This window comes from Leifsonia sp. NPDC102414 (genome assembly GCF_044765685.1).
Classification (GTDB): Bacteria; Actinomycetota; Actinomycetes; order Actinomycetales; family Microbacteriaceae; genus Leifsonia.
Genome location: NZ_JBIWKN010000004.1, coordinates 6,741 through 62,702, shown reverse-complemented (window position 1 = coordinate 62,702; position 55,962 = coordinate 6,741). Strand labels below are relative to the sequence as shown.

Genomic DNA, 55,962 nt, shown 5'->3' with positions numbered 1-55,962 from the left:
CGGCCGCGAGCGACCTCGGCGGCTCGATGCCCATCGGCTATCTCCCCGACATGTTCGGCCATGTGGCCCAGATGCCGCAGATCCTCGCACGGGCGGGCATCGAGCACGCCGCCCTGTGGCGCGGCGTCCCCGGTTCCGTCGACGGGCACGCCTTCCGCTGGCGGGCGCCGGACGGGTCGGAGGTGCGCACCGAGTTCCTCTTCGACGGCTACGACAACGGGCTCGACGTGCTGCTCGTCCCCGACCAGATCGGACGGGCGCTCGGCGACTACGCCGAGATGACCGTCGAGCGCTGGGGCAACGACCCCGTCCTCGCGATGGCGGGCACGGACCACAACGCGCCGGACCCGCAGCTCGCCGCCTGGCTGCGCCGTGCATCCAGCGCGGAGCGGGCGATCACCGTCGCGACGCTGGACGAGTACATCCGCAGCCACGTGCGCGACGAGGTCTCGGCCGTCGTCGACGGCGAACTGCGCAGCCACGTGCGCGGCAACATCCTGCCCGGCGTGCTCTCGGTGCGGCTCGCGCTCAAGCAGCGGATGGCCGTGGCCGAGCGCACGATCGACCACGCGGAGCGCATCAACGCGCTGTGGTCGGAGCGCGACGACACCCCGTTCCTGTCGCTCGCCTGGCACAAGATCATCGAGTCGACCGCGCACGACTCCGTCGTCGGCTCCGGCACCGACGAGACGTCCGACCAGGTCGAGGCCAGACTCTCCGAGGCGACGCACGCGGCACGCGCCGTCCGGGATGCGGCGATCGCCCAGCCCGCCGCGGCCGTCCCGAGCGACGGCTACCTCGTCGCGAACACTCTGCCGACCCCGCGCACGATCCTGGTGGAGGTCGACGTGATCGCCCCGGCGGACGGGGCGGTGCTCACGGCGACCGCGGCCGACGGGTCCACGCATCCCGTGCAGGTGACGTCGGAGGCGCCGACGGTGCTCAGCGACGAGCTGATGGATGCGAGCCGGCTCGAGCGCGTGCTCCGCCGCATCCACCGCCGTGAGCTGTTCGGCAGGCTGATCGACCACTACGACCTCAGCGCAGGCTCGCTCGTCTTCCACCTCGCCGAGGTGCCGACCACCGCAGAGTTCGATCTGCTGGTGCTCCGCAAGGAGGTCGCTGCGGCGGCAGCAGCACACCAGGGCGAGTGGCGCGTGCTGACTCTGGAGGAGGCGCGGGCCACCGCGCTCGTGCCGGTGAGCGTGCCTGCGTCCGGGCTGGCCTCCTTCCGCATCGTCCAGGGAGAAGCCGAGAACGCTCCCGTCCCCGAAACACCCGCGACCGCCACAGGCGCGACACTCTCGAACGGCATCGTCTCGGCGACCGTCGCCATCGACGGCACCCTGGAGGTCGTCGGAACCGACGGAACGGTGCTGCGCGGTGTCGGTCGCCTGGTCGACGGCGGCGACCGCGGAGACAGCTACAACTACGCCCCGCCCGCTCACGACTTCCTGGTCGACTCCCCGACGGAGATCTCCGTCGAACGGCTCGAAGACGGCCCTCTGCGCTCCAGGATGCTCGTGAGCAGGGTGTACCACTGGCCCACCGCGCTCTCCTCCGACCGCGACCGACGCGACGATTCCACGGAGCCGACCACGGTCGAGACCCTGGTCGAGGTGCGCGCAGGCGAGCCGTTCGTGCGCGTCTCCACGTCGTTCCTGAACCGGTCGGCCGACCACCGGCTGCGCTTCCACGTCCCGCTGCCGGAGCCCGTGGAATCGTCGTCGTCCGCCGGGCAGTTCTCCGTCACCGAGCGTGGTCTCACGGCGGAGGGCGGCTGGGGCGAGTTCCCGCTCCCCACCTTCCCGGCGAGCGAGTTCGTGTCGGCCGGCGCAGCCACGGTGCTCCTCGACCACACCTCGGAGTACGAGGTGGTCGGCGACGGCGCGGAGCTCGCGATCACGCTGCTGCGCGCCGTCGGCTCGATCAGCGTCAACATCCATCCGCTCCGCGACGAACCGGCGGCCACCGAGATCGCGGCGCCCGGAGCGCAGGACCTGGGCGTTCGCATCCAGAACCGATTCGCCATCGCGCCGTCGGCGTCCGGCTGGAGCGGAGTGGATGCTGTCGCTCTCGCCGACGAGTTCCGCAACGACGCTCTGGTGACGCGCGGCACCGCCCCAGCAGGGTCGGCGCTTCCCGTGGCCGCGACCGGCATCTCGGTCGACGGCGCAGGCGTGCAGGTGTCGAGCATCCGCCGGGTGGATGCCGGCACGGAGCTTCGTCTCGTCGCCATGACGGACGCGGGCTCGACGGTCATGGTGTCCGGGCCGTTCACCGACGTCGCCACGGTCGACCTGCTCGGCCGCGTCCTCTCCTCCGAAGCGGTCTCCGGTGCGGTCGAGCTCACGCTCGGGCCGTGGGAGCTGCGCACCATCGTCGTCCGCTGACCAGCGAGAGCAGCCGCACCGTGAACACTCCCCTGCACCCCTCCGACCCGCATCTGTCCGACACCGCGCCAGGCCGGGGTGCGCGCAGCGCGCCGCGGTCCTGGCTGCACACCGATGCCCCCGCGCTCTGCCTCGACGGCGACTGGGCGTTCCGGCTCTCCCCCACCGCCGCCGTCTCCGAGGACATCGCAGCGACCGACTTCGACGACTCCGGCTGGGACAGCTTGCCGGTGCCGTCGCACTGGGTGCTGCACGGCGACGGCGCATACGGCAGACCGATCTACACCAACGTGCAGTACCCGTTCCCGATCGACCCGCCGCACGTCCCCGACGAGAACCCCACCGGCGACCACCGCCGCCGCTTCACCCTGCCAGACACGTTCGCCGACGCCGGACGGGTGCTGCTGCGGTTCGACGGGGTCGAGTCGATGTACAAGGTGTGGGTCAACGGGGCAGAGGTCGGCGTCGGCACCGGGTCGCGGCTGGCGCAGGAGTTCGACGTCACCGACCTCGTGCATCCCGGCGAGAACCTGATCGTGGTGCGGGTGCACCAGTGGTCAGCCGCGTCGTATCTGGAGGACCAGGACCAGTGGTGGCTGCCCGGCATCTTCCGCAGCGTCACCCTCCTCGCCCGCCCCACCGGCGGCATCGACGACGTCTGGCTGCGCACAGGGTGGCACGGCGGCCTCGGCACCATCCGCCCCGAGCTGACCGCTGACCCGTCGGCGTATCCGGTGACCCTGCGCATCCCCGAGCTGGGCGTGGAGACCGTCTGGGCGACTCCCGACGATCTGGTGGAGTCGGTGGTGGATGCGGCAGAGCCCTGGTCAGCCGAATTGCCGCGGCTCTACGACGCGACCGTGTCGAACGCCGCAGAGACGATCAGCCTCCGCCTCGGTTTCCGCACGGTGGAGATCGTCGGCGACCGGTTCCTCGTGAACGGCCGCCGCGTCGTCTTCCACGGCATGAACCGGCACGAAACGCACCCGGTGCGCGGCCGCGTCTTCGACGAGGAGCACGCCCGCGCCGACCTGGCCAGGATGAAGCGGTTCAACGTCAACGCCATCCGCACCAGCCACTACCCGCCCCATCCCCGCCTCCTCGACCTCGCCGACGAACTGGGCTTCTGGGTCATCGACGAGTGCGACCTCGAGACCCACGGCTTCGACAAGCTCGGCTGGGAGGGCAACCCGAGCGACGACCCGCGCTGGCGCGCGGCGTACCTCGACCGCATCCAGCGCACCGTCGAGCGCGACAAGAACCACCCCAGCATCGTGATCTGGTCGCTCGGCAACGAAGCGGGCACCGGCAGCAACCTCGCCGCGATGGCGGCCTGGGTGCACGACCGCGACCCCGGCCGACCTGTGCACTACGAGGGCGACCATGCCGGGGAGTACACCGACGTGTACTCCCGGATGTACTCCTCGATCGCCGAGACCACCGCGATCGGCACCGACGGATCGCAGGCGCCGCTCCTGAACTGCACGCCGGGCGAGGGTGCGCGCCAGCGGACGAAGCCGTTCCTGCTCTGCGAGTACGCGCACGCGATGGGGAACGGCCCTGGCGCCCTCGACCAGTACGAAGCGCTCACCCGTGACTTCCCCCGCCTGCACGGCGGGTTCGTCTGGGAATGGCGAGACCACGGCATCCTCACCACCACCGACGACGGCACCCCCTTCTACGCCTACGGCGGCGACTTCGGCGAGGTCATCCACGACGGCAACTTCGTCATGGACGGCATGATCCTCAGCGACGACACCCCCATGCCCAGCCTGCACGAGTTCGCCGCCGTGGTGCAGCCGATCCGGTTCACTGTCGACGGCGACGCCCTCGCCATCGAGAACGCACGGCACTCGGCCGACACGTCCGACTTGCGCTTCCTCTGGCGGGCGGAGCAGGACGGCCAGGTCGTCGCATCCGGTGTCCTCTCCGTGGATCCGCTCGCCGCGGGCGACAGGGCCGTGCTGCCGCTGCCCACCGCGCAGGTGGTCAGGAACGCGGAGACCTGGCTGACGGTGGAGGCGGTGCTCTCCTCCCCGACGAGTTGGGCGAAGGAGGGACACGTCGTCGCTTCGGTGCAGGTGGACAGGTCGCGCCCGCATCCACCCGTGGAGCCGATGCGCCGGGTGTCGGAGTGGCGGCCGAGCACGGGGACGCTGAGCCTCGGCCAAGCGGACTTCGAGCGCGGCGCCCTGGTGCGCCTGGCTGGACGCGACCTCTCCGGGCCCGCACTCGAACTGTTCCGCGCTCCGACCGACAACGACGAGGGCGGTTCCGACGACGTCGACGGCAGCGACGCGAGCATCCCCGGCGTCTCGAACGCCGAGTTGTGGCGCCGCCAGGGGCTCGACCGCCTGACCACGCGCATCCAGTCGGTGGAGGCGGCGGACGGTGCGCTTCGCACCATCGCACGCGTCGCGCCGGCGGACTCCGCGCGCTGGGTGACGCTGGAAACGGTCTGGACGCTCACCGACGACGGCCTCGACCTTCGCATCGAGATCGAGCCGTCCCGGGGATGGGACACGGTGTGGCCGCGAATCGGCGTGTCCTTCGAGCTGCCGGATGCGGCGACCCCCGTCGACGGCGCCGACTGGTTCGGCCTCGGCCCGCTGGAGTCGTACCCGGACAGCATGGCCGCCGCCCGCGTCGGCCGCTTCTCCGCGACGGTGGACGAGCTGAACGTCCCATACGCCCGCCCGCAGGAGACCGGGCACCGCTCCGCGTTCCGGCAGCTGACCCTGACAGGAGCAGGAGACCCGATCCTGAACCTGACGGCGATCCCGGATGCGGCAGGGCGCCTCCCCGGCTTCACCCTGGGCAGGCACACGCCCCAGCAGCTCGCCGCTGCGCGCCACCCGCACGAGCTGCCGGCGACGACGAGCGTGCGGCTTATCGTGGACGCTGCGCAGCACGGTCTGGGCTCGCGTGCGTGCGGGCCGGATGTGTGGCCTGCGTACTCGCTGCGTCCGGAGGCGCGCACGATCAGGCTGCGGCTGCGGGATGCGCGCGGGCTCGGAGCATCCGCCTAGGCTGATCCCCATGCCGCACCGCGAATCCGGACGCCTCAGCCTCCTCGGCTCCGATCTGTACTACGAGATCGACGGCGACGCCGACGGCGCCCCCGTGCTCTTCCTGCACGGCGGCTTCTGCTCGCTCGAGTCTTTGCGCGCCCCGTCGGACGCGCTGGTCCCCGACCATCGGGTGCACGCGTTCGAACGCCCAGGCCACGGCCGCTCCGCCGACATCGACGAGGAGTACAGCTACGAGCGCGGCGTCGCAGAGGTGGTCGCCTACCTCGACGCGCAGGGCCTTCCGGCAGTGGAGGTGGTCGGCTACAGCGACGGAGCGATCATCGGGCTCATGCTCGCCATCGCGCATCCGGAGCGCGTGCGCTCGCTCGTGGCCATCAGCGCCAACCTGGATCCGTCCGGCTTCGCCACCGCGCCCGAGAGCGATGGCATCCCCGTGCTGTCGGCGCTCGCCCCTGCTGCCCGGCCGGACGCGGAGTCCGCCGCAGAGCCCGACGCGGAACGCGAGCACTACGAGCGCCTGTCGCCGGACGGCCCAGAGCACGCGGATGCGGTGCTGGCCAAGCTCTTCCGGCTCTGGACCAGCGAGCCGCACCTGCGCCCGGCCGACCTGGCGGGCATCACTGCCCGCGTGCTCGTCATGGCGGGCGACCGCGACTCCATCCGGCCCGACCACAGCGTGCTGATCGCGTCGTCGATCCCCGGCGCACAGCTCTGCATCGTGCCAGGCGCGAGCCACGGCCTGATCGCCGAGAAGCCCGCGTTCGTCAGCTCGGTCGTCCGCGACTTCCTCGGCTGAAGCAACCGGACCTAAGGCGGCACGAACCGAGGCGCGCTCAGACCCGGGATCGCCGCAGCAGCCAGACGAAGTACGGCGCACCGACCAGCGCGATCATGAGCCCGGCGGGAAGCTGCGATGGCGCGATCAGCGTGCGCCCCAGCGTGTCAGCGACGCACACCAGCAGCCCGCCGATCACCATCGAGACCGGGATGCTCCTTCCGTGCCTCGCCCCGACCAGCGAGCGCGCGAGGTGCGGCGCGATCAGGCCGACGAAGCCGACGACGCCGACCGCGACGACGCTGACGGCGGCGAGCACGGCGGCGATCGCGAGCACGAAGAGCCGGGTGCGTTCCAGCCTCACCCCCAGGATGCGCGGGGTGTCGTCGTCCACGGCCAGCAGGTCGAGCCTGTGCCGGAACGCGAAGAGCACGGGGACCGCCAGCACGAGCACGATGGCGACGGGCAGAACGTCGGGTAGCGTGCGGCCGTACGTCGTCCCGGAGAGCCAGGTGAGGATGCGCGGCGTCTCCCAGGGGTCGGAGCGCAGCAGCAGGAAGGTGGTGATCGCGCTCAGCCCGTAACCGCAGCCGATGCCGACCAGCACGAACCGGTCGGGCAGGAGCCCGCCGCGCCAGGCCAGGCCGGCGACCAGCGCGAACGTACCGAGCCCCAGCGCGACGGCCAGCGCGATCAGCAGCGGGCGCCCGCCGGAGATGCCGGACGTCACCACGATGACCGCGCCCAGCCCCGCGCCCGCTGTGATGCCCAGGATGCCCGGTTCGGCCAGCGGGTTGCGGACGGTTCCCTGCACCACGCATCCGGCAAGCGCCAGCGCCGCTCCCGCGAGCACGGCGGAGAGCACCCGCGGCAGGCGCTCGTCGAACGCCCGGCCGATGAGGTCGGGCGCGACCCCCTGCATCCACTGGACAACGTCACCGGTGCGCAGCCACAGGCTCCCGGCGAGCAGGCCGACGACGGCCGCCACGACAACCAGCACAGCGCCGATGGTCAGCACGAGAACGAACCGGCGGCGGGTGCGCAGCGCGACGTGAGCGTGCTGCGGCTGGCGCACCGAGCCGGAGTCGCGGAGCCGCAGCGCGAGCACGACGATCAGCACGGCGCCCAGCACCGCGGTCGGCACACCGGTGGGGATGGCCGCGGCGCCCTCCGCGCCCAGCAGCGCGCGCAGCCCGGCGTCGGCGAGGAGGATGAGCAGCGCGCCGACCAGCCCGGAGACCGGCAGCAGGATGGCGTGACGGTTCACGGCGTGCACGCGACCGGCGATCAGTCGAGCGAGCACCGGCGCCCCGAGACCGACGAACGCGATGGGACCGGCGAGGGTCACGGACACGCTCGTCAGCAGGACGGCGAACAGGACGGCGCCGATCCTCGTCGAGCGGACAGGGACGCCGAGGGAGGCGGCGGTGTCGTCTCCGAGCCGGAGCGCATCCAGCCTGCGGGAGAGCAGCAGCGCGGCGGCCAGCACCACCACGATCAGCGGCGCAGCGCGCACCGAGGCGTCCAGGTTCAGCTGGGCGAGCGAGCCGCTGCCCCAGGCGAACAGGCCGGTGGTGTTCTCCTTGAAAAGGATGAGCAGCATGGCGGTCGCCGCATCCAGAGCCATCGCGATCGCGGAACCGGCCAGGATGAGCCGCGTGGTCGACGTTCCGGATGCGCGCCCGGCGAGCCCGAGGACCACCGCGGCGGCGACCAGCCCTCCGACGAACGCGACCCCGCCGGACGCCCACAGCGGAACCGCGAGCCCGAACGCCGCCACGAGCGACAGCGCGAAGTACGAACCGGCCGTGACGGCGAGCGTGTCCGGCGAGGCGAGCACGTTGCGGGTGACGGACTGCAGCAGCGCACCGGCCACGCCGAGCGCGAAGCCGACGGCCACTCCGGCGAACAGCCTGGGCAGCCGCGATCCGGTCAGCACGTCGCCGACCGCGACGCCGCCGACCGTCTCGCGGGCGCCAGTGGCGTAGCGCAGCAGATCCCAGACGCCGATGCCGGACGTCCCCTGCGTCAGGTGCCACATCCCCACGAGCACGACGACGAGCAGCAGGACGACGAGCATGATCGCTCCGGATGCGCCGCGGAGGCCGCGGCCGGGGAGGGGTCGCTCCCCGGCCGCATCCGGTGCGGCCTCGCGCCGGGGCGCCTCGGCCTGTGCCGCCTCGCTCACCCCGCGATGGCGTCGACGTACGCGTCGATGGCCTGCTCGTTCGAGAGCGGTCCGCCAGCGCCCCAGACGCCGGACGGGAACGCGTGCGCCCTGCCCTCCTTCACGGCGGGGAGCGAGGTCCAGATCGCGCTCTTGTCGAGCTCCTTCACGTAGCTGTCCGCCGTGTCGTCGTTCGAGTAGAACAGGTTGGCGTCGCCGACGGCGGTCAGCCCCTCGATGTCGGTCTGGGCCAGTCCGTACGCCGGGTCGACACCGCCGTTGCCGTACGTCTTGTCGATCTCGTCCGTCCACGCGGCGGTCATCCCCAGCTGCTCGCCGAGGGCCGTGAAGAGCGCGCCCTTCCCGTACGGCCGGATGGCGACGTTCCCTCCCTCGATCCACCCGTCGAAGAACAGGAACTTCGTGGTCGCCAGGTCGGCGCCGGCGACCTTCTTCTTGGCGTCGGCCAGGTGCTCGTCGAACTGCGTCAGCACCGCGTCCGCGCGCTCGGTGCGGCCGGTCGCCTCCGCGATCATCGAGAACACGCTCTTCATGTTCCCGATCGGGTCGGCCGCGTTCGCGCCGAGCGTGGCGAGCACGGGCACGTCGCGCTTCTCCAGCTGCGCGATCAGGTCGTCGTCCGCGCTGAACGCCTCCACGATGATGAGGTCCGGCTTCGCCGCGTACAGCGTGTCGAGGTCCGGCACTCCCCGCTCGCCGATGTCGGTCACGCCCTTCGGCAGCTTCTCGGCGCTGACGTACGTGCTGTATCCCGCGCTGTCCGAGACGGCGACGGGAGCAACGCACAGCGTGAGCGCATCCTCGATCTGCTGCCATTCGAGCACGGCGACGCGGGACGCCGGCTTGGCGAGGGTGACCTTCCTGCCCACGCCGTCGGTCAGCGAGACCGGCCCGGTCGCCGTCTTCGTCGTATCGGCGGCGCAGCTCTCCGAGCTCGCAGCGGGCGCCGTGCCCTCCGCCTCCTGGATGCTCGTGGTGCCGCAGGCGGTGAGCGTGAGCGCTGCGACGGCGAGCGTCGCGGTGACGGTCGCGATGCGATGGGCGCGGATCATAGGTGGTCCTCTCTGGTGGTGGATGCGGGGGCTGTCGTGGACACGGCGCCGCCCGTGAGTGCGGCGCCGACGGTGGACGCGGTCAGCCGCCTCCCCGAGTGCCGCCCGAGCGGGTCGATCCGGAGGCGACCGGTGCGCTCGTCGACGTGCACGTCCACCGGCAGGTCGTACACCTCGCCGATGTTCTCCGCGGTCAGCACCGAGACGGGGTCGCCCGCCGAGTGGATGCGGCCGGCGGCCAGGAGCAGCACGGTGTCGGCGATACGGGCGGCGTGATCGAGGTCGTGCAGCACGATGCCGACGGTGACGCCGTGGTCGTCTGCGAGGTCGCGCACCAGGTCGAGGATCTCGGTCTGGTAGCGCAGGTCGAGGTGGTTCGTCGGTTCGTCCAGGAGCACGACTCCGGTGTCCTGGGCGAGGCAGGCGGCGAGCCAGACGCGCTGCATCTCGCCGCCGGAGAGCTCCCCCGCCGCCCTGGTGGACATCGCCTGCACGCCCGTGAGCTCCATCGCGTGCGCGATCGCGCGGCGGTCTTCATCCGAGTGACCGGAGAAGCGGCGACGGTACGGGTGCCGTCCGAAGGCGACGACCTCGCGCACGGACATCCCCTGCGGCGCCGGCCTGGACTGGCTGAACAGCGTGACCTCCTGCGCGAACTCGCGCGAGCTGAGCAGGGAGACGGCGCGCTGACGCTCCGGTTCGCCCAGGGTCACGCGCCCATCGCCGATCGGGTGCAGCCTGGCCAGGGAGCGCAGCAGGGTCGACTTCCCGCTGCCGTTCGGGCCCACCAGCCCGGTGACGCGGCCCGGCTCGAGCGACAGCGTCACGCCGTGGACGACGGTCGTCGCACCGAACCGCAGGGTGAGGTCCTCCCCGCGGAGGGCGGTCGCGGCGCGGGGGAAGGAGGACGTGGGCATAGAAGGGGTTTCGAGTTAGGTAAGGGTTACCTAACTCACAATAGGTCCGGCGTCGCCTGTCTGCAATCCGGCGCGAACGACACCGGATACGGCTTTTCGGACAGCAGGCGTCAGGATGCGGCGTGCGGGTACGCACCGGGCGTCGTGCCCATCACCCGCCGGAACGCCTCGATGAAGGTGCTCGACTGCGCATAACCGAGCAGCTCCGACGTTGTCTGCACGTCGTGTCCCTCGGCCAGCAGCGAGAGCGCCAGGTGCACCCGGAGCGACTGCTTCCACTGCACGAACGACAGCCCGGTGGTGCTCCGGAAGGCACGGGTGATGGTGCGCTCGCTCACCCCGAGCGCGCGCGACCACTCCTCCAGTCCGCGCCCGTCCGCCGGGTCGGCGAGCAGCGCCTCGGCGATCGGGTCGATCCGGGGATCACCGGGGACCCGCAGCACCAGCGGGCGCTCCGACGTCTCCAGCACGTCGAAGACGACGGCTTCGGCGCGCGCGCGAGCACCCGCATCCAGGTCGGTGCGCTGCAGGTACTCCAGCAGGGATGCGAGCACAGGGCTCAGGACGATCGCGGTCGGCTCGTCGAACCGGACAGGCGTGCGCTCCGGCTCGAAGAACGCGTCGAAGAACTCGGAGCCGGCCGTGAGCCTGCCCGAGTGCACCTGCCCGGCCGGAAGCCACAGCGCGGCCCCCTCGGAGACCGTGAAGACGCGGTCGCCGACGCGCGTGGTCAGTGTCCCGCCCGTGATCCAGACCAGCTCGTGATACTCGTGCGCGTGCGGCTCCCACTCGAGCGGGGCCGTCACCCCCTCCGACTCGGCGAGGACGACCGGAGACCCCTCCCCGACCACCGGCATCCTCCCCGTCCTGCGCACCTCGGTGCTCGGCTCGCGCCGCCACGAGCCGGAGCCGCCAGCGGCGGGCGACGGAGACGGTCGGCGGGCCATGAGAGGAGCATACGGGCTACGAATCGACGCGGGACCGTCTGCGCAGCGCGACAGCGCGGACCAGGATCGGCACCACAGAGACCACGACGATGCCGATCAGGATCACGTCCAGGTAGGTCGACACGAAGTCGGCGACGCCGGGGATGTGCCCGAGTCCGTAGCCGAGCAGGATGACGGCCGTCGCCCAGACGGCGGCGCCGACGATGTTGAACACCGTGAACAGTCCCCACCGCATCCGGCCGACACCGGCCGCGACAGGGGCGAACGTGCGGACGACGGGCACGAAGCGAGCGATGGTGACCGCCGCGCCTCCGAAACGGTCGAAGAACCGCTGCGTCCTCTCCACGCTCGCCCGGCTGAAGAAGCCGGACTCCTTGCGCTCGAACACGCGCGGGCCTCCCCTGCGACCGATCGCGTAGCCGAGCTGGTCACCGAGGAACGCGGCGACGATCACGGCGACCACGACCAGCCAGAGCGGTTCGCCGATGTGGCCGGTGAGGGTCAGGACGCCGGTGAAGAACAACAGGGTGTCCCCCGGCAGGAAGAAGCCGACCAGCAGCCCCGTCTCCGCGAACACGATCGCGCAGACCCCGAGCAGCGCCCACGGTCCTGCTGCGTCGATGATCCCTTGCGGGTCGAGGAGACCGGAATGCACGATCATGGAGTCCTTTCTGGTGCGCCGCCGTCCCTGCCGGACAGCGGGCCTGTCCAGTCAAACCGGCGGCTCCCCAGAAAGGTCCAAGAGTGGCAGACGCGCCGGCGGCGGTCAGGCACCGGGCGCGAGCAGCCCCAGGTCGCGCAGGCTCTCCGCGGTCTGCACGATCGTCTCCACGGCGGGACGCGGCCGCCAGCCGAGCTCGCGCTTCGCACGCTCGTTGTGGATGGTGAGCGGTGTCGGCTCGTCGCCGGGAAGCTCCTCGGCCGGCACCCGGGAGGCGAGTGCGCCGAGTTCGGCGCGCAGCGTGTTCGCCACGTCGAGGAACGTCATGGTGGGGCCGTCCGCGAGCACCAGGTAGCGCTTCCCAGCGGCGTCCTGAGTCGTCATCGCGGCGATGTGCGCCGCAGCGACATCGCGAACGTCCGCGATCCCGAAGCGCTGCCGCGGCACCGCGGGAATGGTGCCGTCGAGCATTCTGGTGAAGAACTGCAGCGACGACCGGGCGGATGCGGTCAGGGTGGGACCGGCGATCCAGGTCGGGTTGATCACGACGAGCTCCAAGCCGCCGCCCTCCTGCTCAACGAAGTCCCACGCCGCGCGCTCGGCGACCGCCTTCGACAGCGGGTATGCGGGGAGCCCGGGGGTCGCAGGGTCTGTCCAGTCTGTCTCGTCGTACTCGCGCACCGGCTTCGGCGTGTACCCGACCGCCGCGAACGACGACGTGAGCACGACGCGGCGAGCGCCGGCGTCCCTGGCCGCCCTGAGCACGCGCAGCGATCCGTCGCGGGCGGGAACGACGACCTCGTTCTGGTCGGTCGACTGGATCATCGGCGACGCGACATGGTAGACGTCCGCGATCCCGGCCAGCGCCTCCGGCCAGCCGTCGTCGGCGGTGAGGGTGGCGACGGCGAACGACAGTCCGGCGTCGTCCGCTCCCGCCCGGCGGACGGCCTCGCGCACCTCGTCGGCTCGATCGAGCGTGCGGACCGTGGTGCGGACAGCGACACCGGATGCGAGGAGGTCGGCGATGAGGCGGGTCGCGAGGTAGCCGGTGCCTCCGGTGACCAGTGTGGAGGGCGTGGACGGGATGGATTCGGTGGTCATCGGAAGGTCTCCTCAAGTCGGGGAAGGATGGATTCGAGCTCGGCACGCGCGTCCGCCTCTGCGAGGGCGTCGCCGCGATCGCGGGCGTCCCAGAGCGCGGCTTTCACCCGCAGGTAGTCGAGGTGCACGCACAGCGTCGCGATCTGCTCGTCGACGCGCGCGGCGTGCCTGAGCAGGATGTCGCGCTGCTCGCCGGCCGCGGCGCGACCGATCAGCCTGTTCGCCTGGTACGTGCGCATGTCTTCGATGCCGACGCCCATCGCGCGCAGGCAGGCGAGCACCTGGGCGGCGTCGAGGTCGCCGTCGCCGTAGCGCCGGTGGCCACTGCGGCCGTCCCTGGCGATCGGGCCGAGGAGGCCGACGTCCTCGTAGTAGCGCAGAGTCGGCTCGCTGAGCCCGCTCTGCCTCGACACCTCCTGGATGGTCATCGTGGTCATGAAGACCATCAGAACAGACCTCAAGCGCTTGAAGTCAAGAACGGGAAAACTTTCGTCATTGATTAATAACTCTCTGAGTTTTATATTTACAACACCCGCCGTTACGGCGGGATCGTGGTCGCACAGATGAGACAGCACGTGGCGGCCTGACCGAGCCGTCGACCTGGGCGGCACAGCACACGACAAGGGGTTTCAATGAAGAAACATGTACTGAGGGCCGGGCTCGCCGTGACGGCGGCCGCCGCTCTGATCGCACTCGCAGGCTGCTCCGGCGGCGGCACGGAAGGGGCGTCCGCCACCGCGGACCCGAAGGCCAAAGTCACCATCACGGTCGGCGACGAGCCGACGGCGGACAAGAAGGCCGACAGGGAGAACTTCCTCAAGAAGGTCGACGACTTCCAGAAGCTCTACCCGAACATCACCGTCAAGCCGTCCACCGAGTACTGGCAGGCGCAGACCTTCCAGGCCAAGCTCGCCGGAGGCACCCTCCCCACCACGATGAACGTCTCGCTGACGTACAGCAAGCAGCTCATCGCCAACAAGCAGCTCCCGAACATGACGCCGTACCTCAAGCAGATCGGCCTGCTCGACAAGCTCAACCCGCTCGCCCTCGACAACGTGAAGGACGACAAGGGCGACGTGTACACCGTTCCGTACGGCCTGTTCTCCGTCGGCATCGCATACAACAGGGCGATCTTCCAGCAGGCCGGCCTCGACCCCGACAAGCCGCCGACCACCTGGGACGAGGTGCAGCAGTACGCCAAGACCATCGCCCAGAAGGTGCCGAACGTCGCTGGGTACGCGCAGCTCACCACCAACAACACCGGCGGCTGGATGCTCACCACCATGACGTACAGCATGGGCGGCACGGTCACGGACAGCTCTGGCAAGAAGACCACGATGGGCGCTCCCACCGAGAAGGCGCTGCAGCTCCTGCAGGACATGCGCTGGAAGGACAACTCGATGGGCAGCCAGTTCCTGTACAACCAGGACGACATCCGCAAGGCATTCGCCGCAGGCAAGATCGGCATGGTGCTGCAGGCCCCGGACGCGTACGACCAGGCCGTCCACAACTACGGGATGAAGCCGGCCGACTACGGCCAGGGCGCACTCCCGCAGGCGGACGGCGAGCACGGCACCCTCACCGGTGGCACGATCGCCATGTTCAACGCGAAGGCGTCGCCGAACGAGCTGCTCGCCGCATCCCGCTGGGTCGAGTTCATGAACTTCCAGAAGTATTTCGACCAGGACTTCGCCGTCGCCTCCGCGAAGGCGGACGCCGCATCCAACACCGCGGTGGGCACGCCTGGGCTCCCGCCCGTCAGCCAGTCGGTCTACGACACGTACCTCGGCTGGATCAAGGACGAGATCAACGTGCCGCGCGAGCAGTTCACGGGGTACATCGACTCCAAGCTGAAGCTCATCCCGGAGCCGGCGGACGCCCAGAACACCTACGCGACGCTCGACCCGCTGGTGCAGAAGGTCCTCACCGACCAGAACGCCGACATCAAGCAGCTCGTGACCCAGGCGTCGACCGCAATCGACAGGAACCTGGCCCAGCAGCGCTGAGCCAGGCCGGCGGCGGGGCGGACGAACACTTCGCCCCGCCGCCCCAACGAAAGCGAGCGACACCATGACACAGACTCTCGAACGACCCTCGACGGGCATCTCCCGTCCAGGGCGCCCTCCCCGGCGCAAGCGCCGGCTCAGCTTCACCGGCTGGTTCCGCTCCGGCGGCTTCGTGGCCGTGCTCTTCGCCGTCCCGATCGTGCTGACGTTCCTCTACTTCAGCTGGGGGCCCGTCGTCAGCGGCCTGGTGATGAGCTTCCAGCGCACGAACCTCGTGGCCGCGCCGGTCTGGGTCGGCCTGAACAACTTCGCGTTCGTGCTCACCGACCCCGAGCTCCCGCAGGCCGCGCTCAACACCGTCTACTACGCGGCGCTCGGCCTGATCCTCGGCTTCCCCGTGCCGATCATCCTTGCGGTGTTCATCAACGAGCTCCGCCGGGGAAGCTGGGCGTACAACCTGCTGGCGTACCTGCCGGCCGTCGTGCCGCCCGTCGCCGGCATCCTGCTCTGGAAGTTCTTCTACGATCCGTCCTCCGACGGCATCTTCAACTCCATCCTGAGCTGGGTCGGACTCGGGCCGTTCCCGTGGCTCAACTCGGAGGCGATGGCGATGCCGTCGCTCGTGCTCTACACGACCTGGGCGGGCGCCGGGGCGACGGCCATCATCTACCTGGCGGCCATCGGCGGGATCAACACCGAGCTGTACGAGGCAGCGGAGATCGACGGCTCAGGCATCTGGTCGCGGCTCTGGCACGTCACGCTCCCGCAGCTGCGCAACATCATCTTCATCATGATGCTGCTCCAGCTGATCGGCACGTTCCAGCTCTTCACGGAACCGTTCCTGTTCACGGGAGGCGGCCCGAACAACGCGACGCAGACCGTGATGCTGAAGATCTACAAGTACGCCTTCGTGAACGGCGACTACGGATCGGCGACCGCGTTGAGCGTGATCCTCGCGCTCTTCCTCTGCCTGCTCTCCGTCGTCTACTACTACGTCACCAGGAGGTGGAGCCCATCATGAGCGTCATCGGAACAGGGGTCATCGTCGACCCCATTGACGATCAGCAGCCGGCAGCCCGGCAACGGCGCCGCGGCCGCACCAAGGTGCGAGAGGAACGGGAGCGCGGCGCGATCTCGGCGACCGACCGCAAACGCCCTGTCGTCAAGGCCTGGATGTGGGTGCTCCAGATCGTCATGCTGGTCGGCCTGCTCTTCGCGGGGCTCGGGCCGCTCGCCTGGTCGGCGCGCGCGTCCGTCTCCACCAGCCAGGACATCCTGCGCGACCCGATGAGCATCTGGCTGAAGCCCTTCCAGTGGGGCAACATCGGCCAGGCGTGGGACGGCGCGCAGATCGGCTCGTCGCTCGGCAACACGGTCATCGTCGCGCTGGGCAGCACGGTGGCGACGCTGTTCGTCAGCACGACGGGCGCGTACCTGCTGAGCGCCCTTCGGCCGAAATGGGGACCGATCCTCTCCGGAGCCGTGCTCGCCACACTGTTCCTCCCCGGCGTGATCTCGCTCGTCCCGCTGTATCTGACCATCCTCAAGATGCCGGTCATCGGGGTGAACCTGCAGAACACGTTCTGGGGCGTCTGGCTCCCCGCCGGTGCGAGCGCCTTCAACGTGATCGTGCTCAAACGGTTCTTCGACTCCATCCCGCGCGAGCTGATCGAGGCTGCACGGATCGACGGGGCAGGCGCAGTCCGCGTGTTCACGACCCTGATCCTTCCGCTCTCCCGCCCGATCATCGGCGTCGTCGCACTGCTGACGATCGTGGCGTCGTGGAAGGACTACCTGTGGCCGATGCTCGTGCTGTCGTCCCCCAACCTGCAACCGGTGTCGGTGACGCTCGCGAACATGCCGAACGGCGCCATGCCGTTCTCGGTTCAGATGGCGGCCGTGTTCCTGACCATCATCATCCCCGTCATCCTGTTCGTGATCTTCCAGAAGCAGTTCCTGCGCGGGGTCAGCTCCGCCTCCGGGCTCAAGGGATGAGCGCGCTGGACGGGCGCCGCATCCTGATCACCGGTGCGGCGGGGAGGATCGGCCGAGTCGCCACGGCGCACCTGGCCGGCCTCGGCGCCGCGGTGACGGCGATGTCCCTCGACGGCGACGCGGTGGACGGCGCATCCCGCGTCGTCGCCGGAGACGCCCGCTCGCCGGAGGACGCCGCCGTCGCCCTCGACGGCGTGGATGCGGTGGTCCACCTGGCCGCTCTGGCGCACAGAGACATCGCCCCGGCATACGACGTGTACAGCACCAATGTCGTCTCGACCTTCGCCGTGCTCACGCAGGCGGCGGAGCGCGGCATCCGCAGGGCCGTGGTCGCGGGCAGCATCAACCGGTACGGCCTGCCGCAGGGCATCGACAGCGCCGCGCTGCCCGCCTACCTCCCGCTGGACACCGACATCCCCACCGACGTCTCCGACTGGTACTCCCTGTCGAAGCTGAACGACGAGAACACCTCCCGCATGGTGTGGCGCCGCTGGGGAATGGACGTGGTCACGCTGCGTCTCCCGCACACCAACACCGTGGACGTGCTGGAGAGGCTGTCGGCGGAGCTGACCGCAGACCCGCGGCCGAACCTCACGGAGGGCTGGTCGTATCTGGATGTGCGGGACGCGGCGGTCGCGATCGAGCGTGGACTGACCGCGAGGGTCAGCGGCGCGCACGCCTTCTACCTGGCCGCGCCGACCACGATCGTGCCGTACCGCACCGACGAGCTGCTCGACCGCTACGCCCCTGGGGTGCTGCGCACGCGGGCGTTCGCCGGGCGGGAGGTTCCGATCGACCTCACGGCGGCGGAGCGCACGATCGGCTTCCGCGCCGCCCACGAGCTCGACCTGCCCACCATCGACCTGCCCCCGCTCGCCCGTGCCTGACCACGAGACCCCGCCTGACCACCGATCCCCACCATCCCCTGGAGCCACTGTGACCGACACATTCGCCAACCCCTGGACACCTCGCGAGGACATCCGCATCACCTCGGTCCGCGCCATCACGACAGCCCCGGAGGGCACGGCCCTGGTCGTCGTGAAGGTGGAGACCAACGTGCCAGGGCTCTACGGCCTCGGCTGCGCGACCTTCACGCAGCGCTGGAAGGCGGTGGAGACGTTCGTCAACGAGCACGTCGCGCACCTGCTGATCGGCCGCTACCCCGGCGACATCGGCGACCTCACCCGGCTGATCGCGTTCACCGGGTACTGGCGCGGCGGGCCGGTCACCAACAACGCCATCTCCGGCATCGACCAGGCGCTCTGGGACATCGCGGGCAAGCGGGCGGGAATGCCGGTCTACGAGCTGCTCGGCGGCAAGGTGCGGGCCGCGGCGGACACCTACCTGCACGCGTCCGGCCGCACGATCGACGAGACCCTGGACGACGCGGAGCGCCTGATCGAGGAGGGCCAGCGGTTTGTGCGGCTGCAGCAGTCGACGCCGGGCGGCGGCGGCTACGGCGCGCCCCGCGTGCCCACCGAGTACCCGGATGCGCCGTACCGCGACGGGTGGAGCGCCCGCGACTATCTGCGCCGGACCCCTGCGCTGTTCGAGGCGGCACGCGACCGGCTTCCTGCCAACATCGAGCTTCTGCACGACGTGCACTCGCGGCTGACCCCGAAGGATGCAATCTGGCTGGCGCGCGCCCTCGAGCCGTACCGCCTGTTCTTCCTCGAGGACGTGCTCCCTCCCGAGCACTGGGACCGCCTTCCCGAGGTGCGCGCCGCCTCCCCGCTTCCGATCGCTGTCGGCGAGCTGACGACGTCGTTCACCGACGCTGCCCGGTTGATCAGCGGAGGAGGGGTGGACCTCATCCGGAGCCACGTCTCGGACATCGGCGGCCTCACCCCGGCGAAGAAGCTCGCCGACCTGGCCGAGGTGTTCGGCGTGCGGACGGCCTGGCACGGCCCCGGCGACACCTCGCCGATCGGCGCTGCCGCCAACGTGACGCTCGACGTCGTCTCTCCGGCGTTCGGAATCCAGGAAGGCCACGTCTACAACGAGGCCACGCACGACGTGTTCCCCGGTACGCTTCGAATCGTGGACGGATGGCTCACTCCCAACGACGCTCCGGGATGGGGCATCGACCTCGACGAGGTCGCTGCGGCGCGCTACCCGGCCGAACTGTCCGGCCACGACGCATGGGCCGCGGGCGTCCGCCGCCCGGACGGCGCCCTGGAGGCCCCGTGACCGACCTCCTCGACAGTCAGGCGGCGGCTGGTCGACCTCCGCAACGCACCCGCATCCAGCACGCGGGGGCCGGGCCGCGTCCCGGCGCCAACCAGTACGACCTCGGAACGTTCAACGAGGCCACGATCATCGAGACCATCCGCCAGGCCGGTTCGATCAGCCGCACGGAGATCTCCGAGCGCACCGGCCTCACCCAGCAGTCGGTGTCGCGCATCCTGCGCACCCTCATCGAGCGCGGGCTGCTGGCCGAGGGCGAGCAGTTGCGCAGCGAGAAGGTCGGGAAGCCGCGCACCCCGGTGCGGCTGCGCCCGGAAGCTGCCCACGCCGCGGGCGTGCTGGTGGACCCCGAGCGGCTGACCTGCGTGCTCGCCGAGCTCGACGGCACTGTGGTCGAGCGGCGCTCGGAGGACTTCGACGGGCAGGTGGCGCCCGAGGCCCTGGTCGAGATCATCGGAGGGCACGTCGAGGACATGCTCACCGCATCCGGCATCGACAGGAGCACGTTCCTCGGTCTCGGCGTCGCCACGCCAGGCCCGATCACCAACGGCGGAGACCTGCTCGAGCTTCCGCTCTCCCGCGCCTGGCGCAACGTGCCGCTGCGCCGGATGCTGGCCGAGCGGCTGCACTGCGGCGTGATCGTCCAGAAGGATGGGGAGGCTGCCGCCATCGGCGAGCGCTGGATCGGCCAGAACAGCCGCGCAGGCGACTTCGTGTACCTCTACTTCGGCACCGGCATCGGCTCCGGCCTCGTGCTGAACGGCGACATCTATCGCGGCACCAGTTCGAACGCCGGCGAGTTCGGCCAGCTCGCCGCCATCCAGATCGGCCAGCTCGACGACCTCGGACGGCCGACGCTGGTGCGCGAGTGCAACCCGACGACAGCGCTCCCCGAGATCGCCTTGGAGCTCGGATACTCCGGGCCTGCCAGGACATACGCGGAGATGTGCCGCGAGGTCGGCCGCGGCGTTCCGGAGGCGGTGGCCGCCGCGCACAGGGTGGCGGATGTCATCGCCCGCGGCGCCGTCGGCCTGATCGACCTCCTCGACCTGCCGATGATGGTGGTCGGCGGCCCGGCGTTCGAGCCAGAGCTCCGCGAGATCGTGCTGACGACGCTGGATGCGGCGGTCAACAGCATCCCGACCGCGCGAAGCGCCCGCCACGTCGCCGTCGAGCTCTCGGTGCTCGAAGAGGTGGCGGGGGCGATCGGTGCGGCGTCGTCGATCTTCCACGGCTCGTTCGCCCCGTCCGTGCGCTCGATGACCGGGCCGCGGCCGTGGTGACCGGCGAGACCTTCCGGACCCGTCAGGCCGCGCCGCGTGCGCTTCCTGTCGCGGACGGCCGCCTCACCATCCGCTCCTCCAGCACGCGCGCCGAGATCGGCGTCGCCGGCGCGGCAGTGCGCTCCCTGACGGACGCGGCGACGGAGACCGAGTATCTGCTGCGCACGCCGTGGGCGGACGAGGACTGGTCGGACGACCATCCATCGCCGTCCACGTCAGAGACCTGGCACCGGCGATACCCTGGCGGCTGGCACACGCTCCTCCCGCACGCCGGTGAGGACAGAGCGGTCGGCGGCGTCTCGCACCCGTTCCACGGCGAAGCCGCCTGGCGGCGCTGGCGCGTCGAGGCCGTCGACGAGAGCTCGTGCACGCTCGGCGTCCTGCTGCGCACTGTCCCGCTCTCGGTGACGCGCACGTTCGCGCTCGACGGCGGCACGTTGACGGTGCAGCAGACGGTGACCAACGTCTCCCGGTCGCCGGTGGGCATCACCTGGACGGAGCATCCGGTGCTCGGCGAGATCTTCGTCTCCTCAGCGACCACCGTCGACCTCGACGGCCGCCGCCTCGACCTCGTGTTCCCGGACGACGGCTCGACCGGAGCGGGCTTCCGCACGGAGCCGTCAGGCTCCACCGGCTCGGCCGTGGTCCGCAACCCGGAGACGGGCGCGTTCGCCATCCTCGACTGGGACAGCGACCTCTTCCCGTTCGCGCACATCTGGCAGGAGCACGGCACGGAGCACTACCCGTGGTGGGGCGCCGTCTCCGGCTTCGCCATCGAACCGGCGACGCGCGAGTACTGGCCGGCAGGGGATGCGCTCGGCCCGCTGATCGTGGCTGCAGACGCCGAGGTGTCCACGCGGTTCACGCTGCAGGTGGGGCTGGGCGGCTAGCGCGACCCTGGCTCCCCCGGTGCAGCACCGCGCGGCGCCGTGTCGTGACCGACGGCGAGTGAACGCCAGACCGGATGTGGCACCATGAGCCCCATGACCCAGACCAGTGACGCAACCGCGTACGACTCGATCGCCGAAGGATACGCGGAGCTCAACGAGACCAGTCTTCTGAACGAGTACTACAACCGGCCGGCCCTGATCGAGCTGGCAGGCGATGTCACGGGCAGAAGGATCCTCGACGCCGGGTGCGGCTCTGGGCCGATCCTCTCCGACCTGCGCGACAGGGGCGCCGTCGTCACCGGGTTCGACTCGAGTGCAGGGATGCTGGAGCAGGCCAGGCGACGGCTCGGCGCTGACGCCGATCTGCTGGTGGCAGACCTGGCGCATCCGCTTCCGTTCGCTGACGACGCGTTCGACGATGTCGTCGTCTCGCAAGCGCTGCACTACCTCGAGGACTGGAGGCCGACGCTCGCGGAGTTCCACCGTGTGCTCCGGCCGGGCGGCCGTCTCCTGGTCTCGGAGGAGCACCCGGCTGCCGTCTTCCTCAGCGATCGTCTCTCGGGCGGCGCATCCGAGTATTTCGGCACGCGGGCGCGCACGGAGGAATGGACGATGGGCGGCGGGAGCGCGCAGCTCACGTTCTGGGATCGGCCGCTGCACGCGATGGTCGACGCCTTCGCCTCCGCCGGTTTCCGCATCGAGACGATCAGCGAGCCTGCGCCCTCCGCTGCCGCGTACGAGCGGTTTCCCGCCGAGTTCGAGAACCGCGCGAGCGGACGGTTCCTGGCGTTCCTGTTCTTCGTCCTGATCGCGTCCTGACGGCCGGCACCACGATGGCGCGGCCGACGCGCGATCGTGGCTCGCCGCCGACGAGACGTATGATGCTCAGGTCACCTCGGACCCCGGTGCATCACCAATCGGGGAGCCATGAAACTGATCACAACCAGGACCGGCACGTTCCTGACCGGCAGCGAGATCGCCGATGCGGTGATGCAGAACGCGCTTCTGCTGTGCAGGAACCGTCGCACGGCCGCCGTCGAGATCCCGGTCGTCACCGCCGAAGGGAACATCGAACGGGCGGCCATCCTTCTCGGTGCGACGACCGAGATATCGGCGCGCACGGTGCCGTTCGCGGCCACCGAGCTCACCGACCAGCCGACACTCGTGGAGCTCAACGCTCAGGCGGCGCTCATCGGCGTCATCCGCGCGCTGCCCTTCCGGCACGACGAGCACGAACCGCTCAGCTACCTGGACCCGTGGGACGACTAGAAGCGCACTGACGGCTCGACGGCGTCACGGACGGACGGCGCCTCAGTCGTTCACGCCCCTTGCCGTCCGGGGAATTCGGGCGGAGACTCCGCGGCATGACAGACCACGAATTCCGCCCAAGCACCGCGATCGTCACGGGCTCCGACTCCGGCATCGGACGAGCGACGGCCGTCGCCCTCGCCGAGGCGGGCCTCGATGTCGGAATCACCTGGCACTCGGACGAGGACGGCGCGGAGGAGACCGCCAGGCTGGTCAGGCAGCGCGACCGCCGCGCGGTCGTCACCAGGCTCGACACCACGGACGCGCCGGCGTGCGGCGACGTGATCGACCGCCTGGCCGACGACCTCGGAGGCTGCGACGTCTTCGTGAACAACGCGGGCGTCAACGGGGGACCGGCCTTCTTCGACACGGACTGGGACACCTGGCGCACGACCGTGGCGGCCGACCTGGACGGCCCGTTCGTGTGCATCCAGCGTGTGGCCCGTCGCATGGTCGCTGCGGGCAGAGGCGGGCGGATCATCGCCGTCACGAGCGTGCACGAGCACCAGCCGCGCGTCGGCTCCGCAGCGTACGACGCGGCCAAGCACGGCCTCGGCGGTCTGATCAAGACGCTCGCCCTCGAACTCGGCGAGTACGGCATCACCTGTAATTCGGTGGCGCCCGGGGAGATCTCCACCCCGATGAACGACGCGACGGACGAGGACCCGCACGACGTGCACCGTCCCGGCATCCCGCTCGGCCGCCCAGGCGACGCGCGCGAAGTGGCCGCGGTGATCGCGTTCCTCGCCTCCGCGCACGCCTCGTACGTCACCGGCGCTTCCTGGACGGTCGACGGCGGGATGCTGCAGATGGGGCCGCAGGCAGGCTCGCACCTCACCAGCGACGACTGGCGGAGGGCCTGAGGGAGCGACTCGCTCAGACCGCTTGGTCGCTTGCTGCGTCCTGGATGAAGACCAGTCCGTTGCCGAACGGATCGTCGAAGAAGAACATCGGAGTGCCGCCACCCAGGGTGATCGGCGCGTCGTTGTGAAGGGTCACGCCCTCCTTCTTGACACGCTCGAACGCCGCCGCAGCGTCCGCAGTCCCGAGGCGCAGCGCGACGGGGATCTCGCTGTCGGCCGGGAGGAGCACGATGCCCACCGAGGAGCCGGGTGGCACCACCTCGATCATCCGTGCGCCAGGCCACGGCTCGCCGTCGTAGCGCACCTCGCAGCCGAGCACGTCTCGGTAGAACGCCAGAGCCTGGTCTTGGTCTGGAACCGTCACTGTCACGCTGAGCACCCGCGTCGTCGTCGCCATACGGACAGACTCCTACCAACGGCCATCGAGCGCACCCCTTCTGACCGGTCCGGCCGCACGGCCCGACCGGTCAGGATGCGTCACGAGAGGTAGCGACCCAGCGCATCAAGCAGACCCCGTGTCCCGGTCTCGCGGCCCACTCCATCCGCCCAGAACTGGTCGAAGAACACCCCGTGCTCGGCGTGGGTGAAGCGCGTGCCGTCCGTGATCGGCTCGAACTCCAGTGACGCGACGGACGTCGACATGTGGACTCCGTCGAGCCACATGTCGTACGTCGTGACGATGCGCACGTGCTCGACGATGTCCGTGTACGTCGCCTCGTACCGCGACAGCGGCCCGTCGTGGAACTGGCCCTCTGCGATGTCGCGGCCGCCGACACGGAAGTCGTACGCCCACTCGCGGGCCTCCATGCTGTCGCCTGCGCCCCACCAGCTGAGCTTCTGGGATTCGTCGGCGAAGGCGTCCCAGACCCGCTCGACGGATGCCGGGTAGTCGCGGGTCAGGGTGAACTCGGCTCTGGCGAGGCGCCGTTCGATCGTCATGCTCTTCTCCTAGCGCGCGAAGCGGACGTGGATCGTGCCGCTCTCCGCCACTTCCGCCGTCACGGTGTGGGTGCGGTCGAGCTCTGGCAGGCCATCCCAGAATCGCGTCCCCCTGCCGAGGACGATCGGTGCGACCATCAGGTGCAGGTCGTCGACCAGCCCCGCGCGCAGGAACTCGCGCGCCGTGCCGATTCCTCCGCCCACCCGCACATCCCGCCCACCGGATGCGGCGGTCGCCTCCGCGAGGACATCCTCGATCGCGGCGTCACGGAAGTGGAAGGTCGTTCCTCCCTCCATCGGGATCGCCGGGCGGGGCGCCGTGTGGGTGAGCACGTAGACGGGAGTGCCGAACGGAGGCCGGTCCCCCCACCATCCCTTCCAGTCCTGGTCGTCAGGGAACGTGTGCAGGCCGAACATCCCCGCGCCCATGATCTCGGCGCCGATGCCCTCGAAGAACGCGGAGGCGTATCGATCGTCGACGCCGCTCGTCCCCGTCCCGGACGTGTCGCCGAAGACCTTCTCACGGAACGTGCGGGTCGCAGAGTACGCCGCCGTCAGGCGGCCCCAATCGGGGCCCATCGGAGCATCGGGGGTCGGGTCTGCTGTGGTGTAGCCATCCAGCGAGACGAACAGGTCGACGCGAACGCGGGTCATTTCAGATCTCCTTCGAGGTGGTGCGGGCCAAATGGATGCCGAGGCGGTCGGCTTGGTGCTCTGCTGGTGTCCGTTGCTCGCCGAGCCACACGTGCACGATGTCGAGTGCGCCAGGTCGCAGACTCACGGTCCGCACACGTCCGTGCTTCACCGACGTGACCAGCCCAGCGCTCTCCAGAACGCCCAGGTGTTGCATGAACGACGGCAGCGCCATCGGAAACGGCTCGGCCAGTTCCGAGACGACGGCCGGCGATGTCACCAGCCGTTCCACGATGGCCCGGCGCGTGGGGTCCGCGATGGCGCGGAGCACGGCGTCGAGCTCGTCGTAATACTTAGGCACATGCCTAATTATCGAGCCCGAGGGCGGCGCTGTCAACGGTGACGTCCGCTCGCGGCAGGGCGTCGTTCACTGACGCCTTCCCGTGTTCGCGCCGATCAGCGCGCGCGAACGCCGCTCTAGCGCCGCCCGACCGGATTACCTCACAATGTCTGACATGGCAGAGGTGATGCTGGCGGTCATGCCGTTCGCCGGCCACGTCGCGCCCATGCGGGCGGTTGCGCGGGCGTTCACTGCGGCAGGGCACCGGGTGCGCGTGTATACGGGGTCAGCACACGCCGACGCGTTCCGCGCCGACGGGGCGGAACCCGTGCTGTGGGAGAGGGCGCCGGACTTCGATGAGAACGATCTGCCCGCGACCTTCCCGCGGCTGCGCGGCCGGAAGGGCCCCCGCCAGATGATGGTGAACGTCGAGGACCTGTTCGTCCGGACGGGGTCAGCGCAGTGCGCAGACCTGACTGCCGCCTTCGACGCGCGGCCCTGGGATGTCCTCGTCGCCGACGGTCTTTCCCTCGGCGCACATCTGGCCGCCGAACGGACCGGCACTCCGAGGGTCACGGTCTCGGTCGTCCCCCTCGCGACGCCGTCTCCTGGTGCCCCGCCGCCCGGCCTGGGCCTGCAACCGGCGACGTCGGTGCTCGGCCGCCTGCGGGACCGCGCACTCTGGGCGGCGCTCTCGGCCGTATCCCGCCCGATTCAGCGCGCGTACCACGAGCAACGCGCCATCGCCGGCCTTCCGCCGACCGCACTCACCTTCCAGGAGGCGCTGTACTCACGCGATCTGGTGTGCGCCAGCGGCGTCGAGCAACTGGAGTACCCCCGCCCTCAGTGGCCGGGGCGGATCGTCTGGGTCGGCGAACTCACGGACCATGCCGGCAGCGGCATCCAGGAGCCCGCGTGGTGGCCGGAATCGCTCGCGGACCCGCGTCCGGTGGCGCATGTGACCCAAGGCACCCAGAATGTGGATCCTGCCGACCTCATCCGGCCGACGTTCGCAGCCCTCGGACGTCAACGGGTGCAGCTCGCCGTCGCGACGGGAGTGCGCGGGAACAGCGAGTTGCCGTTCCCTGCGCCGCCGAACGCCCGCGTCGCAGACCTGCTTCCGTACGATCAGCTGCTGCCCCGCATCGACGTGATGGTCACCAACGGCGGGTGGGGCGGCGTGCTGGCGGCGCTGCACCACGGTGTGCCTCTGGTGGTCGCGGGCGGAGACCTGGACAAGCCGGAAGTCGCAGCTCGCGTCGCCTGGGCAGGCGCCGGGGTGAATCTGCGCACGGGAACGCCGTCTCCTCGCGCGATCCTGCGCGCATGGCGGAGGGTCTCCGGCAGCCCCGCCTACCGGACGGCCGCCCAACGCATCGGCGAGGCCCTCCGCCAGCATGACGGCCCCCGTGAAGTGGTCGAGCACACGGAGGCCCTCCTCGCGGAAGGCATCGAACGGTAGTCGAACGCTCGATATCGGAAAAGCGAAAACCCCCGCATCCCCTATAAGACAGGGACAACGGGGGTTTCACGTGGCGGTACCGGTGGGATTTGAACCCACGGTGGGCTTTCACCCACACAACTTTTCGAGAGTTGCACCTTCGGCCGCTCGGACACGGTACCGCGGACTATCGTACGCGAAACCCCCCGCCGACCGCCAATCGACAGGGAGCGCCCAGCCCATCAGCGGGCAGCAACCAGCTCGCCCTGGATGCGCGCGAGTATTGTGCTGGGAATGGGGACGAAGAGTCGTGTCGCTGTCGGTGCCGGGATCTCCACGGTCGCGGTCGGTCTTCTCGCGTGGGCGCGGGTCCGCAAGGCGCAGAACGCGCTCGAGGCGAACCGCATCCGGCTGAACGAGACGTTGCCCGTGCACTCCAAATGGTGGCGGGATGCGGCCAAAACCGAGGGCGAGCTGCTGTACGTCGCGATCGGCGACAGTGCAGCGCAGGGCATCGGCGCCTCCGCACCGCGCAACAGCTATGTCGGCGTGATCGCCGACCACATCACGGCTGCGACGGGGCGGTCGGTCCGGATGGTCAACCTGAGCGTCTCCGGCGCCACCGTCGCGCTCGCGGTCGCCGACCAGCTGCCGCGGTTCGCCGATCTGCAGCCGGACGTCGTCACGGTCGCGATCGGCGCCAACGATATCGCCGACTTCGATCCGGCCCGCTTCGAGGAGGGCATCCGCACGGTCTTCTCGGCGCTCCCCGACGACGCCATCGTCGCCGATCTCCCCTGCTTCTACCTCCCGTGGAACGAGAAGAAGGTCGCCGTCGGCAACGCCATCCTCCGCCGGGTCGCCGCCGAACGAGCGCTCACTGTCGTCCCGTTGCACGACACCATGAAGCGGCAGGGCCTTCGCGGCATCGTCACGCAGTTCGCCGAGGACCTCTTCCACCCCAACGACCGCGGATACCGGGTGTGGGCGTCCGCGTTCCTCCCCGCGGTCACCGCGCACGTTGTGCGGAGGTTCCCCCGCCGCCCTGTCGCCGTCACCACGGACGGCGCGGCGCAGCAGCACCCGGATGCGCAGGCGAGCTGATGAGCGACAGAGGGCGCACCAGGGTGATCGAGCGCGCAGGCCCGTGGGGATTCGTATTCCTCGTCGCGTACGTCGGCGCCGCGATCTACTTCGTCTCCGCGTCCGACGGCTCGTTCTGGGCCGTCATCCTCGGCCTGCTGCAGGCCATCGTGTGGCCCGCATACGTCGTCTACCACGTCCTCGTGCTGCTCCACGCCTGAGGCCCGGCGCCTGACTCCTGGCGCCTGACTTCGGATGCGCGCGTCGCCTCCCGCACGTCTCGTGCCGAACGTGCGGTTCGACACCCGCGCACCCCACGTTTCGCACGAGCCCTCGCGCCCTCCGGATGCACGAGTCGTGCGGAATGTGCGGTCCGGGACGCATCCACCGCACGTTTCGCACGAGCCGCGGCGCGCGGCCGCGCGGGCCGGCGCGCGTCAGCGTCGCGTCGTACCCGGCGCCAGGTGCGACAGCACCCTGTCCCACGCGGGGATCACCGCGAGGTGGCCGACACCAGGAATCATCTCGACCCGCGCATCCGGGATCGCCTTCTGGTACCAGCTCGCGTGGGCGTTGCCGGAGAGCGCATCCGCCTGCCCGTTGACGATGAGCGTCTTCGCCGCGACGTCGGCCACGTCGAAGCCCCACGGTCGCGCCGTGTAGCTGAGGATGTCCGCGGCCACCCCCACAGGCCCCTGCCGGAACGCGTCCTTCAGCATCCGGCCGAGCCTGTCGTGCGCGCCAGGAAGCGCGAGCACCGCGTCGTCGACCGCAGAAGCGCCGAGGAGGTCGAGCGGCACGTCCCCCACCTCGTCTGCGCTGTTGACGGCGTCGGCCTGCGGTTGCAGCATCTCGCTGAGCTGGGCGAGCGCCGCATCCGGAGCCAGGGTCGCCAGGTGGTCGGACATCGCCTGAAGCTGCGGGTCGATCCACGGGACGGCCTCGTTCGGCGCGGGCGTCCCGATGATCGCGACGCGGTCGGCGAGCTCGGGGTGGCGCGCGGCGAAAGCGAGTGCGATGCGTCCTCCCGCCGACCAGCCCGCGATGCCGATCGAGTCCGGGCGGTTGATCCCTGCGCTCGCCTCGTCGCGGTTCATCGACCGCAGATACTCCGCGATGTCGTCGGCGGCCTGCGTGATGCTCGGCCAGGTGCCGGCCGGGAGCGGGTCGCTCGAACCGTATCCCGGGCGGTCGAACGCGAGGATGTGCACGTTCCTGTTGCTGGATGCGTCTGGGTCGGGGTCGAACACCGATGAGCCGGGGGCCGCGTGACAGAACACCACGACCCTCTCCGCCGCTGAGTCGCCAAAGCCGGTCACGCCGAGCTTGCGGCCGGACGCGAGTGTGAAGGTCAGATTCGCCATGTCGCCCATTGAACCCCTCACAACCGACACGAGCCAGGAGTTGTGCACAGTCCGCGCGATCCTCCCGCGGATGACGGTGGTCCCCCGTAGTGTGAATCCCGGATCGAGGAGGTCGCGTGGCGAAGGCACAGCTCAACTACCGCTGCACGGAGTGCGGCTGGACGACGGCCAAGTGGGCCGGGCGTTGCGGCGAGTGCCAGGAGTGGGGAACGGTCACGGAGGCTGCCGCGCCGACCGGCGTCCTCCGCGCGCTCAAGCCGGTGTCGATCGGCGCCGACCGTGCGGCCAGGTCCATCACCGACATCGAGACGGCCTCCGTCAGCCACTGGCCGAGCGGAATCGCGGAGTTCGACCGCGTGCTGGGCGGCGGCATCGTGCCTGGGGCGGCCATCCTGCTGAGCGGTGAGCCGGGTGTCGGCAAGTCCACCCTGCTGCTGGAGGTGGCATCGCGCGCCGCGCGCGCCAAGTCCAGAGTGCTCTACGTGAGCGCGGAGGAGTCGGTCAGCCAGGTCAGGATGCGCGCGGAACGCACCGGCGCCATGCACGACCATCTCTTCCTCGCCTCGGAGACCGACCTCGCCACCATCGTCGGCCAGATCGACGCGGTCGACCCGCAGCTGGTCATCGTCGACTCGGTGCAGACCGTGTCCAGCAGCAACGGAGAGGGCCTGGCCGGCGGCCCGAGCCAGGTGCGCGAGGTGGCGAGCACCCTCATCCGCGTCGCCAAAGACCGCAACCTGCCGGTGCTGCTCGTCGGCCACGTCACCAAAGACGGCTCGATCGCCGGTCCCCGCCTCCTCGAACACCTGGTGGATGTGGTCTGCCAGTTCGAGGGCGACCGCCAGACCGCGCTCCGCTTCGTCCGCGCGCTCAAGAACCGCTTCGGCCCCACGGACGAGGTGGGCTGCTTCGAGATGTCCGGCGACGGCATCGTGGAGGTGGCCGACCCGAGCGGGCTGTTCCTCAGCCGCACGACCACGCCCGTGTCCGGAACCTGCGTCACGGTCGCGATGGAGGGGCGCCGCCCGCTCCCGGTCGAGGTTCAGGCGCTCGTCGTCGCCTCGACGGCCCCCAACCCGCGCAGGGTCACGAACGGCGTCGACTCGTCCAGGGTCGCGATGCTGCTCGCCGTGCTCGAACGCCGCGCCGGCATCCGGCTCGGCGACAAGGACGTCTACGTCTCCACGGTCGGCGGGGTGCGACTCACCGAACCGGGAGCCGACCTCGCCATCGCCCTGGCCATCGCGTCCGCCGCCAACGAGAAGGCCATCCCGAACACGCTCGCGGCGTTCGGAGAGATCAGCCTGGCGGGCGAGATCCGCCCGGTCGCCAGCGGCAAGCAGCGCGCGGCGGAAGCCACCCGCCTCGGCTTCGTCACCCGCGTGGATGCGCGAAGCGAGAGCATCCGCGAAGCCCTCCGTGTCGCCTTCACGGCAGCGGTCTCCGACCGCGAGCGGGAGCTCGACGCCGCGTTCTGACCAGCGCGCCGCTCGGCCCAGCACGCCTCCATCCACAGCCCTGGTCCCCACAACGCGAGGTGGGCACCGCTCAGTTCAGGATGAACTGCTTCGACTCGGCCGACTCGATGCCGGACACGGAGGTGGTCAGGTGGTACGACGCTCCCCCGGCCGGCACCTGATCGCGCGTCTGCTGGCAGGTGGAGGGATCGGAGCGGGTGCGGTCCCACTCGATGGGCGTCTGCGACGACACCGTCTTGCCCGGTTGCAGCAGGACTTCCGCGTCCACCTTGTCCGACTGGCAGTCCGTGGACTTCCAGTACGTCTCCGAGCCGCTCGTGATCGTGAACACCTGCTGGGCCGTGCCGGCGTCGATCTTGCAGGCGACCGTCCCGGTATTCGTGATCGAGACCGTCAGCTTCGGAAGCTGACCTGCTGCGTACGTGTCAGCGTCGGTGTTCGCCGCCACCTTCACGTTCGCCGGCTTGCAGGCCTGGCCACTGGCCGTCGTGCTCTCCGTCGGGATGCTCGTGGCGCCGTTGCCCGACGTGGCGGGCTTCGACGTGGTGGCCGCCGGGGCGGGCGCGCCCTCCGACGATCCCGGCCGCACGACGATCAGCACGATGACCACGATCACGGCGATGACGCCGAGGGCGAGGAGGAGCCGGCGTCGCCAATAGACGTTGCTCGGCTGGGGGCCGACAGGGTGCTTGAACGTCGACATGCCTGCAGAATAGCGGCGGCTGCGGCGAATGCCGCGGCAACGCGCTAGAGCTGCTTCAACATACGAGTATTTCCCAAGGTGTTGGGCTTCACCCTCGCCAGATCGAGGAACTCGGCGACACCTTCGTCGTGCGAGCGGACCAGTTCCGCGTACACCTCGGGGTCCACCGTCTCCGTGCCCATGTCCTCGAAACCGTTGCGCTCGAAGAAAGCGACCTCGAACGTCAGGCAGAACAACCGGCTCAGCCCCAGCTCGCGGGCGTCGTCCTCCAGCCGGCCGAGCAGCGCGCGGCCGATGCCTTTGCCCAGCCACGCGTCGGAGACCGCCAGCGTGCGCACCTCGGCCAGGTCCCGCCACATCACGTGCAGCGCCCCGCAGCCGATCAGCTCGCCGTCCGGCGTCTCGGCGACGCGGAACTCCTGCAGCGACTCGTAGAACACCACCGCGTCCTTGCCGAGCAGGATTCGTCGCTGCACCAGCGGCTCCACGAGCTCCTGGATGCGCACCACGTCACTGGTGCGCGCCCGGCGGATGACGAACCCGGCGCTGTCTGAACCACTCACCCGCCCAAGCCTAGCGATCATCGACCAGGTGGATGCGCATCCCCCGGCTCCCCGCACAGCACCCGGCCGCAACGCCCCCGCACACACGAAAGCGGGGCCGCCACAGTGGCGGCCCCGCTTCCGGGATACTCAGTCCCCCTCAGGGATGGACGACGGCGTCAGTCGGACGACGCTGCCAGGTCCGGCGTCGCCGGGCCGGTGCCGATCGCGGCCGCGGCGTTGACACCCGCCCCGATCGGCTCCTTGCGGGACTCCGTGGTGAACACGAACTCGCCGTCCTTGAAGTCGACGTGCACGTGGTCGCCGGCGTTGAGCTCGCCGTGGAGGATGCGCTCGCTGAGCCTGTCCTCGATCTCGTGCTGCACGGCGCGGCGCAGCGGACGGGCTCCGAGGGTGGGGTCGAAGCCGACCTCGATCAGGCGCTCCTTGGCGGCCTGCTCCAGCGTGATCGTCATATCGCGGTCGAGCAGCCTGTCGGAGAGACGCTTGATGAACAGGTCGACGATCTGCAGCAGTTCCGGCTTGGACAGCTGCGGGAACACGATGATCTCGTCCACGCGGTTCAGGAACTCCGGCTTGAAGTTCTTCTTCAGCTCCTCGTAGACCTTGCCGCGCATCCGGTCGTAGCCGGTGGTCGGGTCGCCCTCGATCTGGAAGCCGACGGGGCCTCCGGAGATGTCCTTCGTGCCGAGGTTGGTCGTCATGATGATGACCGTGTTCTTGAAGTCGACGACGCGGCCCTGGCCATCCGTCAGACGTCCCTCCTCCAGAATCTGGAGCAGCGAGTTGAAGATGTCCGGGTGCGCCTTCTCGATCTCGTCGAACAGCACGACGCTGAACGGCTTGCGGCGGACCTTCTCGGTGAGCTGGCCGCCCTCTTCGAAGCCGACGAATCCGGGAGGAGCACCGAACAGCCTGGAGACCGTGTGCTTCTCGCCGTACTCCGACATGTCGAGGGAGATCATCGCCGACTCGTCGTCGAACAGGAACTCGGCGAGCGCCTTGGCCAGCTCGGTCTTTCCGACGCCGGTGGGGCCGGCGAAGATGAACGAGCCGGACGGACGCTTCGGGTCCTTGAGGCCTGCGCGGGTGCGGCGGATGGTCTTGGAGAGCGCCGCGATGGCCTCCTCCTGACCGATGACGCGCTGGTGCAGTGCCTTCTCCATGAAGACGAGTCGAGCCGACTCCTCCTCGGTGAGCTTGAACACCGGGATGCCCGTGGCCTGAGCCAGGACCTCGGCGATGAGTCCCTCATCCACCTCGGCCGTGGTCTTCACGTCGCCGGAGCGCCACTGCTTCTCGAGCCGCAGACGCTCGCCGAGGAGGTTCTTCTCCTCGTCGCGCAGGGAGGCGGCCTTCTCGAAGTCCTGGTCCTCGATCGCTGCTTCCTTCTGGGAGCGGACCGCGGCGATCTTGTCGTCGAACTCGCGCAGCTCCGGCGGGGCGGACAGGATCGACAGGCGCAGGCGGGCGCCGGCCTCGTCGATCAGGTCGATGGCCTTGTCGGGCAGGAAGCGGTCCTGGATGTACCGGTCTGCGAGATTCGCGGCGGAGACGATCGCGCCATCGGTGATCGACACCTTGTGGTGCGCCTCGTAGCGGTCGCGCAGCCCCTTCAGGATGTTGATCGTGTGCGGCAGCGACGGCTCGTTCACCTGGATGGGCTGGAAGCGGCGCTCGAGGGCCGCATCCTTCTCGAAGTGCTTGCGGTACTCGTCGAGCGTGGTGGCGCCGATGGTCTGCAGTTCGCCGCGGGCGAGCAGCGGCTTCAGGATCGACGCGGCGTCGATGGCGCCCTCTGCTGCTCCGGCACCCACCAGGGTGTGGATCTCGTCGATGAACGTGATGATGTCGCCGCGGGTGCGGATCTCCTTGGTGACCTTCTTGAGGCGCTCCTCGAAGTCACCGCGGTAGCGGGAGCCTGCGATGAGAGAGCCGAGGTCGAGCGTGTACAGCTGCTTGTCCTTCAGCGTCTCAGGAACGTCGCCACGGACGATCGCCTGGGCGAGGCCCTCGACGACGGCCGTCTTTCCGACGCCCGGCTCACCGATCAGCACGGGGTTGTTCTTGGAGCGGCGCGACAGGATCTGCATGACGCGCTCGATCTCCTTCTCGCGTCCGATCACCGGGTCGAGCTTGTTGTCGCGCGCCGCCTGGGTGAGGTTGCGGCCGAACTGATCGAGGATCTGGCTTCCGGCCTGCGCGGTCGCCTGATCGTTGCCCCCGACCTGGACCTGCTCCTTGCCCTGGTAGCCGCTGAGCAGCTGGATGACCTGCTGGCGCACGCGGTTGAGGTCGGCGCCGAGCTTCACCAGCACCTGGGCTGCGACACCCTCGCCCTCGCGGATGAGGCCGAGCAGGATGTGCTCCGTGCCGATGTAGTTGTGGCCGAGCTGCAGCGCCTCGCGCAGGGACAGCTCGAGCACCTTCTTGGCACGGGGCGTGAACGGGATGTGCCCTGTCGGCTGCTGCTGGCCCTGGCCGATGATGTCCTGGACCTGCTCGCGAACGGCATCAAGAGAGATGCCGAGCGACTCGAGCGCCTTGGCGGCGACACCCTCACCCTCGTGGATCAGGCCGAGCAGGATGTGCTCCGTCCCGATGTAGTTGTGGTTGAGCATCTTGGCCTCTTCTTGGGCCAAGACGACGACGCGGCGGGCTCTGTCGGTAAATCTCTCGAACATGTCTACTCCTCAGACGCCGTTGCAGGGTTGGCGTCGATACAAAGAGAGTAACCACCGGGAGGGCCCCGCATAGCCCCTGTTCGCCGTGGGCGTGACGGCGATTCCGCCGACTGTTCCGGATGCGCGGCCTCAGCCGCGCAGACCGGGCAACGTGAGCGTCGTGTCCGGAAGGGTGATGCTCACGTCGGAGCTCGTCGTCACTCCGGACGGCGTGTCGAAGATCGTGGTGTGCGGCACGTAGTCGCGGGTGCAGATGCCGCCTGGGGCAGGTGCGAGGGTGGCCTTGAGCTGGTTGCTCGCGGTGACGGAGACCGACGCGACCTTCGGGGGGCAGCTCGAGCTGCCGTAGAGCACCATCGCGAACTGGTCGCCGCTCTTCATCCACACGGCCCAGGCCGCCCCGCCCGCGCTGCTCGCCGGCGCATCGACGCCCTTCGGCTCCCCGGCGTAGTCGTCTACCGGCTTGGAGGACGCCGACGTGCATCCGGTCAGCGCGAGACCGGCCAGGAGGAGGCCGACAGCAGTCACGGATGCGCGGGTCGCCGCGAGAGTTCGATGCACGCATTCATTCTAGGAAGTCCGGGGTCGTTCCTCCCTGAGCGCGTTCTAGGATGCACGTGTGAGCAACCTGGAACGCGACCCGGCCGAGGTGCTGGTCGGTGACGACCCCGTGGTGCTCGACGCCCCTGTCGAGATCCTGGAGCCGAGGGAGGTGCCGCTCGGCGGCCCGCGCGCCATGAACGTGCGCCGCACCCTCCCCCAGCGCCGCCGCTCGCTGATCGGCGGCTGGTGCTTCATCGACCACTACGGCCCGGACGACGTGTCCGCGACGGGCGGGATGCGCGTCCCGCCGCATCCGCACACCGGGCTGCAGACGGTGAGCTGGCTGTTCGAGGGCGAGATCGAGCACAGGGACAGCGTCGGCAGTCACGCGATGGTGCGGCCGGGCGAGCTCAACCTGATGACGGCGGGCCGCGGGATCAGCCACTCGGAGGTGTCGACGCCGGGGACCACGCGGTTGCACGGCGTGCAGCTCTGGGTGGCGCTCCCGGACGCGTCGCGCGCGACGGAGCCGTTCTTCGAGCACCACGTCCCCGTCTCCGGCAGGCTCGGCGACGCCGAGGTGCGCACGTTCGTCGGGTGGCTCGCCGGCAGCGGAACGGACGCTACCGTGTTCAGCCCGTTGGTCGGCGCCGAGCTGCTGCTGCGCACGGCAGGCGAGGTCGTCGTGCCTCTCGATCCGTCGTTCGAGCACGGAGTCCTGGTGGATGCAGGCGACGTGACGGTCGCGGGCGCTGACGTGCCTCGCGCCCACCTGGCGTACCTCCCGCCCGGCTGCGACACGGTGACGATCACCGCGGGGGACGGAGGCGCACGGCTCGTGCTGCTGGGCGGCGAGCCGCTCGGCGAGCAGATCGTGATGTGGTGGAACTTCATCGGCCGCAGCCACGAGGACATTGTGCAGTACCGCTCCGAGTGGATGCGCGACGTGATCGACGACGAGGACGAGCACGGCCGGTTCGGCGTCGTCGCCGGCTACGACGGGCGCCCCCTGCCCGCGCCGGAACTGCCGACCGTGCGGCTCAAGCCCCGAGGCTAGCGGCGCTCCCACGCCGGGCGGCGGCTACTGCAGCGCCGAGGTCAGCCGCGCGAGGTTGTCGAGCACCGTCGAGCGCAGCGGCTGCTTCATCCACTCGTCGAGTGTGAGCTCGCGGCTGTCCTTGCGGTAGCCGTCCTCCACCGCGCGCATCTCGTCAACGAACGAGCGGCCGCGCACCATCAGCGAAACCTCCATGTTGAGCTGGAAGGAGCGCATGTCCATGTTGCTCGACCCGATCACCGCGACGTCGTCGTCGATCGTGAAGTGCTTGGCGTGCAGGATGTACGGCTTCTTGTACATCCAGATACGCACGCCGGCCCGTAGCAGCGCCTCGTAATACGACCGCTGGGCGTGGTAGACGAGCGCCTGGTCACCGATCTCGGAGACGAACAGGTCGACGGCGATGCCGCGCTGCGTCGCCGTGGTGATGGCCATCAGCATCGACTCGTCCGGCACGAAGTACGGCGAGGTGATCACGATGCGCTCCTGCGCGTAGTACAGCAGCGCCAGGAACAGGCGCAGGTTGTTCTCGCCGGGGAATCCTGGGCCGGACGGCACCACCTGGGCGTCGAGCGCGCTGGTGGTGAGGTCGTCTGTGATCGGCTCTGTCTCGCGGCGCAGCAGCTCGTCCGTCTCCGAATACCAGTCGGTGATGAAGATGGCGTTGAGACCGGCGACGATCGGCCCCTCCAGCCGGACGATCAGCTCTTTCCACTTCAGGCCGCGCTTGATGTTCGACTTCTTGTTGTAGCTGCGGTCGATCACATTCTGAGAACCCATGAAGCCGACCTTGCCGTCGACGATGAGCAGCTTGCGGTGGTTGCGGAGGTCGGGCCGCTGGTACTTGCCCTTGAACGGCTGCACAGGGAGCATCAGGTGCCAGGATGCGCCCATCTCGGTGAGCCGCTTGGTGGTCTGCTTGTAGTCCCTGGTGCGGAACGACGCGACGTGGTCGAGCAGCACGCGCACGGAGACGCCGCGCTTCACCGCATCCTCGAGTGCGTCGAAGAACGGCCTGGTCGTCTGGTCGCAGCTCAGGATGTAGAACTCGACGTGCACATACTTGCGCGCCTTCGCGATCTCCGCTGTCATCGCATCCAGTGACGCCTGGTAGTCGCCGTTGAGGCTCGCCGTGTTGCCGCCGACCAGCGGCATCGCGCCGAGGTTGCGGTTGAGCGCCACCACCGACTCCAGCCACGGTGGCCAGGGGTGATCGCGGCTCACCCGCTCCATGCCGTCCGTGGACTCGATGATGAAGCGGTTGATCTCCGCCTGCTTGTCGCGGCGGCGCTTCGGCAGCTTGTACGACCCGATCAGCAGGAAGAACAGCACGCCGATGTACGGGATGAAGAAGATCGCGAGCAGCCACGCGGTCGCCGACGATGGCTTGCGGTTGCGCGGAACCACGATGATCGCGATGACGCGGATGACGAAGTCGATCAGCAGCAGCAGCACCACGATGGCGGTGGTGAGGAACCCTGCGTCCATCGGCGCGCATCCCCTTCACCGCTTGTGTGTGGACACGCTGACGTGCGCGCCCTATCGCATACCGTATCGAAGCGGCGGGCCGGAGGGTACCTGCGACGCGGCCGGAGTGCGTGGCGACGTGCGCCGCGCGCGTCGGATGCCGGCGAGCTGGATAGGGGCTGCTACGCCTTGGGCGCGAGGCCGCGGCGAGCGCGCTCCTCGGATTCCATCCGCGAGTACACCTTCCGCTCCGTGCGGTCGGCACGGATGATGAGGCGCATGATCAGCCAGAAGAGCAGACCGACGAGGACGGTCGGTGCAAGCGACCAGACAATCCCAGCTACGACGTCATTCATAACCTGATAATGGTAGCTCCTGGACCTGAGAACGGAATCCATCACGCCACCCTTCACCGTCTTCCTCACCACCTGGCAGTTCGACCCGGTCGCCGCTGTCGCGCTCGTGGCCGCTGCCGGCCTCTATCTCGCGGGCATCCCGGCGCTGCGTCGCAGAGGCCACCGCTGGCCGACAGCGCCGACGGTCTGGTTCTTCGCTCTCGGCCTCGGCTCGTACGCGTGGGTGTCGTTCGGTTTCCTCGGCGCGTACAGCTCAGAGCTGCGGTGGGCGTTCACCACACGGATCGCGCTGCTGCTGTTCGCCGTGCCTGCCTTGATCAGCCTGGGCAGACCGGTCGCGCTGGCCAGGCTGGCGCTGGAGGGACGCAGGGCGAGCAGGCTGGAGGCGACGCTGCGGTCCCGCGCGATCCGGCTGTTCGGCAATGCGATGTTCGCTCCGCTGTTCGCCTGCGCGGTGTTCCTGGTGTTCCTCACACCGGTCGCGGCCGTGCTGCGCGACAACCCGTGGTCGGAGTGGACGATCACCATCGTCACGCCACTGGCCGGGATGCTCATGGTGCTCCCGATCGCGGCGCACTCGATCATCCGCACCAGCTTCTTCGTGACCGTGGAGTTCCTGCTGGCGTTCGTGGAGATGCTGCTGGATGCGGTCCCCGGCCTGCTCCTGCGGCTGAACGACGGCATCCTGGATCACGCGCCCGCCGTGCTCGGCCATCTGCCGTTCTGGTTCCCGAACGCGCTCCACGACCAGCATCTGTCCGGCGACTTCCTGTGGTTCATCGCAGAAATCGCGGACGTGCCCGTGCTCATCATCCTGTTCGTCCGGTGGATGCGCCTGGACCGCCGCGAGGCCACCCGCTACGACGACCTGTCGGACGCCGAACTCGACGCGCTGACCCAGGCCCACCTGCGCCGGCGGCCGTAGCGCCGCACGCTGCGCCGCACGCCTCGTGCGAAACGTGCGGTGCCGGGCGCGGCGACCGCGGCTTTCGCACGAGCGGTGGGCCGCGTGGCGCTGCTGCGCCGCGCTACTTGACGAGCGGGAAGAGGATCGTCTCGCGGATGCCGAGGCCGGTGAGCGCCATCAGGAGGCGGTCGATACCCATGCCCATGCCACCGGACGGCGGCATGCCGAACTCGAGCGCACGCAGGAACTCCTCGTCGAGGCGCATCGCTTCGACATCGCCCTGCGCCGCCAGCTTGGCCTGCTCGACGAAGCGGTCGCGCTGCACCACAGGGTCGACCAGCTCGGAGTATCCGGTGGCGAGCTCGAAGCCGCGCGTGTACAGGTCCCACTTCTCAACGACGCCGTCGCGCGACCGGTGTGCGCGCACGAGCGGGCTGGTGTCCACGGGGAAGTCCATGACGAACGTCGGCCGCACCAGCGTGTCCTTGACGAAGTGCTCCCACAGCTCCTCGACGTACTTGCCGGGCAGGGGATGTTCGATCTCGATCCCCTCCACAGCCGCGATCTCGCGCAGTCTCTCCACAGATGTCGCCGGGGTGATCTCTTCGCCGACCGCCTCGGACAGGCTGTCGTACATGCGAATTCGATCCCACTCCCCGCCGAGGTCGTACTCGGTGCCATCGGCCCAGGTCACGACGTGCGAACCGGAGATCGCCTGCGCGGCGTTCTGGATGAGGGTCTGAGTGAGGTCCGCGATGGAGTTGTAGTCTCCGTACGCCTCGTACGCTTCCAGCATCGCGAACTCGGGCGAGTGCGTGGAGTCCGCGCCCTCGTTGCGGAAGTTGCGGTTGATCTCGAACACGTGGTCGATGCCGCCGACGACAGCGCGCTTGAGGTAAAGCTCCGGCGCGATGCGCAGGTAGAGGTCGGTGTCGAACGCGTTCGAGTGGGTCACGAACGGGCGGGCGGACGCTCCGCCGTGCATCACCTGCAGCATCGGGGTCTCCACCTCGATGAAGTCGCGCTCCGCGAAGGTCTTTCGCAGGCTGGCGACCGTCTTGGCACGGTCGACCACGTTCCTGCGGGCCTGCTCGCGAGCGATGAGGTCGAGGTAGCGGCTGCGGACGCGCGTCTCCTCGTTGAGCTCGTTGTGCAGGTTCGGCAGGGGAAGCAGCGCCTTGGAGGCGATGGTCCAGCTCTCGACCATGATCGACAGCTCGCCGCGGCGGCTCGAGATCACTTCGCCGGAGACGAAGAGGTGGTCGCCGAGGTCGACGAGTTCCTTCCACTCGGCCAGCGACTCCTCGCCGACGGCCGCGAGCGACACCATGACCTGGATGCGCGTACCGTCGCCCGACTGGAGCACGGCGAAGCAGAGCTTGCCGGTGTTCCTGAGGTGCACGACGCGACCGGCGACGCCGACCTTTTCGCCGGAGACCTCGTCGGCCTGCAGGTGGCCCCACTTCTCGCGCACGGCGGGGATGGTGGTGGTGATCGGCACGGACACCGGGTACGCGCCGCCTGCGGCGGTCTTCGCCTCGGCGATCAGCCGCTCGCGCTTGGCGAGACGGACGGCCTTCTGCTCGCTGATCTCGTCAGCGGAGAGTTCAGGCTCGGTGGTCTGCGCGTCGGTCATGAGTGTCTTTCGTTCGAGCGGGATGCGGCTTTGGGGTGGTGCCGTGCTGGTGGAGGCCGATCAGTGGATGCTGATGCGCTCGTTGTCGATGAGCCTGGTCGTTCCGACGCGGGCTGCCACGAGCACCACGGCTGGGCCGTGGTGGTCTTCGGCGACGGCGAGGAACGAGTCCGGGTCGACGACCACGAGATAGTCAAGCTTAACGGCTGGTTCGCTGTCGATTCGCTCGCGCGCGGCGGCGAGCACCGCATCCACTCCTCCCGGCGTGGCGGTCGCAGCCTCGGCGGCGGCGGCGAGTGCTTGGGAGAGGACGACGGCCGCGGCGCGGCCAGCCGGGTCGAGGTAGGCGTTGCGGCTGGAGAGGGCGAGACCGTCCTGCTCGCGCACCGTGTCGACCACGGCGATCGAGGTGGCGATGTTCAGCTCGTCGACCATGCGTCCGACCAGGTGCACCTGCTGGGCGTCCTTCTGGCCGAACACCGCGACGTCGGGGGCGACGATGTTGAACAGCTTGGCCACGACGGTGAGCATCCCATCGAAGTGGCCGGGCCGGGAGGCGCCCTCGTAGAGCGATCCGACCGCGCCGGCACTGACCCTGGTCTCCGACGCCCCGTTCGGGTACATCTCGGCCGGCGTGGGAGCGAAGACCACGTCGGCGAGCCCGGTCAGCCTGGCCACGTCCGCGTCGAGCGTGCGCGGGTAGCGGTCGAGGTCCTCGCCAGGGCCGAACTGCAAGGGGTTAACGAAGATCGACACGACCACGATGCCACCCAGGTCCCTGGCGTGCGAGACGAGCTGGAGGTGCCCGTCGTGGAGCGCGCCCATCGTCGGCACGAGCACGACGCGGCCGGACGGTGCGTCCGCGCTTCCCTCCAGCGCTGCGTCCCTGCGCGCGGTGGCGATCCGTGCGCGGAGTTCCGGGATGGTGGTCACGACGTCAGGCATCTGCTCCCCTAACGGCCGGTGCGCCTGGCGGCGCGGAGAAGAACGGCCAGTCATCCAGGCTACTCGCCGCGGAGGAACCAGCCGCGGTCGTCGCTCTGCGGCTCGTCGAACACCTCGGACAGGTCGATCGCCGTCGGCGCGGACGCCGTGGTGATCGCGTTGTCGACCGCCGACCGCAGCAGGGAGCTGAGGAACGGGCCGGGGTTCTCCACGCCGATGTCGCGCAGGATGCCGGTGGACTGCTCCACGATCGCGCGGGAGAACGCCGTCGCCGTCGCTACTGCCTCCGCGTACGCCTCCCGGTCCTGCTCGGCGATGACGACCGGTTCGCCGCCCATCTCCACCACCAGCGCCTGGGCGATCGGCAGCACGGGGGCGGGCGCGGTCACGGCGAAGTAGCTCTCGGCGAGTCTGGCGAGATCGAGGCTGGTCCCGGTGAACTCGACGGCCGGGTGCACGGCGATCGGGATCGCCCCTGCTGCCGCCGCAGGCTGCAGCACGGACACGCCGAACCCCGGCGCGGTGTGCATCACGATCTGACCCGGCTGCCAGCTCCCCGTGGCGGCGAGCCCGGCGACCAGGGCAGGCAGCTCGGCGTCCGGAACGGCGATGACCACGAGTTCGCTGCGCTCGACCAGCGTCGGCACATCGAGGATAGGGGCGTTCGGCAGCATCGCTCCAGCCCGCTCCCTGCTCGCCTCCGAGACGGCGGAGACGCCGACGATGGCGTGCCCGGCCCCGGCCAGCGCCGCTCCGATCACCGGGCCGACCCTCCCGGCCCCGATGATGCCGAGGCCGAGTCGTCCTGAGCGCTGCATCAGTGGTTCTCCTCGCGGTGGGCGGACGTGTCGGGAGCGGCCGTCGGCGCCGTGGAGGAGGCCGGAACCGTCGGCGGCGCAGCGAGCGGCGCGGCCTGCTCGAACGGGAGCTCCGCCCAGCGGTGGCTGCGGTCGGACTGCGCGGAGGCGATCGCGCCGGAGGCCACGTCGTCGAAAAGGGTCACGCTCTGCGGCGCGTCGAGCGCTGCCAGGCGCGGGCGCACAGGACCGGACACCGTGTGGAGGCGGGCACCTGCGAGGCCGAGCAGCCTGTCGATCGGGCCCTGCTCGATCTCGACGCTCTGCAGACGGGCGAGCGGGACCATCGCCAGGCTGCGCCACACGATGCCGCGGCGCAGCAGGATCACGCCGTCGACGATCCGGTAGCCGTTGCGCTGCCACGAGAACGGCCGCACCCAGGCGGCGCGGCGCGGGCTGCCGGTGAAGGCATCCCTGCCCTTCGACGTCATGCCTGCTGCGATCAGGTCGCGGTGCTCGTCGGTCGCGAAGTTCGGGAGCACGAGGCCGAGCACCCGGGAGACGTCCGCCGCGTCGCCGACAGGCAGCATCGTCGTGTTCGGCTGGCCCGCCGCGCCCTTCTCCTTGGAGTGCCCAGCGGTGTCGATGCGGATCTGCCACCAGCCGAACGGACGCCAGAGCAGCGGCTGCAGCACCTCGACCGCGTGGATGCGCCCCGGCGGGAGCGTCTCGTTGCTCAGGGTCAGCAGACCGAAGCCGACCCGCACCCCGTCCGGTGTGCCGGCGATCGAATAGCGAAGCGACTTGGTGAAGCGGTTGATGTAGAAGCTCGCCGACCCGAGCAGACCGGGCAGCACGATGAGCAGCAGCCACACCCGGCCCGTGGATGCGCCGATCACCAGCAGCGCGATGACCACCAGCAGGAAGATGGTGAAGCCGCTGAGCACCAACGACCCCAGGAGCCGGAGCGGCGGGATCTTCACGACCGACTCCGGAGGCGCGGCGTTCGGGTCGAGCTCGGGGGCGATGAACTCGTTCACCCGACGGGTCACCAGGTCGGAGACAGCGCCAACACGCCCGTCCGGCACGCCAGGTGCCACGGCACCGTCCGCTACCGGGCCGGCTGTCACCGGGCCGGCCGCGACCGGGCCATCCGCGACCGTGCCATCCGCGACTGTGCCAGCCGCAACCGCGCCACCGGCCGCAGAGCCGGCGCCCGCCTCGCTCGCGCGCACCCCAGACGCCATCCGCAGCACATCCCCGCGCAGCCCGTCCGCCAGCGACGAGCCAAGGTACGCCAGCTGCACGTTCGCGTCGTGCCCTGCCACGCTGATGTCGAGCTTCGCCGCCCCGAAGATTCTGGCCAGCACGGGGCGCACCACGTTGATGCCCTGGATGCGGTCCAGCCGAGCCTTCCGCTGGGTGCGGAACAGGATGCCGCTGCGCACCTCGACCGCGTCGTCCGTGATCCGGAAGCTGTGCATCCGCCAGGACAGGTAGAACGCGCCGAGGCAGAGCAGCAGCACCACCGCGATGGCCAGGAGCGCCCAGCCCTCCCAGCCGTGATCGTAGATCTGGTCGATCGGGTCGCCGCCGAAGTCCGGCGTTCCGACGAAGAACCCGACGATCCGCTCGCGCAGGTTCGACAGCACGAAGCCGAGGATGGCGACGAAGACGATGCCACCGCGCAGCAGAGGGGTCGCGGGATGCAGGCGATGCCATTCGCCGTCCGTGTACCGTTCGGCGGCGCGCTCCGCTGCGCTGAGCGGCGCGCTCACAGCCCCGCCCGCCTGCTCTCAGCCAGCTCGACGAGGCGGTCCCGCAGTTCGGCAGCGACCGGCTCTGGGAGGCCGGGGATGACCACGCTGGTCGACGCCGCAGCCGTCACGAACTTGAGGTCGGCCAGGCCGAGGATGCGGCCGACGGGTCCCCGGTTGATGTCGATGAGCTGCATCCTGCCGTACGGAACGGACACGAAGCGCTGGTACATGATGCCGCGACGGAACAGCAGGTCGTCGTCGCGCATCCGGTAGCCGATCGAGCGGGCGCGGCGCGGCGCGATGATCAGGCCGACGATCGTGCCGATCACCACGACGGCCAGCAGCACCCAGCCCCAGCTCCACTGCGCGACCAGCCACAGGAACGTTGCCGCCGCCGCCAGCACGACGCCGCTGACGATCGCGCCGACGATGACCACGACCACGTACTTCGGGGAGACGCGCTGCCACTCCCCGACGCTCAGATCAAGACGATTCGACATGGACATTCTCCGGATCGCCGTTCTTGTCGTCGGGTGGGATGGTGCAGAGGAACTCGGCGACGAGCCCGGCGATCAGCAGCACGACGGCGCCGATCGTCGATGCGACCGTCAGCCAGACCGCGCTCCCCGTCGGGATCACGGCGCGGCTCAGGAGGTAGGCGACGAATCCGGCGCCGAGGCCGGTGAGCAGCGCTCCGGACAGGCTGCACGCCTTCGCCAGCACCACGATGCGCATCGCCTGGAACGGGTCGATGGCGCGCGAACTGCGGCCGCGAACGGCCCGCCGGATCGGCACGGCGAACGCGACGACGATGATCGACACGGCCACGAGGGTGATCGGCAGGGTCAGCGGAGGGATGAACACCGCGAGCCCGGCGCCGGACAGCGCCAGCTCGATCAGGAAGCCGGCGACCGCCGCGACGACGCCGAGCACGATCAGCGAGACGGGACTCGTGCGCTTCACGATGCGCTCCCCTCGTAGCGGTGCACGGGATCGGTGGCACGGGCGGCGAGGTCGGCGACGCGTCCGTGGCCGGTGAGCTGCGCGTCCGGTGCGATGTCGAGCCACGGGACGAGCACGAACGCTCGCTCGGCCGCGCGGGGATGCGGAAGGGTGACGCGCTCGTCGTCGGAGACGATGCCGTCGTAGTCGACGATGTCGATGTCGATGGTGCGGTCGCCCCAGCGTTCTTCGCGCACCCGGCCGAGGGCGTCTTCGACCGCGTTCACCGCCTCGAGCAGCGCGAGCGGGTCGAGGATCGTGTCGATGACGGCGACCGCGTTGAGGTAAGCGGGTGCGTCGTGGTCGATGCCGTCGAGCTTCAGGGCGGGCGTCTCGTAGAGCGGGGACACCGCATCCAGGTGGATGCCCGGCGTGGCTTCGAGCGCGGTGAACGCCGCGCGGATGGTCGCCTCCCGGTCGCCGAGGTTGCCGCCGAACGCCAGCACGGCCGGGTGGCCGACGCGCAGGCGCTGCTGCTTGGGCGTCACCCCTCCCGGCGTCATGACCGCTCCCGCAGGATGCGCACGGCGACGTCGCCGAACGGCACGCTGATCGGGGCGTCCGGCTTGTGCACGGTCACCTCGACGGCGTCGACCGGTGGGTGCGCGAGCACCACGCCAGCGACCCGCTCCGCCACGGTCTCGATCAGGTCGACGGGATCGCGGCGCACCGCGTCGGCGATCTCCTCGGCGAGGTCGCCGTAGTGGACCGTGTGCGCCACGTCGTCGGAGGCGGCGGGCGCGGCCAGGTCGAGCCACGCGGTCACGTCGACCACGAAGTCCTGTCCGTTCTCCCGTTCGAAGTCGTAGACACCGTGATTGGCGCGCACGCGGAGGCCGGTGAGGACGATCGCGTCGGACGGTCGGGTCGCAGCTGGCCTAGTCATCTCTTCCAGCTTGCCACGCCCGCACGACATCGAGGGCGATCCTGGTGGATGCGACATCGTGCACCCGCACGGCCCACGCACCTTCGCGCGCTGCAAGGGCGCTGATCACGGCGGTAGGCGCATCCCGGTCGGTCGCCGGTGCGTCGTCGTCGAGCAGGGCGCCGAGGAAGCGTTTGCGGGACGCGCCGATCAGGATCGGGTAGCCGAGCGTCTCCAGTTCCGGCAGCCCGGCGAGCACCTGCCAGTTGTGCTCTCCCGTCTTGGAGAAGCCGAGCCCAGGGTCGAGGATGAGCCTGCTCGGGTCGATGCCGACCTCGAGCAGGGAGGTGACACGGGCGGAGAGCTCGGCGCGCACCTCGCCGACCGTGTCGGTGTATCTGGCGAGCGAGTCCATCGAGTCGCTCTGGCCGCGCCAGTGCATCACCACGTACTGCAGGCCGGTGTCGAGCAGCGCCTGCGGCATGCCGGGGTCTGCGAGGCCACCGGAGACGTCGTTGATGATCGCAGCGCCGACGGCCGCCGTCTCCCTGGCCGTGCCTGCGTTCATCGTGTCGACGCTCACGGTGATGCCGCGCCGGGCGAGCTCGCGCACGACGGGCACGACCCTTGCCTGTTCCTCCGCCGGGTCGACGCGGAGCGCGCCCGGCCTGGTGGACTCGCCGCCGACGTCGATGATGTCGGCGCCCTGCTCCACGAGGTCGAGGGCGTGCTCGATGGCGGCGCCCGGCTCCAGCCAGAGGCCGCCGTCGCTGAACGAGTCCGGCGTCACGTTGAGGACACCCATGATGAGCGTCACGCGATTCCACGCCCGATCAGGGCGACCAGCTCGGTGCGGGAGGCCGGCTCGGTGAACGCGCCGCGCGCGGCCATCGTGACGGTGGTGCTCTCCGTCTGCCGTGGGCCGCGCGTCGTCACGCAGGTGTGTGCAGCATCGAGGACGACGAAGACGCCGCGCGCCTGCGTGCCGGACTCGATCGTGTCCGCGATCTGCTCGGTGAGCCGCTCCTGGAGCTGCGGACGAGCCGCCAGGGTCTCGACCACCCTCGGGATGCGCCCGAGCCCCACCACCTTCTCGCCCGGCAGGTACGCGACGTGCGCGACGCCGAGGAACGGCAGCAGGTGGTGCTCGCAGACCGACCGGAACGCGATGTCGCGCACCAGGATGGTCTCCGCCTTGTCGGTCTCCAGCGGGACGGCATCGCCCAGCTCTGCCGCCGCATCCTTACCGAGCCCTGCGAAGAACTCGGCGTACGCGTCCGCGACACGCGACGGCGTCGCGGCCAGCCCTGGACGCGCGGAATCCTCGCCGATGGCGGCGAGGATTTCGGCGACGGCTGCCTCGATGCGCGGACGATCGAAACCGGTCATGCGCGCCCCGGCTCTATGCGGTGGCCGGACGCGGCTTGCGAACGGGTGCGCGCTTCGGCTTCGACGGCGGCTCGGAATCGACTCCTCTGTCGACGGCGCCCGAGTCGATCGGCGCCTTGGCCTTCGGGTAGTCGATGGGAGGCAGGTCGGAGATGGGCCGCTTGTCGCTGGACAGCCACTGCGGACGCTCCGGCAGCTTCACGACGTCTTCGAAGATCTCGGCGATCTGGTTGTGGTCGAGCGTCTCCTGCTCGAGCAGCGCGGCGGCCAGACGGTCGAGCACGGCGCGGTTCTCGTTGATGACCTCCCACGCCTCGTCGTGCGCCTTCTCGATGAGGGCGCGGACCTCGGCGTCGACCTGCTCCGCGATGCGCTCCGAGTAGTCGCGCTGGTGACCCATGTCGCGGCCGAGGAACATCTCGCCGTTGGCCTGGCCGAGCTTGACCGAGCCGATGTCGGCGCTCATGCCGTACTCGGTGACCATCTTGCGGGCGATCGAGGTGGCCTTCTCGATGTCGTTGGACGCACCCGTGGTCGGGTCGTGGAAGACGATCTCCTCCGCGACGCGGCCGCCCATGGCGTACGCGAGCTGGTCGAGCAGTTCGTTGCGCGTGACGGAGTACTTGTCCTCCAGCGGCATGACCATCGTGTAACCGAGGGCCCGGCCGCGCGGGAGGATCGTGATCTTGGTCACGGGGTCGGTGTGACGCATCGCGGCGGCGGCGAGAGCGTGGCCGCCCTCGTGGTACGCCGTGATCAGCTTCTCCTGGTCCTTCATCACGCGGGTGCGCTTCTGCGGGCCGGCGATGACGCGGTCGACGGCCTCATCCAGTGCGCGGTTGTCGATGAGCTGCGCGTTGGAGCGGGCGGTGAGCAGCGCGGCCTCGTTGAGGACGTTGGCCAGGTCGGCGCCTGTGAAGCCGGGCGTCTTGCGTGCCAGCACTTCGAGGTCGACGGATGCGGCGAGGGGCTTGCCTCGGCCGTGCACCTCGAGGATCTTCTTGCGTCCCACCATGTCGGGAGCATCCACGCCGATCTGGCGGTCGAAGCGGCCGGGGCGCAGCAGCGCGGGGTCCAGGATGTCCGGCCGGTTCGTCGCGGCGATCAGGATGACATTGGTCTTCGGGTCGAAGCCGTCCATCTCCACCAGGAGCTGGTTGAGGGTCTGCTCGCGCTCGTCGTGCCCACCGCCGAGGCCGGCGCCACGGTGACGGCCGACAGCGTCGATCTCGTCCACGAAGATGATGGCGGGCGCGTTCTCCTTGGCCTGCTGGAACAGGTCGCGGACGCGGCTCGCGCCGACGCCGACGAACATCTCGACGAAGTCGGAACCGGAGATCGAGTAGAACGGGACACCCGCCTCACCCGCGACAGCGCGGGCGAGCAGCGTCTTACCCGTTCCTGGAGGGCCGTACAGCAGCACCCCCTTCGGGATGCGGGCGCCGACCGCCTGGAACTTGGCCGGCTCCTTGAGGAAGTCCTTGATCTCCTCGAGCTCCTCGATGGCCTCGTCGGAGCCTGCGACGTCGTCGAAGGTGACCTTGGGGCTTTCCTTCGTGACCAGCTTGGCCCGCGACTTGCCGAACTGCATGACCTTGTTTCCGCCGCCCTGCATCCCGGACAGCATGATCCAGAAGAACACGCCGATGAGCAGGACGGGGATGAGGAAGCCGAGCGCGGAGAGCAGCCAGTTGGGCTGCGGAACCTCGTCGTCGTATCCCTTGGGCAGGTTGGCGTCGTCGACCGCCTTGACCACATCCGGGCCGCGTGGGGTGACGTAGTAGAACTGCACCTGGTTGCCGAGCGTCTTGTCGGCGGTGGTGAGCGTCAGGTCGACGCGGTTCTCACCGTCCACGATCTTCGCGCTCGAGACCTTGTCGTCTTGCAGGAGCTCGAGGCCCTTCTGCGTCGACACGGCCTTGAATCCCGACATGGTGATCAGGCTCGAGCCGATCCACACTGCGACGATGGCTAGCACGATGTAGAGAATCGGCCCGCGGAAGATCTTCTTGACGTTCATGGTGCAGCCAGAGTACCGCCACGGGACTGTGCGCCGCCTGCGTGTTCGCTCTGGGCGCGCCGGGCGTTCATCACGCCCGTGATCCGAGGTTCTGGATCAGCTGTAGACGGAGGGAGCGAGAATGCCGACGCCCCGCAGATTGCGGTACTTCTCCGCGTAGTCGAGGCCGTAGCCGACGACGAACTGGTTCGGGATCTCGAAACCGACGTACTTCACGTCGATCTCGACCCGCGCGGCCTCCGGCTTGCGCAGCAGGGTGCAGATCTCGATGGACTCAGGGCCGCGCGAGCGCAGGTTGGCCAGTAGCCAGGACAGCGTGAGGCCGGAGTCGATGATGTCCTCGACGATCAGCACGGTCTTGCCGTCCAGGTCGGTGTCCAGGTCTTTCAGGATGCGCACGACGCCGCTCGACGCCGTGCCGCTTCCGTACGAGCTCACGGCCATCCAGTCCATCGTGACCGGGATCTTCAGCTCGCGGGCCAGGTCGGCCATGACCATGACCGCGCCCTTCAGCACGCCGATCAGGAGGACGTCCTTGCCTGCGTAGTCGCGCTCGATCTCGCGGCAGAGCTCCGCGATACGGGAGCGGATCTGCTCCTCGGTGATGAGAATCTCGGTCAGGTCGTCGTGAACGTCCGTGAGTTCCATGAGGGAGGTGCTGTCCTTAAGAGTTGGGGGAAAACATGAGCAGCCCGTTCTGCCTGACAACTCTAACGCCTGGCAGGCTGAGCGGACCCTGGCCGTGCCAGTCGGTGATCAGCTCGGCGACGGCCAGCGTGTGCGCGCGGCTGAGCGACATCCCGAACTCGGCGGAGACGACCAGGCGGATGATCCTCTGGCGAAGCGCGGCAGGGTCGGCGGCGAGTCCGCGGACGTCGAGCGCGACGGCGCCGTCGTCTGTCTGAGTGACGAGTTCCAGCGCCCAGTCGAGGGCGAGGCCGTCGAGCGCCTCGTCGTCCTCGCGCAGCTGCTCTGCGGTGCGGGCCAGCGCCTCCGCGATGCCGGGGCCGAGCTCGCGCTCCAGCACCGGCAGCACGGCCGTGCGCACGCGCACCCGCGCGTATGCGGGGTCGTCGTTGTGCGGGTCGTCCCACGGCGTGATGCCGCTGTCGGCGCAGAAGGCGTGCGTCGTCTTCCTGCGCAGCCCGAGGAACGGGCGCAGCAGAGTGCCGGTGTCCTCCGCCATGCCCTGCAGACTGGTCGGGCCCGAGCCCCTCGCCAGCCCGAGCAGGACCGTTTCCGCCTGGTCGTCCATGGTGTGCGCCAGCAGGATGCGCTGGGCTCCCGTCGCTGCGCGGACGCGATCGAAGGCGGCGTGGCGGGCCTGGCGGGCCGCGGCCTCCGGGCCGGAACTCCCCGCATCCACTGTCACCCTCTCGACGATGACCGGATCGAGGCCGAGCGCCGTCGCCTGCTCGGCGGCGCGGGCGGCGACGGCGGCCGAGCCATCCTGCAGCCCGTGGTCGACGATCACCGCTCCGGCGCGGAAGCCGGCGCGCGGAGCCTCGAACGCGGTCGCCGCTGCGAGCGCCAGCGAGTCCGCTCCGCCGCTCAAGCCGACGAGCAGCAGCGCATCCTGTGCCAGTGGATGCCGTCGAGCCGGCCCGTGGTCGTCGTGCGCATCCGGGGCCTCCAGAGCGGCCGCCGCAGCGATGGCGGTGCGCACGGCACGGCGCGCATCCGCGATCGGAGGGGTGAGGCGGGGGCGGCGTTCGGCGTCTGGAGAACCGTTGAGGTGCATCCAGTAACGTTATTGCAGACTTTTCGACACAAGGAGAGAACACTATGGCCGAATACGATGCCGTCATCGAGATCCCCAAGGGGAGCCGCAACAAGTACGAGGTGGACCACAAGACCGGGCGGGTGTACCTCGACCGCGTGCTGTTCACGGGCTTCGTCTACCCGACCGACTACGGGTTCTTCGAGAACACGCTCGGCCTCGACGGCGACCCCGTCGACGTGCTGGTGCTGCTCGAGTACCCGGTATTCCCCGGGGTCGGCGTGAAGGTTCGTCCCGTCGGCGTGCTCAACATGAGCGACGAGGCCGGCAGCGACGCCAAGGTGATCGCGGTGCCGCACAAGGACCCGCGCTGGGCGCACATCCAGGACGTGAACGACATCCCGGAGGCCACCCGCAAGGAGATCCAGCACTTCTTCGAGCACTACAAGGACCTGGAGCCCGGCAAGTGGGTCAAGGTCGAGGCCTGGGGCGACGCCGCAGAGGCCAACGAGATCATCGAGGCCGGCTTCAAGAAGCTCGCCGAAGAGGGCCACTAGCCTCCACGCAATCGAGTCCGGACTTGTTCACGCTTCGCTTCGGCGATTCGCGTGAACAAGTCCGGACTCGACTGTTTAAGAACGGGTCAGGCGCTGGGGCGGGCCACCTGGTACCACGGGGAACCCCAGACGGACTGGACTTTGACCACGTCGCCCTCGGTGGGTGCCGCGATCATCATGCCGCCGCCGATGTAGATGCCGACGTGGTAGAAGTCGCCTGGAGCGTCGCCCCAGAAGATGAGGTCGCCCGCCTGCTTCTGGTTGTAGGAGACGAGCTGGCCGCGGTTGGCCGCCGTGTAGTACTGGTTGTTGACCGAGTGGCTGCCGATGTAGACGCCGGCGTAGCCGTAGGCCTTCATGGTCAGACCGGAGCAGTCGTAGCCGACAGGGCCCTCTCCGCCGAAGATGTACGGCTTGCCGAGCTGGGCGCGCGCGTACGCGATCGCGGTGTCGACCACGTTGCCGTTCGGCGGGGCGACAGGGCCGCCGCCTCCTCCGCCGCCGCTCGGCGCCGTGCCTCCGCCACCACCGGAGCTGCCGCTGCCGCCGGCGTTCTGCGCGGCCTCCTCCTGGCGGCGACGCTCGGCCTCGGCCGCGGCAGCAGCGGCAGCCGCTGCCGCCTGAGCCGCGCGAACCTGTTCGCCCTGGAGGTATGCCGCCTCGGTCTGGGTCGACGTGTTCTTCAGCGTCGCGAGCTGGGCGACCAGCTCGGTGGACTTGCTCTGCTGGGTGGCGAGGGCGGCCTGGGCCTGGCTCTGCGCATCCTGAGCCGCCTTCAGGGCGTCGTCCGCCTTGCTCGCGAGCGTCTGGCGCTCGGTCTTGGCGACCTTCGCCTGCGCTGTCAGCGACTCGGCGTTGTTCTTGTCCTTCGTCGCCTGGTCGTAGACGTCCTTCGACTGGGCGGTGAGCTTGCTCATCGTGCCGAGCTGGTACAGCAGCTTGTCGGCCGCAGAGCCGGAGCCACCGCCCTTCAGCATCAGGTCGACGGAGAGATCTCCGCCTCCTCCCGACTTCGCAAGGTGCGAGGCGAGGAGGCCCGCGCGCATCTGCGACGTCTTGGCCTTCTCCGCTGCCGCCGACGCCTGCTTCTGCAGGTCGGCTTCCTTCTTGGTGGCGGTGTCCAGCGCGTCCTTCGCCTGGAAGTACGCTTCCGCCGCCTTCTCCGAGGCGACGCGGGCCGCATCCACGGTGGACTGCAGGCCGGAGATCAGCTGGGTGATGTTGTCGATCATCGCCTGCTGGTTCTGGACGTTCGCCTTCGCCTGCTGCACGTCGTTCCACGACGGGTAGTCGTCGGCGAACGCCGGGGGCGTGATGACGCCGATGGATGCTGTCACCACACCCATCACGCCCGCGCCGATCATGACGCCGGGGCGAACCCGTGGCCTTTCGTTCTGGCTAGCCAAGTGGTGCCTGCCTTTCCCTCATGAACGGGATCCCGTCGATCTTCACACCGTTGATGCGCACCTCATAGTGCAGGTGGCATCCGGTGGATGCGCCGGTCGTTCCGACGCGCGCGATCGGCTGGCCGGCGCTGACCGACTGGCCGATGCCGACGAGGATCCCTCCGTTGCGGATGTGCGCATAACCGGTCTGCACACCGCTTCCGTGGTTGATCAGGACGAAGTTCCCGTACGAGCCGTTGGGGCCTGCGTACTCGACGACGCCAGGGTATGCGGCGTAGATCGGCGAGTTGCACCCCGCCCCGATGTCGATGCCCTGGTGATATGTGCTGCCGACGCCGCCCGGCGACGGACGTGAGCCGAAGCCGTCGGTGATCGGGCCCGCCGCGGGGACAGCCCAGCCCTGCGGGCCGACGTAGCCGCCTGGCAGCCCGCCGGAGCCCTGGGCTGCCGCCGCCGCAGCCGCCGCGGCGACACCGGCCTCGTAGCCGCTGACCGTCTTGGTGACCGTGTCGCGCAGTGCAGCGAGCTGGGCCTGCATCACGACGATCTGCTTCTGCTGCTCTGCGAGCTTGTCCTGCGCCGCCTTCGCCGCCTCGGCCGCCGCCTTGAGCGCCGCCTCCGCCGCGATCCGCAGCTTCTCGCGCTCGGCCTTCGCGACTACGGCCTGCGCTGCGAGCGCCTTGGCCGTGTTCTGAGCCGTCTTGGCGTCGGTGTACACCTGGTTCGACTGCTCGACCAGCTTGGACATGCTGCCGAGGTCGGAGAGCAGCTTGTCCGGGCTGGTGCTGGATGCGCCGTTGCCGCTCAGGAAGAGGTTGGCCGTGAGGTTGCGCCCTCCCGTGCGATAGAGCTGAGCAGCGAGCTTGCCCGCCTGCACGCTGGCGTCGTCTGCCTTCTTCTGGCTCTCGTCCGCCTGCTTCTGGATCAGCTCGGCTTCGATGTTGGCCTTGTCGAACGCGGCCTCCGCTGCCTGCAGCTCCTCGCCGCGCTTGACGGCCTCGGCCTGGGTCGCAGCGACCTCGCCCTTGAGCTGGCTGATGAGCCCGTTGATCTTGTCGACCTGAGCCGCGGCGGCGCCGGCGTTCGCCTTGGCGTTCTGCACGTCCTGCCAGCTCGGATACTGATCCGCGTACGCGGGAGCGGCGACCGCTCCGACCGCGAAGACGGTGGCGACCCCGACCACGGCGACGAGTGCACGCATCCTGAGCTTGAGCACGCCTGCACGCCCGGCGGCGGGGGCTCGTCGGGAGGTGGGGGAGACCGGTTCAGTACGCTTCATCGTTTCCTCGAACCCGTTCGCTCGTGCTCGCTTGAGTCACATGAGTCACACGGGTCCCGTTGTCAACGTGTGCAACTTTAGCAACATGGCCGCTCGGAGCCCAGGGTCGGTGGGCCGGAGAGGTAGTGAAGCTGCGGTGACGACGGGGGCGGCGCGCGACTGCACGGACAGCCCGGGCGGCCGTCGACAGCGAATGTAACCCGCGATCGAGAGCAAATCGTGACCATTCGCTGGCCGGTCGAGAGTTGAGCATTTGTGTCGTTATCGCGGGCGTAAAACCGTGCTCGTGCATCCCGAATCGTCGGACCCGCCCGGGATGCACGCAGGATTCGCTTTTGCCACGGGGTTTCCGTATGCTTGTTCGTCGGTGGTCATCGGAAAGTGAAAGCGATCCGAGACATTCCGGCCCCATCGTTTAGCGGCCTAGGACACCGCCCTTTCACGGCGGCAGCACGGGTTCGAATCCCGTTGGGGTCACTGTCCGTTGAAGGTAACGGCGTCCTATATAATTGAATAGCTTCACTTTGAGGCCCTGTAGCGCAGTTGGTTAGCGTGCCGCCCTGTCACGGCGGAGGTCGCGGGTTCAAGTCCCGTCAGGGTCGCCACGACGAGAAGCCCTTCCACATCGGAAGGGCTTCCGTCTAGAGGCGGCGAATGTCACCTCGAGAGGCTCTGTAGCTCAGTTGGTAGAGCGTTCGACTGAAAATCGAAAGGTCACCGGATCGATGCCGGTCGGAGCCACCACACCACTCCCCTACTCCTGACAAGGATGTAGGGGTTTCGTGTTTCTGGCCCCGAGACGCCGAGTACGCGTCGCGAGAGACGAACCCGGCCAGAGCCGCAATTCGCTGACCCGGCAATCCGGCGGGTTTGAGGGGATATGCCAGAACGCGGGTGTCCACGCAACGCGTGCCACCCACAACGACGAAATCGCCCCGACCTCGCGTGCGCGAGACCGGGGCGATATTTGGTTGGAGTATTCGGGAGTCGCGGCCCGAGCCAGGGTTAGGCATTTCGGCGTACGGCATCGCAACTCCCCGCTTCCGCCCCGAAGAGGCTTCTCTCCGGGGCGGAAGTTATTCACCGGGTGCCGAAGTGGCATAGCTAGGCGAACTTGGCTATTTCGGATGCCTTAGCGCTCCGCTGGGCGGCGCTTCCGCTTGGCAAGCGCGAGAATGACGCCCGCGCCAAGCAGCATTCCGACGCCGCCAAGAGTTGCTCCAACGTCGAGTCCGGTCGTCGCGAGGCTGGCCTCCGCCGGCGCGGGCGCAGGCGCAGGCGACGTCGCAGCCGCCGGAACCGCGACCAACGTCACGTCAGCCGTGTTCGTTCCAGCAGCACCATTCACCGTGAACGTCACCGTCGCAACACCCGCAGCAACCCCCGACAACGGTGCACTATACGTGCCGTCACCGTTATCCGTCACCGCT

54 protein-coding genes and 4 tRNA genes (1 of these 58 cut by a window edge) are annotated in these 55,962 nt (G+C 69.4%); 23 read left to right on the top strand and 35 right to left on the bottom strand.

Annotated elements, in window-relative coordinates; genetic code table 11:
• The 3 genes in view from ACIRCZ_RS15675 to ACIRCZ_RS15665 are tightly spaced (at most 20 nt apart) and all read left to right on the top strand, a layout consistent with a single transcriptional unit that may run on beyond the window.
• Positions 1–2,393, top strand: the 3' portion of a protein-coding gene (locus tag ACIRCZ_RS15675; RefSeq protein ID WP_402854662.1) for a hypothetical protein. 319 nt of this gene lie to the left of the window's left edge; 2,393 of the gene's 2,712 nt are visible here — the last part of the coding sequence; its start codon lies off the left edge, out of view; its stop codon occupies positions 2,391–2,393.
• 20 nt (positions 2,394–2,413) lie between these two features.
• Complete coding sequence (locus ACIRCZ_RS15670; protein WP_402854660.1) at positions 2,414–5,422, top strand: glycoside hydrolase family 2 TIM barrel-domain containing protein; 3,009 nt, start codon at positions 2,414–2,416, stop codon at positions 5,420–5,422.
• A 10-nt stretch (positions 5,423–5,432) separates the two neighbouring features.
• Positions 5,433–6,221 (top strand): alpha/beta fold hydrolase, encoded by a 789-nt coding sequence (locus ACIRCZ_RS15665; RefSeq protein ID WP_402854658.1) that lies wholly within the window; start codon positions 5,433–5,435, stop codon positions 6,219–6,221.
• 37 nt (positions 6,222–6,258) lie between these two features.
• On the opposite strand, the gene ACIRCZ_RS15660 is transcribed toward ACIRCZ_RS15665, so the two are convergent.
• From ACIRCZ_RS15660 to ACIRCZ_RS15630, 7 genes are all read right to left on the bottom strand, one after another.
• Positions 6,259–8,388: an iron ABC transporter permease gene (locus ACIRCZ_RS15660; protein WP_402854656.1), complete on the bottom strand. Its 2,130-nt coding sequence runs from the start codon at positions 8,386–8,388 to the stop codon at positions 6,259–6,261.
• The gene (locus ACIRCZ_RS15655; protein WP_402854654.1) at positions 8,385–9,440 is read right to left on the bottom strand and encodes an iron-siderophore ABC transporter substrate-binding protein; all 1,056 of its coding nucleotides are present in this window, start codon (positions 9,438–9,440) and stop codon (positions 8,385–8,387) included. Before ACIRCZ_RS15655 ends, ACIRCZ_RS15660 begins: the two co-directional genes overlap by 4 nt.
• Positions 9,437–10,357, bottom strand: a complete 921-nt coding sequence (locus tag ACIRCZ_RS15650; protein WP_402854652.1) for an ABC transporter ATP-binding protein — start codon at positions 10,355–10,357, stop codon at positions 9,437–9,439. The genes ACIRCZ_RS15655 and ACIRCZ_RS15650 overlap by 4 nt, the downstream gene beginning before the upstream one ends.
• A gap of 110 nt (positions 10,358–10,467) precedes the next feature.
• Positions 10,468–11,304, bottom strand: coding sequence for an AraC family transcriptional regulator (locus tag ACIRCZ_RS15645; protein ID WP_402854650.1), 837 nt, complete (start codon positions 11,302–11,304; stop codon positions 10,468–10,470).
• Positions 11,305–11,320: 16 nt separating this feature from the next.
• Entirely contained in the window at positions 11,321–11,965 is a 645-nt protein-coding gene (locus ACIRCZ_RS15640; RefSeq protein WP_082581617.1) for a DedA family protein, read from the bottom strand.
• 105 nt (positions 11,966–12,070) lie between these two features.
• The gene (locus tag ACIRCZ_RS15635) at positions 12,071–13,066 is read right to left on the bottom strand and encodes an NAD-dependent epimerase/dehydratase family protein (protein ID WP_402854648.1); all 996 of its coding nucleotides are present in this window, start codon (positions 13,064–13,066) and stop codon (positions 12,071–12,073) included.
• Positions 13,063–13,503: a MerR family transcriptional regulator gene (locus tag ACIRCZ_RS15630; RefSeq protein WP_402854646.1), complete on the bottom strand. Its 441-nt coding sequence runs from the start codon at positions 13,501–13,503 to the stop codon at positions 13,063–13,065. Before ACIRCZ_RS15630 ends, ACIRCZ_RS15635 begins: the two co-directional genes overlap by 4 nt.
• A 195-nt stretch (positions 13,504–13,698) precedes the next feature.
• On the opposite strand from ACIRCZ_RS15630, the gene ACIRCZ_RS15625 reads away from it, so the two are divergent.
• The 10 genes from ACIRCZ_RS15625 (at position 13,699) to ACIRCZ_RS15580 (ending at position 23,598) form a co-directional block, all read left to right on the top strand.
• Entirely contained in the window at positions 13,699–15,072 is a 1,374-nt protein-coding gene (locus tag ACIRCZ_RS15625; RefSeq protein ID WP_055899242.1) for an extracellular solute-binding protein, read from the top strand.
• 64 nt (positions 15,073–15,136) lie between these two features.
• On the top strand, positions 15,137–16,093 hold the full coding sequence (locus tag ACIRCZ_RS15620; RefSeq protein ID WP_402854644.1) for a carbohydrate ABC transporter permease: 957 nt from the start codon (positions 15,137–15,139) through the stop codon (positions 16,091–16,093).
• On the top strand, positions 16,090–17,067 hold the full coding sequence (locus ACIRCZ_RS15615; RefSeq protein ID WP_082581616.1) for a carbohydrate ABC transporter permease: 978 nt from the start codon (positions 16,090–16,092) through the stop codon (positions 17,065–17,067). Before ACIRCZ_RS15620 ends, ACIRCZ_RS15615 begins: the two co-directional genes overlap by 4 nt.
• Positions 17,064–17,954 (top strand): NAD(P)-dependent oxidoreductase, encoded by an 891-nt coding sequence (locus ACIRCZ_RS15610; protein WP_055899236.1) that lies wholly within the window; start codon positions 17,064–17,066, stop codon positions 17,952–17,954. Before ACIRCZ_RS15615 ends, ACIRCZ_RS15610 begins: the two co-directional genes overlap by 4 nt.
• A 49-nt stretch (positions 17,955–18,003) precedes the next feature.
• Entirely contained in the window at positions 18,004–19,257 is a 1,254-nt protein-coding gene (locus ACIRCZ_RS15605; RefSeq protein WP_402854641.1) for an enolase C-terminal domain-like protein, read from the top strand.
• On the top strand, positions 19,254–20,537 hold the full coding sequence (locus tag ACIRCZ_RS15600) for an ROK family transcriptional regulator (RefSeq protein ID WP_402854639.1): 1,284 nt from the start codon (positions 19,254–19,256) through the stop codon (positions 20,535–20,537). The genes ACIRCZ_RS15605 and ACIRCZ_RS15600 overlap by 4 nt, the downstream gene beginning before the upstream one ends.
• Positions 20,534–21,427 (top strand): hypothetical protein, encoded by an 894-nt coding sequence (locus ACIRCZ_RS15595; protein ID WP_402854637.1) that lies wholly within the window; start codon positions 20,534–20,536, stop codon positions 21,425–21,427. The genes ACIRCZ_RS15600 and ACIRCZ_RS15595 overlap by 4 nt, the downstream gene beginning before the upstream one ends.
• A gap of 93 nt (positions 21,428–21,520) precedes the next feature.
• Positions 21,521–22,246 (top strand): class I SAM-dependent methyltransferase, encoded by a 726-nt coding sequence (locus tag ACIRCZ_RS15590; RefSeq protein WP_402854635.1) that lies wholly within the window; start codon positions 21,521–21,523, stop codon positions 22,244–22,246.
• A 108-nt stretch (positions 22,247–22,354) separates the two neighbouring features.
• Entirely contained in the window at positions 22,355–22,696 is a 342-nt protein-coding gene (locus ACIRCZ_RS15585) for a hypothetical protein (protein WP_402854633.1), read from the top strand.
• Between the two features lie 95 nt (positions 22,697–22,791).
• A complete protein-coding gene (locus ACIRCZ_RS15580) occupies positions 22,792–23,598 on the top strand; it encodes an SDR family oxidoreductase (protein WP_055899220.1) in 807 nt (268 codons plus the stop codon).
• 13 nt (positions 23,599–23,611) lie between these two features.
• On the opposite strand, the gene ACIRCZ_RS15575 is transcribed toward ACIRCZ_RS15580, so the two are convergent.
• The 4 genes from ACIRCZ_RS15575 to ACIRCZ_RS15560 all read right to left on the bottom strand — a co-directional run bounded on the left by ACIRCZ_RS15575 (position 23,612) and on the right by ACIRCZ_RS15560 (position 25,531).
• The gene (locus tag ACIRCZ_RS15575) at positions 23,612–23,995 is read right to left on the bottom strand and encodes a VOC family protein (protein ID WP_402854630.1); all 384 of its coding nucleotides are present in this window, start codon (positions 23,993–23,995) and stop codon (positions 23,612–23,614) included.
• 80 nt (positions 23,996–24,075) lie between these two features.
• On the bottom strand, positions 24,076–24,537 hold the full coding sequence (locus tag ACIRCZ_RS15570; protein WP_402854628.1) for an SRPBCC domain-containing protein: 462 nt from the start codon (positions 24,535–24,537) through the stop codon (positions 24,076–24,078).
• Between the two features lie 9 nt (positions 24,538–24,546).
• The gene (locus tag ACIRCZ_RS15565) at positions 24,547–25,191 is read right to left on the bottom strand and encodes a dihydrofolate reductase family protein (protein ID WP_402854626.1); all 645 of its coding nucleotides are present in this window, start codon (positions 25,189–25,191) and stop codon (positions 24,547–24,549) included.
• A gap of 1 nt (position 25,192) precedes the next feature.
• Positions 25,193–25,531: an ArsR/SmtB family transcription factor gene (locus ACIRCZ_RS15560; RefSeq protein ID WP_402854624.1), complete on the bottom strand. Its 339-nt coding sequence runs from the start codon at positions 25,529–25,531 to the stop codon at positions 25,193–25,195.
• 154 nt (positions 25,532–25,685) lie between these two features.
• On the opposite strand from ACIRCZ_RS15560, the gene ACIRCZ_RS15555 reads away from it, so the two are divergent.
• Complete coding sequence (locus tag ACIRCZ_RS15555) at positions 25,686–26,972, top strand: glycosyltransferase (protein WP_402854622.1); 1,287 nt, start codon at positions 25,686–25,688, stop codon at positions 26,970–26,972.
• Between the two features lie 71 nt (positions 26,973–27,043).
• Here ACIRCZ_RS15555 and ACIRCZ_RS15550 read toward each other — a convergent pair.
• Positions 27,044–27,133: transfer RNA gene (locus ACIRCZ_RS15550), tRNA-Ser, on the bottom strand.
• Positions 27,134–27,245: 112 nt separating this feature from the next.
• Here ACIRCZ_RS15550 and ACIRCZ_RS15545 point away from each other — a divergent pair.
• Positions 27,246–28,055 (top strand): SGNH/GDSL hydrolase family protein, encoded by an 810-nt coding sequence (locus ACIRCZ_RS15545; RefSeq protein WP_402854620.1) that lies wholly within the window; start codon positions 27,246–27,248, stop codon positions 28,053–28,055.
• Positions 28,055–28,255, top strand: a complete 201-nt coding sequence (locus tag ACIRCZ_RS15540; protein WP_402854618.1) for a hypothetical protein — start codon at positions 28,055–28,057, stop codon at positions 28,253–28,255. Before ACIRCZ_RS15545 ends, ACIRCZ_RS15540 begins: the two co-directional genes overlap by 1 nt.
• 216 nt (positions 28,256–28,471) lie before the next feature.
• On the opposite strand, the gene ACIRCZ_RS15535 is transcribed toward ACIRCZ_RS15540, so the two are convergent.
• Positions 28,472–29,398, bottom strand: a complete 927-nt coding sequence (locus ACIRCZ_RS15535) for an alpha/beta fold hydrolase (RefSeq protein ID WP_402854616.1) — start codon at positions 29,396–29,398, stop codon at positions 28,472–28,474.
• A gap of 116 nt (positions 29,399–29,514) precedes the next feature.
• On the opposite strand from ACIRCZ_RS15535, the gene radA reads away from it, so the two are divergent.
• Positions 29,515–30,876, top strand: coding sequence for a DNA repair protein RadA (gene radA / locus ACIRCZ_RS15530; RefSeq protein ID WP_402854614.1), 1,362 nt, complete (start codon positions 29,515–29,517; stop codon positions 30,874–30,876).
• A gap of 70 nt (positions 30,877–30,946) precedes the next feature.
• Here radA and ACIRCZ_RS15525 read toward each other — a convergent pair whose 3' ends face one another.
• From ACIRCZ_RS15525 to ACIRCZ_RS15510, 4 genes are all read right to left on the bottom strand, one after another.
• The gene (locus ACIRCZ_RS15525; protein WP_055899197.1) at positions 30,947–31,579 is read right to left on the bottom strand and encodes a hypothetical protein; all 633 of its coding nucleotides are present in this window, start codon (positions 31,577–31,579) and stop codon (positions 30,947–30,949) included.
• A 44-nt stretch (positions 31,580–31,623) separates the two neighbouring features.
• Positions 31,624–32,163, bottom strand: coding sequence for an amino-acid N-acetyltransferase (locus ACIRCZ_RS15520; protein ID WP_402854612.1), 540 nt, complete (start codon positions 32,161–32,163; stop codon positions 31,624–31,626).
• Between the two features lie 137 nt (positions 32,164–32,300).
• Entirely contained in the window at positions 32,301–34,826 is a 2,526-nt protein-coding gene (locus ACIRCZ_RS15515) for an ATP-dependent Clp protease ATP-binding subunit (protein ID WP_055899190.1), read from the bottom strand.
• Positions 34,827–34,955: 129 nt separating this feature from the next.
• Entirely contained in the window at positions 34,956–35,387 is a 432-nt protein-coding gene (locus ACIRCZ_RS15510) for a hypothetical protein (protein ID WP_402854610.1), read from the bottom strand.
• 58 nt (positions 35,388–35,445) lie between these two features.
• On the opposite strand from ACIRCZ_RS15510, the gene ACIRCZ_RS15505 reads away from it, so the two are divergent.
• Positions 35,446–36,426 (top strand): pirin family protein, encoded by a 981-nt coding sequence (locus ACIRCZ_RS15505; RefSeq protein WP_402854608.1) that lies wholly within the window; start codon positions 35,446–35,448, stop codon positions 36,424–36,426.
• Positions 36,427–36,450: 24 nt separating this feature from the next.
• Here the strand turns inward: ACIRCZ_RS15505 and cls are convergent, their stop codons facing one another.
• Positions 36,451–37,914, bottom strand: a complete 1,464-nt coding sequence (gene cls / locus ACIRCZ_RS15500; RefSeq protein ID WP_402854606.1) for a cardiolipin synthase — start codon at positions 37,912–37,914, stop codon at positions 36,451–36,453.
• Between the two features lie 161 nt (positions 37,915–38,075).
• Entirely contained in the window at positions 38,076–38,249 is a 174-nt protein-coding gene (locus ACIRCZ_RS15495) for a hypothetical protein (RefSeq protein WP_200949708.1), read from the bottom strand.
• A 106-nt stretch (positions 38,250–38,355) separates the two neighbouring features.
• Between ACIRCZ_RS15495 and ACIRCZ_RS15490 the strand changes: the two genes are divergently transcribed.
• A complete protein-coding gene (locus ACIRCZ_RS15490; RefSeq protein ID WP_402854603.1) occupies positions 38,356–39,174 on the top strand; it encodes a cytochrome c oxidase assembly protein in 819 nt (272 codons plus the stop codon).
• 103 nt (positions 39,175–39,277) lie between these two features.
• On the opposite strand, the gene lysS is transcribed toward ACIRCZ_RS15490, so the two are convergent.
• The 13 genes from lysS to tilS all read right to left on the bottom strand — a co-directional run bounded on the left by lysS (position 39,278) and on the right by tilS (position 51,311).
• Positions 39,278–40,792 (bottom strand): lysine--tRNA ligase, encoded by a 1,515-nt coding sequence (gene lysS / locus ACIRCZ_RS15485; protein ID WP_055899173.1) that lies wholly within the window; start codon positions 40,790–40,792, stop codon positions 39,278–39,280.
• 60 nt (positions 40,793–40,852) lie between these two features.
• Positions 40,853–41,737: a pantoate--beta-alanine ligase gene (gene panC, locus ACIRCZ_RS15480; protein ID WP_402854601.1), complete on the bottom strand. Its 885-nt coding sequence runs from the start codon at positions 41,735–41,737 to the stop codon at positions 40,853–40,855.
• Positions 41,738–41,796: 59 nt separating this feature from the next.
• Positions 41,797–42,555 (bottom strand): Rossmann-like and DUF2520 domain-containing protein, encoded by a 759-nt coding sequence (locus ACIRCZ_RS15475; RefSeq protein ID WP_055899166.1) that lies wholly within the window; start codon positions 42,553–42,555, stop codon positions 41,797–41,799.
• Positions 42,555–44,312, bottom strand: coding sequence for a PH domain-containing protein (locus ACIRCZ_RS15470; RefSeq protein WP_402854598.1), 1,758 nt, complete (start codon positions 44,310–44,312; stop codon positions 42,555–42,557). The genes ACIRCZ_RS15475 and ACIRCZ_RS15470 overlap by 1 nt, the downstream gene beginning before the upstream one ends.
• Positions 44,309–44,794 (bottom strand): PH domain-containing protein, encoded by a 486-nt coding sequence (locus tag ACIRCZ_RS15465; protein ID WP_055899163.1) that lies wholly within the window; start codon positions 44,792–44,794, stop codon positions 44,309–44,311. The genes ACIRCZ_RS15470 and ACIRCZ_RS15465 overlap by 4 nt, the downstream gene beginning before the upstream one ends.
• Complete coding sequence (locus tag ACIRCZ_RS15460; RefSeq protein ID WP_055899160.1) at positions 44,778–45,257, bottom strand: DUF3180 domain-containing protein; 480 nt, start codon at positions 45,255–45,257, stop codon at positions 44,778–44,780. The genes ACIRCZ_RS15465 and ACIRCZ_RS15460 overlap by 17 nt, the downstream gene beginning before the upstream one ends.
• Positions 45,254–45,799 (bottom strand): 2-amino-4-hydroxy-6-hydroxymethyldihydropteridine diphosphokinase, encoded by a 546-nt coding sequence (gene folK / locus ACIRCZ_RS15455; RefSeq protein ID WP_055899157.1) that lies wholly within the window; start codon positions 45,797–45,799, stop codon positions 45,254–45,256. The genes ACIRCZ_RS15460 and folK overlap by 4 nt, the downstream gene beginning before the upstream one ends.
• On the bottom strand, positions 45,796–46,182 hold the full coding sequence (gene folB, locus ACIRCZ_RS15450) for a dihydroneopterin aldolase (RefSeq protein ID WP_055899154.1): 387 nt from the start codon (positions 46,180–46,182) through the stop codon (positions 45,796–45,798). The genes folK and folB overlap by 4 nt, the downstream gene beginning before the upstream one ends.
• Positions 46,175–46,978 carry a dihydropteroate synthase gene (gene folP / locus ACIRCZ_RS15445; RefSeq protein WP_055899151.1) on the bottom strand — a complete coding sequence of 268 codons (804 nt, stop codon included), beginning with the start codon at positions 46,976–46,978 and terminating at the stop codon, positions 46,175–46,177. Before folP ends, folB begins: the two co-directional genes overlap by 8 nt.
• A complete protein-coding gene (gene folE / locus ACIRCZ_RS15440) occupies positions 46,975–47,550 on the bottom strand; it encodes a GTP cyclohydrolase I FolE (protein ID WP_402854594.1) in 576 nt (191 codons plus the stop codon). The genes folP and folE overlap by 4 nt, the downstream gene beginning before the upstream one ends.
• A 13-nt stretch (positions 47,551–47,563) precedes the next feature.
• Positions 47,564–49,570, bottom strand: coding sequence for an ATP-dependent zinc metalloprotease FtsH (gene ftsH, locus ACIRCZ_RS15435; RefSeq protein WP_402854592.1), 2,007 nt, complete (start codon positions 49,568–49,570; stop codon positions 47,564–47,566).
• A 96-nt stretch (positions 49,571–49,666) separates the two neighbouring features.
• Positions 49,667–50,218, bottom strand: a complete 552-nt coding sequence (hpt, locus tag ACIRCZ_RS15430; protein ID WP_055899140.1) for a hypoxanthine phosphoribosyltransferase — start codon at positions 50,216–50,218, stop codon at positions 49,667–49,669.
• Between the two features lie 16 nt (positions 50,219–50,234).
• Positions 50,235–51,311 carry a tRNA lysidine(34) synthetase TilS gene (gene tilS, locus ACIRCZ_RS15425; protein ID WP_402854589.1) on the bottom strand — a complete coding sequence of 359 codons (1,077 nt, stop codon included), beginning with the start codon at positions 51,309–51,311 and terminating at the stop codon, positions 50,235–50,237.
• Between the two features lie 11 nt (positions 51,312–51,322).
• Between tilS and ppa the strand changes: the two genes are divergently transcribed.
• On the top strand, positions 51,323–51,847 hold the full coding sequence (ppa, locus tag ACIRCZ_RS15420) for an inorganic diphosphatase (RefSeq protein ID WP_268765836.1): 525 nt from the start codon (positions 51,323–51,325) through the stop codon (positions 51,845–51,847).
• An 86-nt stretch (positions 51,848–51,933) separates the two neighbouring features.
• Here ppa and ACIRCZ_RS15415 read toward each other — a convergent pair whose 3' ends face one another.
• Both ACIRCZ_RS15415 and ACIRCZ_RS15410 read right to left on the bottom strand, forming a co-directional pair.
• Positions 51,934–53,211: an NlpC/P60 family protein gene (locus ACIRCZ_RS15415; RefSeq protein WP_402854587.1), complete on the bottom strand. Its 1,278-nt coding sequence runs from the start codon at positions 53,209–53,211 to the stop codon at positions 51,934–51,936.
• 34 nt (positions 53,212–53,245) lie between these two features.
• Positions 53,246–54,532, bottom strand: a complete 1,287-nt coding sequence (locus ACIRCZ_RS15410; RefSeq protein WP_055899129.1) for a M23 family metallopeptidase — start codon at positions 54,530–54,532, stop codon at positions 53,246–53,248.
• 404 nt (positions 54,533–54,936) lie between these two features.
• Here ACIRCZ_RS15410 and ACIRCZ_RS15405 point away from each other — a divergent pair.
• The 3 genes from ACIRCZ_RS15405 (at position 54,937) to ACIRCZ_RS15395 (ending at position 55,276) form a co-directional block, all read left to right on the top strand.
• A tRNA-Glu gene (locus ACIRCZ_RS15405) sits at positions 54,937–55,009 on the top strand.
• A 51-nt stretch (positions 55,010–55,060) separates the two neighbouring features.
• A tRNA-Asp gene (locus tag ACIRCZ_RS15400) sits at positions 55,061–55,137 on the top strand.
• 63 nt (positions 55,138–55,200) lie between these two features.
• A tRNA-Phe gene (locus ACIRCZ_RS15395) sits at positions 55,201–55,276 on the top strand.
• A 388-nt stretch (positions 55,277–55,664) separates the two neighbouring features.
• Here ACIRCZ_RS15395 and ACIRCZ_RS15390 read toward each other — a convergent pair.
• The coding region (locus tag ACIRCZ_RS15390) for an Ig-like domain-containing protein (protein ID WP_402854585.1) at positions 55,665–55,962 on the bottom strand (298 nt) is incomplete at its 5' end.

Excerpts from the sequence above, each read along its gene's own strand:
- ACIRCZ_RS15475 (WP_055899166.1), bottom strand. The coding sequence starts at position 42,555 with ATGCAGCGCTCAGGACGACTCGGCCTCGGCATCATCGGGGCCGGGAGG.
- ACIRCZ_RS15630 (WP_402854646.1), bottom strand. The coding sequence starts at position 13,503 with ATGACCACGATGACCATCCAGGAGGTGTCGAGGCAGAGCGGGCTCAGC.
- ACIRCZ_RS15525 (WP_055899197.1), bottom strand. The coding sequence starts at position 31,579 with ATGTCGACGTTCAAGCACCCTGTCGGCCCCCAGCCGAGCAACGTCTAT.
- ACIRCZ_RS15580 (WP_055899220.1), top strand. The coding sequence starts at position 22,792 with ATGACAGACCACGAATTCCGCCCAAGCACCGCGATCGTCACGGGCTCC.
- ACIRCZ_RS15625 (WP_055899242.1), top strand. The coding sequence starts at position 13,699 with ATGAAGAAACATGTACTGAGGGCCGGGCTCGCCGTGACGGCGGCCGCC.
- ACIRCZ_RS15665 (WP_402854658.1), top strand. The coding sequence starts at position 5,433 with ATGCCGCACCGCGAATCCGGACGCCTCAGCCTCCTCGGCTCCGATCTG.
- ACIRCZ_RS15515 (WP_055899190.1), bottom strand. The coding sequence starts at position 34,826 with ATGTTCGAGAGATTTACCGACAGAGCCCGCCGCGTCGTCGTCTTGGCC.
- ACIRCZ_RS15585 (WP_402854633.1), top strand. The coding sequence starts at position 22,355 with ATGAAACTGATCACAACCAGGACCGGCACGTTCCTGACCGGCAGCGAG.
- ACIRCZ_RS15655 (WP_402854654.1), bottom strand. The coding sequence starts at position 9,440 with ATGATCCGCGCCCATCGCATCGCGACCGTCACCGCGACGCTCGCCGTC.
- ACIRCZ_RS15465 (WP_055899163.1), bottom strand. The coding sequence starts at position 44,794 with ATGTCGAATCGTCTTGATCTGAGCGTCGGGGAGTGGCAGCGCGTCTCC.
- ACIRCZ_RS15410 (WP_055899129.1), bottom strand. The coding sequence starts at position 54,532 with ATGAAGCGTACTGAACCGGTCTCCCCCACCTCCCGACGAGCCCCCGCC.
- ACIRCZ_RS15590 (WP_402854635.1), top strand. The coding sequence starts at position 21,521 with ATGACCCAGACCAGTGACGCAACCGCGTACGACTCGATCGCCGAAGGA.
- ACIRCZ_RS15635 (WP_402854648.1), bottom strand. The coding sequence starts at position 13,066 with ATGACCACCGAATCCATCCCGTCCACGCCCTCCACACTGGTCACCGGA.
- lysS (WP_055899173.1), bottom strand. The coding sequence starts at position 40,792 with ATGACCGACGCGCAGACCACCGAGCCTGAACTCTCCGCTGACGAGATC.
- ACIRCZ_RS15495 (WP_200949708.1), bottom strand. The coding sequence starts at position 38,249 with ATGAATGACGTCGTAGCTGGGATTGTCTGGTCGCTTGCACCGACCGTC.
- ACIRCZ_RS15555 (WP_402854622.1), top strand. The coding sequence starts at position 25,686 with ATGGCAGAGGTGATGCTGGCGGTCATGCCGTTCGCCGGCCACGTCGCG.
- folE (WP_402854594.1), bottom strand. The coding sequence starts at position 47,550 with ATGACCGGTTTCGATCGTCCGCGCATCGAGGCAGCCGTCGCCGAAATC.
- ACIRCZ_RS15415 (WP_402854587.1), bottom strand. The coding sequence starts at position 53,211 with ATGATCGGCGCGGGCGTGATGGGTGTGGTGACAGCATCCATCGGCGTC.
- hpt (WP_055899140.1), bottom strand. The coding sequence starts at position 50,218 with ATGGAACTCACGGACGTTCACGACGACCTGACCGAGATTCTCATCACC.
- ACIRCZ_RS15545 (WP_402854620.1), top strand. The coding sequence starts at position 27,246 with ATGGGGACGAAGAGTCGTGTCGCTGTCGGTGCCGGGATCTCCACGGTC.
- tilS (WP_402854589.1), bottom strand. The coding sequence starts at position 51,311 with ATGCACCTCAACGGTTCTCCAGACGCCGAACGCCGCCCCCGCCTCACC.
- ACIRCZ_RS15650 (WP_402854652.1), bottom strand. The coding sequence starts at position 10,357 with ATGCCCACGTCCTCCTTCCCCCGCGCCGCGACCGCCCTCCGCGGGGAG.
- ACIRCZ_RS15620 (WP_402854644.1), top strand. The coding sequence starts at position 15,137 with ATGACACAGACTCTCGAACGACCCTCGACGGGCATCTCCCGTCCAGGG.
- ACIRCZ_RS15640 (WP_082581617.1), bottom strand. The coding sequence starts at position 11,965 with ATGATCGTGCATTCCGGTCTCCTCGACCCGCAAGGGATCATCGACGCA.
- ACIRCZ_RS15575 (WP_402854630.1), bottom strand. The coding sequence starts at position 23,995 with ATGGCGACGACGACGCGGGTGCTCAGCGTGACAGTGACGGTTCCAGAC.
- ftsH (WP_402854592.1), bottom strand. The coding sequence starts at position 49,570 with ATGAACGTCAAGAAGATCTTCCGCGGGCCGATTCTCTACATCGTGCTA.
- ACIRCZ_RS15520 (WP_402854612.1), bottom strand. The coding sequence starts at position 32,163 with ATGATCGCTAGGCTTGGGCGGGTGAGTGGTTCAGACAGCGCCGGGTTC.
- cls (WP_402854606.1), bottom strand. The coding sequence starts at position 37,914 with ATGGACGCAGGGTTCCTCACCACCGCCATCGTGGTGCTGCTGCTGCTG.
- ACIRCZ_RS15565 (WP_402854626.1), bottom strand. The coding sequence starts at position 25,191 with ATGACCCGCGTTCGCGTCGACCTGTTCGTCTCGCTGGATGGCTACACC.
- ACIRCZ_RS15570 (WP_402854628.1), bottom strand. The coding sequence starts at position 24,537 with ATGACGATCGAACGGCGCCTCGCCAGAGCCGAGTTCACCCTGACCCGC.
- folK (WP_055899157.1), bottom strand. The coding sequence starts at position 45,799 with ATGACGCCGGGAGGGGTGACGCCCAAGCAGCAGCGCCTGCGCGTCGGC.
- ACIRCZ_RS15610 (WP_055899236.1), top strand. The coding sequence starts at position 17,064 with ATGAGCGCGCTGGACGGGCGCCGCATCCTGATCACCGGTGCGGCGGGG.
- ACIRCZ_RS15540 (WP_402854618.1), top strand. The coding sequence starts at position 28,055 with ATGAGCGACAGAGGGCGCACCAGGGTGATCGAGCGCGCAGGCCCGTGG.
- panC (WP_402854601.1), bottom strand. The coding sequence starts at position 41,737 with ATGCCTGACGTCGTGACCACCATCCCGGAACTCCGCGCACGGATCGCC.
- folB (WP_055899154.1), bottom strand. The coding sequence starts at position 46,182 with ATGACTAGGCCAGCTGCGACCCGACCGTCCGACGCGATCGTCCTCACC.
- ACIRCZ_RS15645 (WP_402854650.1), bottom strand. The coding sequence starts at position 11,304 with ATGGCCCGCCGACCGTCTCCGTCGCCCGCCGCTGGCGGCTCCGGCTCG.
- ACIRCZ_RS15615 (WP_082581616.1), top strand. The coding sequence starts at position 16,090 with ATGAGCGTCATCGGAACAGGGGTCATCGTCGACCCCATTGACGATCAG.
- ACIRCZ_RS15535 (WP_402854616.1), bottom strand. The coding sequence starts at position 29,398 with ATGGCGAATCTGACCTTCACACTCGCGTCCGGCCGCAAGCTCGGCGTG.